This window comes from Photobacterium lipolyticum (assembly GCF_003026475.1).
In the GTDB taxonomy this organism is placed as follows: Bacteria; Pseudomonadota; Gammaproteobacteria; order Enterobacterales; family Vibrionaceae; genus Photobacterium; species Photobacterium lipolyticum.
In genome coordinates, this window is record NZ_PYMC01000001.1 from 1 (window position 1) to 57,671 (window position 57,671).

A 57,671-nucleotide genomic window follows, 5' to 3' on the forward strand; every position below is an offset into this window, starting at 1 on the left:
CCCCCCCTCTTTCCCTTCTCCCCCTCCTCTCCAGCAAAAGGCGGAACCGGGGCACTTAGCATGCGAGCACAGGCGCTGGTAACCGAGGCCGCCGTTGTCATTTGTGCATTAAGTTGTGTGGTAATGGCATTCTGCATTGCCAAGCCAAGGGTTTCGGCAAACATAGAATCTATCAGTCCAGTTTGTTGTTCGCTGTAGACACTAGTTGACAGTTTTTCTGTTTTTTCAATAACTTCGTGCCAATCTCCATCCAACGATGTTTGTTCACTCATCTTCCATCTTCCTTATAAAGTACAATCCATCAGGATTTCATCAATTCAGTGACTTTCTCACCAACTCGGGCAAAGTTGTCTGTACCAGCCGTCACCACATTTTGAGCTTGCGCAATCATCTCTCCAAACTTGGGATCCCCAGTTTCAATGTATTGCGATAAAGCGACACCAATCGCAGTTGTGCTTAATGTATTGAGGTTTCTCAGGTTGTCTGTTGCATCAGACATGGCCAAGGCACTTGACTGTGCGATGGATTGTGCTGCGCCAGGCGATATTTCACCACTCAATTTCGGACCACTTACTGAACTCATGTTTCCTCCGGATTTCACCTATGTTCAGGATTTTTTCAACGTCAGAGAGACTCTTTTCTGGCCTTGACGGAATATCTCGTTAAGCCCTTGCACTGTCACCGTCATGGCTGTCAGATCATTTTGTTGCTGTGCGACAAGTGAATTTTGTGCATTTGTTGAAAGTGCATGACTTGTCGCTACCACCACATTGCCGCTCGCTAGACCACTAACCACGCCAGAAATACTGTCTTCCGAATCTTGTACAGACAACTGTTCTGCCGACGGTTTTACCGTTTTAGCCTTTTTCTTAACACCAGACTTACGCGTTGCCTTTTTCGGAACGGCTTTTTTCTCGGTTTTTTCATTTATCTTTGTCATTATGATGCTCCTGTAGTCAGAAACACTTTAGGGGTGAGATACACCCCTTATTTATTAAGCTGCGGGAGCTGGCTTTTTGAGTATCCCCTCGGTACTTCTGCCAACAATCGCGGTGCCGACAGAAAAGAGCGAGTTGATACCCTGCACCGTGGCTGTCTGCATCACCATGGTAGATTGTTGCTGTGAATTCGACGCATCAAATGCGGCATTACTCAAGCCGTTACCTGTCGCTACCATTAAATTACCTACAGCCATTGCCGGTGTATCACCAACAACTTGTGTATTCACTTGCGTAACAGAATCGGTTACTTGTTCATTTACAACCGCCATAATTGTTTCTCCAGTCTTTCTAGGAATGACCTCACTTTGTGGGCACTGAATTAATAACAATTACGTGCCCACAAACCAGCAAATTAACCTTTTTCGATAATCGCTTCCGCGGAACGACCAGTAACAGCAGTACCCGTAGACATCAAAGAGTTAATACCTTGAACAGTCGCAGCTTGCATTGTGATGTTTGCTTGTTGCTGACCATTAGTTGCATTATGAGCAGCATTACCAAGCGCCTGGCTGGTAGACATCAGCAAGTTGCCCATCGCCATTGCGGGAGTTTCTCCCACGACTTTAGTATTTACTTGTGTTACCGAGTCAGTAATTTGTTCATTAACTGTAGCCATTGAATATTCCTTTTATTAATAGATAATTTGTGATTTATTCGCGATTAACCCTTTTCAATGATTTCTTCAGCAGAGCGCCCAATCACTGCGCTGCCAGTTGCCATCAGTGAGTTAATACCCTGTACAGTCGCAGCTTGCCATGTGACATTTGCTTGCTGTTGCGCTGTTGTGGCGTTGTGAGCCGCATTTGCCAATGCCTGGCTGGTTGACATCAGCAAATTGCCCATTGCCATTGCCGGAGTTTCACCCACAACCTTGGTGTTAACCTGAGTAACGGAATCCGTAATTTGCTCATTTACAGCAGTTGCCATAACAATATCTCCTTGTGATATAAATCAATTAGATCTGAAACCGTGGCTTATTAGCCTTTCTCTATAATGCCTTCAGCTACACGCCCTGTTACTGCGCTTCCTGTCGACATTAGCGAGTTGATGCCCTGTACAGTCACGGCTTGTAATGTGACTTGGGCTTGCTGTTGGCCGTTTGTCGCGTTATGAGCAGCGTTACCAAGTGCCTGACTCGTTGACATCAGTAAGTTCCCCATTGCCATTGCCGGTGTTTCTCCCACGACTTTGGTATTGACTTGTGTAACCGAGTCGGTAACTTGCTCATTCACTGTTGTTGCCATAGTGATACTCTCCTTTATAACCAATTAATATTTAGAGAAATTTTCGTTCTCTGCCTTCTCAATAATGTCCCCAGAAGAGCGACCGATGGCTGCACTACCGGTAGACATCAATGAATTCACAACTTCTGCATTTGTAGTTTGTAATGTGATATTCGTTTGTTGCTGTCGTATCAGCCTTTACCAATCGCAGCACCTGCTAATCCCTCAATCAAAGACACGCCCATGGCCGTTGTACTCTGAAATAACGTGCTTTGCTGTTGTTGTAAAAACGTTGCGTTGTGAACAGCATTCGATAGCGCATGTGCCGTTGACTGATATAGCATTCCCCGAGATACATCAGGGGAAACCTGTGAAAGCAACTCGCTACTTGACTGTCCGTCATCTGATTTATTAACGCTGACCATTAATTTCTATCTTCTCTGCCTCTTTAATTAACTTAATCTTATTAAATGATGACAAGTTAAACTTGGTAAAATTAACGGAAATATCGTCTTAACATCCGAAAAAACAAAAAGTTAAATAATATAAACCCAATAGACTTGATTAATTTTGAGACATTGAATACGATAAAAAACACATCAAGACAACTATTATCATTAATGTGACACAGAGATTTATCAATAAAACAACAACCGTTAAATAGCGGTTTCAATTGCTGAACGCAAAGTATCCATGGCGGCATTAATTGCTTGCTGAACCGCTGCTTTAGAAGCTATTTCCAACGAGATCAATTCTGTTTCCAATACGAGCTTTTCTCGCTCAACCTCCACTTTGAATTCATCTTCACTAATTTCACCGCTGGTGGCTGCGTTCAGTAGGTCACTAATTTCTTGCTCGCTGCACTTTAAGATACGTAACACTTCTTGTGTCATATCGGTACCATCTTCTTGTAAACTGTTACCGGCACTTCTGGCCATATTATTTATAACCGACCCAATATTAAGACTCATATCTTCACTCCATACTTAATTACTAACTCTCGGCTTGGCTTCTTCACCTTTGATCATCGAAAGGAAAAGTCGGTAATATTGCCTACTATGGCGCTTAATTGAGAAATCTGAAATGATGGTGTTTTTTTTATGACTCATCTTGTCTTGTTTCCACAGTTTAATAACATTCTCAACTTGCTTCATGGTTAATTCATTCATCACCCTGACTTCTTGGCGGTGTTTTAAAGCATTTAGATCAATATCTATTTCCATATAATACTTTATGTTGCTTTCATAATTTCTTTGCTCTATTGGTAAATAGCTTAAGCCAATATAGAATCTATCTATTTTTTTTGCTAATTGTTCCATCTGACTAAGTGATGCATGGTCGTAATCAGCAATAAGTTGAACTGAACAGCCAGATGCAAAGCACAGAAAAAGAGCGAACAATAATTTCCGAATAAAAGTGTTCAAAAAAAAATTCATAGTGCATCCCTTTTAATTATTGTATTCATAACTTGTCATCCATGAGTACTTATGCTGATGATAGAAGAAATATTTACTAATAGTAAAAACTGACGATCTGTTTTATTACAGGGCATGAATAAAAATGGCAGAGATGACCCCTGCCAAACATTCAGCTTAAAAAAGGGTGAAGCAACAAATTAACTCTTTCAAACTCATCTGCTTTTCCGCTAAGAGTCTATCGCAACTTCATTTTCAGTATTATCTTCATAACTAAATTCTGCGGCAAGCTTTCCTTTATGATCAAACAGCATGGCAGTATCTCCGCGATTGTTCCAGATAGCTGATTTACTGTTGAAACTGTAGCCACCGGTAAGTGGATCAAACGTATTGGTATAAACCCGCACACTCTGCTTTGCTAACAAGTGAGTAGCAAGCGGAAAAATGAAATCTTGGTTTTTTCCAGCATTAATACGCCAGTTAGTGATATCTATACTCATATCACCTATATTGCCGATTTGTATATACTCGTCGGCTTCACCCCGCCCTTTGATACCGTCATACTGGATCTCGGTAATATCTACGAATTCATGAGCATAATCTCCGTAGGCCAACGAGCTCACCAAGTTTTTATCATCGTCGAAGAGCAAACCAATGTCACCTTTGTTATTCCAGATGGGTTGTTGACTATTAAAGCTATAGTCGCCTTCACAGGTATAAATCCTAATTCGTCCATCAGGCTCTAAAAAACTATTTATTGGGAAGTAATAGTCCTGACCTTCATTACCCGCATTAATATGCCAACCCGACAAATTTGCCATCAATGGACCGGTATTATGCAGCTCGATATATTCGCCGCGAGCAGCATCAATATCACCTCCATCAAATTGAATTTCTGATATTACGATCTTCTGCCCCATTAACGTACAGGCGGCATTCCACCACGCATCCTGAGCTTGATATTCTCCAAGAGTATCGGTTACTTCAGAAATATCGTTCTGAGCTTGGTGATACACTTGCTCTGATAATCGTTTAAGTTGTTCCGTTAATTGATACGATAAATCTACATTTAATTCTGACATTGTTTATTTCCTTATAATTTAATCTAATATGGCTTTGGCACGTTCCAGTAGTACTCCCCTTTGATGCAAGCCATTTGTCCCACCATTAATTAACCGGGTTACTTTATTCAGATCGTCTCTGTCTGCATAGCGATTTATATTATTCGTTTGCCAAAACCAACAGGCTGAAGCAACCGCTAACGAAGGGTCTTTTGCAACTAAGTCAGGATCTGTAACAACATCAACATCTACGCATTTTTTAAATGACTGGTAATTATTATTTCCTGTTAACTGAATTAAACCTCGACCACGGTAACGCCAGCCGTCTCCACTTTCCTGATCTCCATTACCCATTCGGTTGGAATAGACAATATTTGCAATCACTTCAGGTTTACGGGCGCAATCTTGAGCCTGCTGTTCAGTCAGAAAATAATTACCAAAAACAGTACGAAGTGCATTTGCGCTGTAATTCAGATTTTCACTTACTGCACTAAACTCTGCACTTTCATGTGCAACCTGAGCAAGGAAATGCGCAACACGAAGTTTGGTTGTAATACCAAACCTTTCCATCATATCATTCAAAGGTTCGCAAAAACGGTTGACTGTATCTTCTGATGCATGAGTCAAAAAGCGTTTAAGCTGAGATTTTGTTAGCTTAACAGCAGCCTTTGGTTCAGACGTTATCTGTGCTTTATCATCTTCATTAGGAATGGTAATTACTTGATCAATATTTATTTTATTTGGATCGATAATGCCATTCTCTTCCGCAATTAAATTAGACTTTTTGGGATCGTGAAAAAACTTGATAGCAATAGATGTCAGCGTATCACCAGGTTTAATTTTGTATTCCATAATTCTTCTCCGCGTAATCACCATAAGATTATTGAAAAAAAGCAATCCTAGAACTATTTATAAACAACCATAAACCACGCCATTCTTACGATTATTGAATATAATCAGATGAGAATAGAAAGAATAGAAAGAATAGAAAGAATAGAAAGAATAGAAAGAATAGAAAGAATAGAAAGAATAGAGTATCTAATCTGTACCAATGCAGAAATATCTAATCCCGCATTAGTACAGCAGGATTTTATTTAGACGTCACTCGTCATTAACGTCGATTCATTCATAAGCATGTTGATACACGCTTCTATTGGCTTTGCTCTACTGACATAGAATCCTTGGATATAGTGGCAATTCATACCCATCAGAAGCTCAAGCTGCGCCTTTGTCTCAACCCCCTCCGCTACGACCTTGATACCAAGCTTATGACTAAGCTCAAGTACGAGTGACACCAGAGTTTGACTACCGATATTGCTCTCAATCTCGGTAATAAAACTGCGATCAATTTTAATAATATCAGGCCTCAGATCAATGATCGCGCCCAATGATGAATACCCGGTACCAAAATCATCAAGTGCCACAAGTATCCCCCGCTCTTTAAACCGGGCCAGCACATCATGAATATAGCGACTCTCTTTCGATGCGGTTGTCTCAGTAATTTCAATCACAATAGAGCTATTTGGTAATTCGTACTGCTGAATCACATCGCAAATGCACTCATCCTGGCCACTGTTGATAAACTCTTTTACCGAACGGTTGATTGAAAAACAGATAGAATCATAACCAAGCGCGTGAATTTTTTTCAAATCCTGGCAGGCCTGATGAAGCACCAACATACCCAACTGATTTATCAGACCGTACTTTTCAGCAATAGGAATAAAAACCGCGGGAGAAATGTCACCCTGGATGTCGTCATGCCAGCGAGCAAGTGCTTCAAACTTAACAATTTGGCCAGTTTGGGTATGAATGATCGGCTGATAGCAAACGGAGATCATCTGTTCAGCAATCGCTTTTTTCAGTCTATCTCTCAGCTGGAGTTTTAAAATATCTTGTGTTTGCAGCTGACAATCATAAAGACAAACACCATTACGTCCCTGACCTTTCATATTGTACATGGCGTAGTCTGCGTTTTTAAGCAATGCGTGATGAGTTAAACCACTATCAGGGTATGCAGAAATACCGATACTGACGGTCGTATTGACTTCAATATCATCAATATTAATGGGTTCAGCGATCGATCGGTTCACTTCTTGGGCCAATTCAGAGGCCTGCTCTGCATTAACATTTGGCAGCAGCACGGAAAATTCGTCACCACCGTAGCGGCAGATATTGTCATGTTCAGGAAAAATTGACTTCAGCCTCTCTGCTATCCGAGCTAACACCCTGTCACCGAAATCATGACCATAGAGATCATTTATCGACTTAAAGTCATCCATGTCGATAAACAAAATCGCGAACACCTGATTATTCATTTTTACTTTTTTGCTTTGAGTTTCTACTCGCTGTGTAAAGCTGCGACGGTTTACTAAGCCCGTTAAAGCATCGTAATAAGCAAAAAAGGTCAGCTGTTCTTCCGCTTTTTTCCAATGGCTAATATCGCGGAAAACCGCAACGTAATTCACCACGGAGCCATCAGAATCTTTAATCACATTGATCGATATTTCCTCAGGGTAAATCTCTCCACTTTTACGACGATTCCTGACTTCGCCCTTCCAGCGCCCCTTGGTCTTCAAACTTAACCACAGCGACTGGTAATAATCTTTGTCATGCAGGCCGGATGAAAGAACGCTAGGAGATAAACCCAGCAACTCATGCTGTTTATACCCTGTCGTACACTCAAACGCATGATTAACCGAAATTATCCGATTCTCTTTATCTGTAATAAGGATACATTCAGATGTGTTATCGAACACAACCTTAGCCTGGTTCAACTGACGTTCTGTTTCAACACTTGTCGTTGCATCTCGTTGAATACCAGCGATGCGAATGGGGTTGCCATCACCATCTTTTTCTACCACCCTGCCTTTGAGCGTTAACCATCGTTCCTGACCTGCGTCATAGGTGGAGTTGGCATTCTGGGCCAGTCGAAATTCAAAGTTGAAAACAGTGTAGTGATCTTCTCGAAATCGATTAAAGAAATTCAGTCCTTCCTTTCTATTTTCAGGATGTAAGCAATCGATCCACTCGATAAAATCTCTGCCGTTATCAGGTTTGTCTTTACCTAGGATGCTCCAGAACTTCGGTGATGTGAGAAATTTACCCGTCGATAAGTCATACTCCCAGATCCCTTCTTCAGCAGAATTATAAGTTGTCTGTAACTTGTTCGATGTTTGAGTCAGTTTGGCTGATACATGGTAAAAATCTGTCACATCCTGAACAGTCCCTTTCATGATTAAAGGATTGCCATTGAGATCCCTGGTGACGTTGGATCGTTTGCGCAAATGCTTAACCGTTCCGTCTACCAGCTGAATTCGATGAACAAGATCATAAGGCGTTTTATCTGATTCCAGCGAGTCATTAAGTGCTTTTACTACCCGCTCTTTATCATCGGGATGAATTAATTGGGTGATCAGATCCAGCGAAGGTGTGAGAGTCATATCATCAATGTCATAGATCCGGTAGAGCTCCTTACTCCACGCAAGAACATTGGTTGTCAGATCCCAATGCCAGCTACCGATCTTTGCTACACGCTGACCTTCTTCCAGCTCCCACATCAGCTTTTCTTGCTTAGATAACAGTGCCGAGTATTTAAGATCAACCCCAAGTAAATAACTGATGCTGCAACTCCACTCTTCAATCTCCTGAGAATGCTCATAGGCTTTATCGAATAAGCAGGTAACAATACCGACAGGTTCATTAGTATGGGCAAAAATAGGTACGCCAAGATAGCCTTCTGCGTTTAACTCTTGCAGTGGTTTATCATTGGGAAAAAGAGCTTGTACACTTGAAGGGTAATGGCAGGTGCAACGGTCTGACTGAACATTTTTACACGGGGTATCAAGAAGGACGTAGCTAAAGTTTTTTGCTACCTTCCCGTTTGCACGATATGACAGGGTATACACCTGCTTTTTATGCTCGTCAAAGTAACCGATAAAACAGTGCTGAGGCTTCAATTTGTCATAAACTAGCTCAGTGGCTTTATCAAATAATTCTGTTCCACACAGATTCTGAAGTGCATTCTTTATTATTTTATTCATCACTATAAAGTGTCGCTATCAACTTACCCTCGTGCTAATAAGTCGATATTCTGCTTCCCGTTTATCTCTCCATGTCCGAGGCGACTCTACAGTATGCAATATGTCAATAAAAGATCTCTTTACCAATATGCAAAAAAAATGAATAAAATGATGACTTTCATCACGATGAAAGTCGGATGATAAATATATTCTGAAAAAATGTCATCAACAGATACCCATAATGCAAAGCAGTCATGGGTATTTTTCAACTGTTATTCAAGTGACGGTTTGCACTTTAGGGTGCAAAGGCAAACGCACTGATATCACGGTGGTCATGGCTAAAAAGGCAAAAGATACCCACAAACACGCGGCAAGCCCGGCTTCCTGATATAACCATCCCGATAGAATGGTGCCGATCAGGCGTCCCATTGCATTCGCCATATAATAAAATCCTACATCCAGCGATACACCATCATCTTTGGCATAGCTGACTATCAGGTAAGAATGCAAAGATGAATTAACTGCAAATACCGCTCCAAAAATCAGTAAACCAACAATGATAGTCAGTTCGGGTTGCCAGTTAAGCTGAACCCCGAGCGCGATAGCCGCAGTAATGGTCGCTAATAGCCCGGCCCAAGCCAATGCGGCACGGCCGTCTGGTACCACGCCTTTGGCTTTGCCGGTTAAGCGCGGTGCAAATCCCTGCACGACCCCGTAAGCGATAACCCATAACGCGAGAAAACCGCCGACCCACAGATGATCCCAGCCAAATATCTGGCCTAAATATAAGGGCAGTGCCACAACAAACCAGACATCTCGAGCTCCAAATAAGAACATTCTGGCCGCAGAAAGAATATTGATACTGGCACTTTTCGAGAAAATCTGACTGAATTTAACCTTATTTTTGGCTTTACCCAGATCCTTTTCCAGCCAGCTCAGGCTCATCACAAACACTGCGGCCAGCACCGATGCCATTAAAAGCACTGCACCTTGGAAACCCAGAGTCGCCAGCAACAGACCACCAAGGAAAAAACCGGCACCTTTTAACGCATTTTTCGAACCGGTAAGGATCGCAATCCACTTATACAAAGCCCCTTGCTGATCGTTCGGCACCAGTGTTTTGATCGCACTCTTGGCGCTCATTTTATTTAAATCTTTCGCAATGCCTGACAAGGCTTGCGCCAGCATTACCCACGCAACAGTGAGATAGGAAGAAGGCACCGCCAGCATAGATAACGCGACCACCTGCATCGCAAGGCCAATATTCATGGTGCGGTTTAAGCCGAGTTTCGCGCCTAACCAACCGCCAATCAGGTTAGTGATCACGCCAAAGAATTCATAAAATAAAAACAAGGAAGCAATTTCGAGCGGTGAATAGCCTAGCTGGTGGAAATGTAACACCACCAGCATACGCAAAGCACCATCTGTGATGGTGAAGTTCCAGTAATTGAACGTCACCAGCATGTACTGGCGTATGTCTTTCGACAGAGTTGAAAAAGTGGCAACCATGCAGAGTTCTCTTTCAGTTTGCTCCTGCAGAAGTTAATCCCACAGGAGCGATTCATTCAACCAAGAGCAGTCTTATTATGCCAGACCGACTTTACGGATAAGCTCAGACGTACGGGTTGCGTAACCCATTTCGTTATCGTACCAGGCGTAAATCTTCACCATGCGATCGTTGACAACCATCGTAGATAAGGCATCAACAATGGTCGAACGTTGATCTCCTTTATAATCAATCGATACCAACGGGCGATCTTCAAAGCCCAATACCCCCGCTAACTCTCCTTCTGCCGCTTCTTTCAGCAGTGCATTCACTTCATCAGCCGTTGTATCACGGCTCACGTCAAAAATAATGTCGGTCAGTGATGCATTCGCTAGCGGTACACGAACCGCGTGACCGTTGATCTTGCCTTTAAGCTCAGGGAATATTTCAACAATCGCCGTAGCAGAGCCCGTGGTGGTTGGAATTAAGCTCATCCCACAGGCACGCGCACGACGCAGATCTTGATGCGGGGCATCCAAAATGGTTTGGGTATTGGTCAAATCATGAATGGTAGTAAATGAGGATTGTTCAATGCCCAGCTTTTCATGGATCACTTTGACAATAGGTGCGATGCAATTTGTGGTACACGATGCCGCGGTCACAATGCGGTGTTTTTCTGCATCAAACAAATTATCGTTAACACCGACGACAACGTTCAAGACACCTTCTTCTTTAACCGGTGCTGATACCACGACACGCTTGACACCTTGATCAAGGTATTTCTGTAGCAGGTCTTTTTTGCGGTGTACACCGGTCGATTCCAGTACCACATCACAGCCAGACCAATCGACAGCGTCAATTTCTCGTTCCTGAGAACAGACAATCGTCTTATCGCCAACGATGATCTGATCGCCGTCAACCTTCGCTTCATGGTGCCAACGGCCTTGAATAGAGTCAAACTCCAGTAAGTGCGCCAGTGTTTTTGCATCACCAGCCACATCATTAATTTGGACGAACTCTAGCGCTTCCCAATCAAATGCCGCACGAAGAGCCAAACGACCAATCCGACCAAAACCGTTGATGCCTACTTTAATTGCCATGATCTCTATCCTTTCACTAGTCTAATTATTGACGCTACTAACCATATACGAAAATATATATATATGCCTTTCCGTATATATTAGGCAGAACAGTTCAAATTGACCAGATCTTTTTTCAGTAGGCTACTGCTGAAATCCGAACGTAATGCAAAGAAAAAAATTGAGGAGGGATAGGACTTCAACAAAGCCCTACCTTAAGTGTAGTAGGCTGCCGATGTGAAAGATCAACAACATGAGGCACGTTGTTGATCTCTATATATGGCTGTTTTTCTGGCTTCTAGACTTTAATCATACAGGTGACAGGCTACAAGATGCTCTGTGCCTTGCTCTCCGGTGTTATGGGAATTTGGCCGCTCTTCCTTACACCGACTGCTGGCCTGGGGACAACGAGTCCGGAAAGTACATCCGCTTGGTGGCGATAACGGAGAAGGGACATCCCCTTGCAGCTTCATCGACTCTTTACTGGCAGTAGGATCGGGGATCGGGATCGCTGACAACAACGCCTGGGTATACGGATGCTTTGGATGACGATATAGCACTTCCGCCGGCGCTTTTTCTACAATCCGTCCAAGGTACATCACCCCGACTTCATCGCAGATATGCTGAACGACACCGAGATCGTGAGCAATAAACAAGAAAGAGATACCCTTCTTCTCTTGCAACTCTGCGATCAAATTGAGCACCTGAGCTTGCACTGACACGTCCAGTGCGGATACCGGCTCATCGGCGACGATAAACTTTGGCTCTAACACCAGCGCCCGGGCAATACCGATCCGCTGCCGCTGACCACCAGAGAACTCATGAGGATAACGATTCAATACCTGCGGACGAAGACCAACGATGGCCATCACCTCAGCGATTTTTGCTTCGCGCTCATCTTCAGTACCAATTTTGTGGGTATCCAAAGGCTCTCGAAGGATCTCGTGGATAGTCATTCTCGGATTCAGCGAGGCATAGGGATCTTGGAAAATAATCTGCATATCTCTGCGCATCGCTTTCAGTTGGCGACCGCTCAACTGAGAAATATCCACCCCCTCCAGCTTTACCTCGCCGGAAGTCGGTTCGTATAACCGCAATACACAGCGACCCAAGGTTGATTTACCGCAGCCGGACTCACCCACCAAGCCGAGCGTTTTTCCTCGCTCGATGGTAAAGCTGACATCGTCTACCGCTTTACAGACCGCCTGCGCACCAAAAAAGCGATTACCCGCCGAAAAGTGCTTCTTCAGACGGTTAACTTCTAACAATACTTCGCTCATTGGGTATCTCCATTCGGACTAAAACAGGCGACCTTGTGTATTTCACATCCGCCTAATTCAGGAATCGCTTTATGGCACCGGGCGTGTGCTTTATCGCAACGGTCAGCAAAGCGACAACCGTCAGGCAGATGTAGCAAATCCGGTACCACCCCTCTGATGGTTGGCAAACGAGAGACCTTTTTGTCCCGTACTACCGGAATCGACTCCAGCAGCCCTTTGGTATACGGATGTTTCGGGTTGGCAAAAATCGCTTCAACCGGACCTTCTTCAATAATTTGGCCACAGTACATCACCACTACCCGCTGACACGACTCGGCCACCACGCCCAAATCATGAGTGACCAAAATTACTGCCATATTCAGCTCTTTTTGTAACCGAACCATCTCGTCCATCACCTGGGCCTGAATCGTTACATCCAGCGCAGTCGTCGGTTCGTCAGCCAACAGCAGATCAGGCCCACACGATAAGGCCATCGCAATCATCACCCGTTGCCGCATGCCACCGGACAACTCGTGAGGATATTGATCAATGCGTTTCTCCGGCGAAGGGATCCCAACGGTATCGAGCATCTCAATCGCCTGGCGACGAGCCTGCTTTTTGCTGACATCATTATGAAGCCGAATCACGTCGACCATCTGGGTCGAAATCTTCAGTACCGGATTCAATGCCGTCATCGGCTCCTGGAAGATCATCGAGATTTCGTTGCCACGCACTTTGCGATACTCTTTCTCGCTCAATCCGACCAGCTCACGACCTTTGAAGGTAATGCTGCCGTCGACGATTTTGCCCGGTGGCGACGGAACCAGGCCCATAATCGACAACGAGCTTACTGATTTACCACAGCCGGATTCACCGACGATAGCCACCGTTTCGCCCGGCATGACTTTAAAGTTCACTCCGTTAATAGCACGAACCGTGCCTTTGTCGGTCTTAAATTCAACCGTAAGATTATCCACTGATAACAGTGGGGTTTGCTCAGACATATTAAATCTTCCTTGGGTCCAGCGCGTCTTGCAGCGAGTCAGAGAACATATTGAAAGCCAGCACGAGTACAAACATCATGCCTGAAGCAGCAAAGAAGTTGCTGAAATAACCGGCGGTAACCTCACCACTGGCTTCAGCAATCATTAGTCCCCAACTAATACCGTCTTTCACGCCCAACCCTAAGAAGCTTAAGATCACTTCGCTTTTAATGGCGGTGATAAACAGCAACGTCATCTCCACCAACAAGATATGTGAAGTATTAGGCAACAAGTGTTTGAAGATCACCCGATAAACCGGCACACCCAATGAACGGGCAGCTTCGGTGAACTCCATGTTTTTCAACTTAATCACTTCCCCTCGCACCAATCGCGCCGTGCCCATCCAGAAACAGGACATCATTGCAATATGCATGGCATAAGGGTTTTCGGCCAAGGCAACTGCGAAAGCGGCAACCATCAGGTAGTAAGGGATACAATCGAGGCAGTTCATCAGCCATAGGAATATCTCATCGATCACCGTGCCTGAAAAATACCCAGTGGTCGAGCCCACCAATGCACCCGTAATCGTTGCGACAACCGCGACGGTCAATCCCACTTCAAAAGCGGTTTTGGTACTATAAATTGCGCGTTGGAAAATATCCTGACCATTAATATTGGTACCGAACCAATACTCGGCCGTTGGCCCCATTTGCCCGTCAGCAAGCAGTTCATCCCACCCTTGGGCAATTACCCCCAACCACACCAAAATAGCGGTGAGGAAATACAAGCCAACCACAGACAGGCTGATCATACCGACCTTATCGTGAATAAATTTTTGAAACGCTTTGGTCCAAAGGGATTCACGTTTTGCGGGCACCACCGCGCGACTCCCCTGTTCCATCATTGTGTCCGACATTACTGATTGTCCTTTATTTTAGAGAGATACGCGGATCGACGATGCGATACAAGATATCTACCAGACTCACGACAAGGATAAACATCAGCGTGGTCAATACGATAATCGCCTTCAATACCGGCAGATCGCCGGTGGTTATCGCGTCGTAGGCTGTCAGTCCAACGCCAGGGATACCAAAGTAACTTTCCAGCAATAGCGCACCACCCACAATCACGAAAGGAATGGAGAAGACAATGCGGGTGACGATCGGGATCAATGCATTTCTCAGGACATGCTTGAACAAAATCGTGCTCGAACTGTGGCCAAAGGCCTTAGCAGTACGAACATGATCTCGGGTTGTCTCCTCAACGATCACTGCACGATAGAACCGGGTATTGTAGCCCAGAGCCACAAACACCGATGAAATAGTCGGCACTGTAATGTAGTAAAGATAATCCGAAAGGGAATTCACTTCCCAGCCATAGACTGGGAAGAGATTTAGGCCATAACTGGAGCAGAAAATCAGCTGTGTCGCTATGATCACAATGAGATACGAAATACTCATTCCCACCACCGAGGACGACATGATCAGCTTATCCAACCAGGTTGATCTGTGCATGGCGGCAAACAGCGCCAACAAGATCCCTAGCACATTACCAATAATGAAACCCGGCAACTGCAAGGCTATCGATACCGGAATGGTCTTCGCCAAAATCGATGTCACCCTCTCGCCGGTTGAATCGGAAAAGCCAAAATCAAACAGCAAAACTTCTTTGATGTACTCGAAATAACGTACAAAGAAGGGTTGGTCGTAACCCAGCTGATGCCGGATCTCGTTGATCTCATTAATAGTCGGATTACGGCCCAGCAAGTCATACGTCTTGTCCGGTCCGAAATAAACCATTAATACAAAGCTAATCAGGGTTACCCCGATAAGCAGAGGAATGCTGTACATCAGCTTCCTGATACAGTGTTTTAAAATCTCCATAATGACCCAGCTTTATTTATGATTTGATATCAACGTATTTCAGGTAATTACCTACAACATCACGCTGAGGCCACATAACGGCATTCTTATGCCACATCCGAATACGCGTACGGGAATAGCCGCCTATACCGATACAATCATCAACTACCATCTGGTTCATCTGCTTGTAGAGCTCGGTCCGTTTAGGGCTAGGCTGCATCACCGCCGCTTGCTCGTAAAGCTTGTTGAACTCCGGGTTGTTGTAGTTTGAACTGTTGGAGCCTGGTGAACGGTTCGGCCCGTAGAACAACTGCAGGGTATTTTCCGCATCCGGGTAATCCAACCCCCAGCCCATAGGCACAATCTGGGTCTTGCTGTTCTTCACTGCTTTGTTAAAATCGCCAAACGTCGCGAAGGTCTTTTGCTTAATTTTATTCTTCGGATAACCAATTTTGGTCAAGTTGCCACGGTACTGCTCAAAAAATTGTTTGTTTCGGTTATTCGCTACACCTGGATAGTACAACACAGGTAAGTTTGTTTTATTCCAGCCGTGCTCTTTCAGCAGTTTCTTCGCCCCGGCAATATCTTGCTCGATCGAGGAAGAGTTCATATTGGGATCGAAACCATCAGTACCCGGGACGATAAAGCCAGGGTAGGCTTCGCCAATCCCCAGATAGAAACGAGAAACCCGCTGTGGCCAGTCGAACGACTTCACAATCGCACAGCGCAGCGCTTTGTTGGCGGCATTCGTTTTTGGATCGTCAGAGTAACCAAAGTATTCATCATCAAAGTTAAAGACGTTGTATACCAGTCCCGCTTCTGGGTTCACCCGAAAGTTAAACCTCTCGGCGTATTCAGGTTTTAGCGTTACAGGGTGCTTGCTAGCCAGCACTTCATCCATCTGCTCGTTTTGCAGGGTGGTATTTACGATTTCAGTCCCTTTGCTGAAGGAATTCCAACGGGCAGAGGCTTGTTTCACCCAGTTCAACTCGACACGATCAACTATAGGTAGTGTTTTGCCATCCAATGCATCTATACCGGTAAACCCATGTACTTTTTCGTCGTAACCTGAACCAACCAAGTCAAAGGTCTCTTGACGATAATTGGTATTTTTTTCCAGTACGGTTTTGGTGCTGTTATGGGAGACCAACTTAAACGGCCCGGAACCGACTGGATGCACAGACAGCTCGCGCCCATACTTCTCAACAGCTTCCACTGGCACAGTAGCTGAGTAACCCATCGCCAATGTATAAGTCAGCTGAGGAAATGGTTTGGTCAGTTTGATCTGCACAGTATATGAATCCAATGCTTTCAAACCTTCAACCGTTCTCGCATAATCAGCACCATTGGCTTTCCAATCATCCAGGCCAACAATCTTGTCCGACCATAACCAGGCGCCTTGAGAGCGGTTTTTGGGATCAAAGTGACGTTTCATCGAATAGACAAAATCGTCTGCCGTCACCTCGCGTCCTTTACCATCCGTAAACGCAGGATCATCAACAAACTTCACGCCCTGTTTTATTTTAATGGTATAGGTTAGCCCGTCTTCCGACACCTGCGGCATATCCACCGCCAGATTGGGTTTGAGCTCATAGGGAGACTTCAGGTATTTGTATTCGTAAAGCGTGTCATAAACTGCAGTCGTGACGGTATTAGTATAAGTAGTGCCCGACTGAACCGGATCGAAGTTTGTCGGCTGGCCATCATCAGAAAACTTGAAGACTTTAATATCTTCCGCCATCGCCAGACTGGAGGCCATAAGCGCCGCCAGCGGTAACAAAGTAAATTTTTTCATATAACTTCCTGTTAATTAAATCACATGCTTTTTGCTACTTCCATGTGTGAAACTTATCTGGGTAAGAATATACATTACCCACTTTACACTGGATCTTGAGCTAACTGGGCTACAGCCTTAAAGTCAATGACTCCGCTCTCAAAAACGAATCTTATGCCATCAGTAGCAACCACACTAGTAACTTACAACGTAACTGGTAGATAAAGCAAATAGTTGTAGATATTACATTGACTTACAATAGCAGTTTATACTGGTAGGCTATCCAATATGTTCCCGTAAGCATAGTTACATCAGGTACCATCTTTTTAGAGCCGCACCAATTAATGAGGGCAATCAGGATCTCAAGCAACGCGGTCAGTTCGACATATAATTACCTGAATACATGTTCAGTTCAGTATCCTGGCAGCTTGATCGCACTCTGCCGCTAATGAATTGATTTCAAGAAACCTCCGCATGAAAGCGGAGGATTTGTGGATAAGAGATAGCACTTATGCGGGAATTTTTAATGAGAGATAATACAGTTACTTAGATTCGAAAGCTTGAATATAGTCAATATGGGCCTCTCGCGTGAAAGCCCCTGGGCGTAGCGCCTGAATTTGGCTGATAATTGCTTCCAGATCCATTCCTCGCTCCAGCATCAGGTGAGCCGCGATTAAGCCCGTTCTGCCAGAGCCCCCCATACAATGAATGGCCAGTGAATCCCCATTATCAAGCATGTTCTGGGCCGCCTGACTTACTTCCGGCCAGTTTGCGTTAAACTCTTCACCCGGCGCACAATCATCTTCAATTGGCAGGTGGTACCATTTAAGCCCCAGGGCCTCACATTCTTGGGTGAGTTTTTGTAAACCATCACTCGGCAGGTCGCTTGGTTGCAGCCCAGTCAATACTGCAATAGCACCAGCTGCTTTTAATTGCACTAGGGAATCATGCAGATCAGCTTCTTTGGTTCCCGGACAAGGCGTCAGCAACAACTGCGCACCATTGTTTAGCGCTAGCGGCCAGAATGGATGTGTATTTGACATTTTTTTTCCCGTTTTAATAAAGTTCTGTGGGTATAACTCAAACCGCTGAGGCCGTTTGCTTCTTGTTGATCTTTGGCTTATTGCTAAAACCGGGCTTTTTACGATCGGTGATCTGACTGAGTTTAAGCTTTTCCTGATTGATTACTCCGGGATTACCGTTTCTCACGGTTGCCAGGGTATGACGCACCCAAGCAGGCAGGTGTTCTGGGAAGTGATAAAAAATCCACAGTCCTTCTCGCTGATCTTGTAATATCCCGGCATCACGCAATAAAGCCAGGTGCCGTGAGACCTTCGGCTGGCTCACTTCCAGAGCTTTGGTTAAATCACCAACGGTTAATGCCAGTTCATCTTCAATCAGCATTAAAATCCGCAACCTGAGTGGATCACTCATGATCTTAAACAACTCAACAGGACCAATCGTATTGTTTTGCTGCTCACCATTTAACATCAAGAAAAGTGCAATTCTTGCTTTCAGGCCCTCAACGGTTTCATAAAATGCCTGTAACCCTTCTGTCGGCTTAGGATCTGTAAAATCCCAATGGATCAAAGCATCCGAATCCGGAAAAAGCGCGCACTCATTACTGGCCTTGTCACATAATGTAATGACGACATCAAAATGCTGATCATTCAAAGACGTTACAGACACACTCCGAAGATTGTCGGTATTGATATTTTGATCCGCTAACACCAGGTAAACCCGATCATCAACCGTTTCCGGACTCATGCCTGCACTCATTACCTCGTAATTATCCCCTGCCATATGGCGCATCAACGCTTCAGCCAGTTGGGAGCGGGCAGAGTTTCCTGTACAGAGAAAGAGTATTCGCTTCATATGAGTCTCGATTTACGGCATTTCCACCAGTATATATGATTCTCCACATATATAATCACTTTTCAAGCGCATCAAAGGATTGCACGGTATTGCTTAACACCCAATCTTTTAGCTTCGACGCCACCAAAGGATGACTCAACAAATCTAAATGGTTAATGCCGCAGCCTATCCATTGATTATCTGCGGAATACAAGAAGTTCGTATGTCTGGCGTCGCTTTCTCCCAAAGCACTGGATACGGGAACTAAGCCATCACCGAGAGCTAGATTCGACTCATCATTAAGATTCCGCCCCAAACAGGTGGCTATCGCATAACATGCCACTTTATCAGGCAATGCCGGGCGTACTCGATGAAGCAACCCCTCATTGTCTTCGTCCAGCCAGTCAGTATGACAAATGTAACCTTGACTGAGATCCCGGCTACCACTGCTGCGAACGTCAGATATTTTTGACAGAACTGACAAGTACGGGGCTTCAGCGACTCTTTCATCAACCCAACAGGCCAACTGGGCCAATGGAGCGCCGTTATGAGGGGTTCCTAGCGTGATGAAGGAGCGAAGCGCAGCTAACCAATTCAGCTTATGATGATCAGCATAGTAACAGGCACTTCTTGTGACCAGCCCCCCCATACTGTGGCCAACAATCACAACTTCTTTGACTTCACAGGGCCAGGCCACAATGAGCTTTTCAAGTTTGAATGCGAACTCTTCGCCATTTAAAGAGATATGCTGCCCTGAGTTATAGCGCAGATATATCGGTGTATAACCGTACTTAGCCAAGAAGCGGCCATGATCATGCTCTTTACGCTGCCATTGAACGTCATTCATGCACCAGCCATGTACGCATAATACAATCCTGTCACTAGCTTGGGGCAACTGCTGGTTAAGCCGTTCGGGATCTAAACTTAAAGACTGTTGCTGATCTCGAAAGACCATCTCCTGCATTAACCGGCTATTACGCTGTACGAGGTAGTCACCAACCATGCCATTCAGTATCGAGAGCATCGCATCACTATGATTATACGGTAAGCTGTTTTCGATAAATTCGCTGACTTTACCTTTCGCTGTTACCCTGTTTTCAGCCATCTTAGAGGAAACTTCTTCCACCAAAGTCTGAAATTTCCGACTCAGATTATTCCTAGAAATCATACCTCACCTCGGTATTGCCGTGCTCACCTGTTTCAGGTTAGTCATATTATATACCCAAACCACCTCAAGAACAGATGCATTCATTTCTGGTTATTAGTCACGACACTGTAGAAAAGTCTTTTCTATTAAAACATCGAAGTCTCGCTAAATAATGCCAATTAAATCACAACGATTATTAAATAACTAATATTTGGAATTCTGGATAGAATAAAAGTTGAAAATTAACCTTTTAATATAGTTAAAAAAATTAGAATATGCACTCTAATTTATATGGTTATTTAAAATAATTTCAGATCAGGGGGATCTGATCTGAAATTAGAATTTTATATAGTATTACGCGTAATCTGTTTCTAGCGTATTGGAGTGTATTCGTTGCGAAGCTAAATCAGTCAGAATCATATCTGCCGCTTTTTCAGCAATCATAATGGTGGGGGCATTCGTATTACCGCCAATGAGTGTCGGCATAATTGACGCATCAACAACACGGAGCCCTGCAACACCAATAACATTCAACCGCGAATTAACCACTGCCATCTCATCATTACCCATCTTGCACGTACCAACAGGATGATAAATGGATTCTGCTTTTCGACGTATAAACGCTTCTAGCTGCTCGTCTGTCTGCACCTCTTTTCCTGGAAAAACTTCTTTCCCGCGATAATGGTCAAAAGCCGGTTGTTTTAGAATTTCACGAGACATTTTTACCGCCTTCACCAATGCTTTTACATCATCAGCATTCTCAAGGTAATTGGCCTCAATCACGGGTGGCACCGTTGGATCGGAGTTACGAAGCTTTAAGACTCCTCGACTTTTTGGTCTTAAATTACAAGCATGTAGCGAGTAACCATGTCTGGTGGTTGTCCACAGGTCCAAACCGTGATTATCCAAAAAACAAGGTGAAAAATGGAACTGAACATCCGGTGCCATCAGCTCTGGAGAACTTTTGGCAAACCCTCCTGCCTCAGCAATATTGGAGGTGAAATTGCCTTTTCTAAACAAAAAGAAATCAAAAAGTCCTTTTACAGATCGCAGTAAAGCAACCGGAGAAAAACCCACCGAGTGGAAGGTGCGTTCTCGGGTCACAGCCAGCACATCAAGGTGATCCTGCAGGTTTTTCCCGACCCCGGGAAGATGGTGAACCACATTAATTTTATGTTGATTTAATTCAGTTTTATCACCAATACCTGACAACATCAGTAACTGTGGACTGTTAATAGCCCCTCCACTTAAAATCACCTCATGGGCTGCACGAACAGTCTGCATTTCACCGCCTTTAAGGTACTCAATACCAACCGCCTTTTGCCCATCAAACACCACTTTGGTGGTAAGGGCGTCGGTTATAATGGTGAGATTCTTTCGTTGCTCAGCAGGGCGTAAGTAGCCCACCGCAGCACTGCAACGCTTGCCATTTATTTGCGTCACCTGATAGTAGCCGACACCATTCTGTTCTTTGCCGTTAAAATCTTGATTTATAGCATGTCCGGCTTGATTTGCCGCTTCGATGAAAGCCTCTGATAACGGATTTTTACTCCGTAAATCAGCAACATTTAAAGGCCCTCCGGCACCATGGTAAGCATCCGCGCCACGTTCCTGGTGCTGGGATTTTTTGAAGTATGGCAGCACGTCCTCATAACTCCAGCCATGATTTCCCAACGCATCCCACTCATTGTAGTCCTGCGCATGTCCTCGGATATAACACATGGCATTGGAAGCGCTACTGCCTCCCAATGTTTTGCCGCGTGGCCAAAACAGTTTTCGCCCCTGTAAGTTGGGTTCCTGCTCGGTGTAATAACGCCAATTCATCTTCTTTGAATGCATCATTCCAATTAACCCTAATGGCACATGTACCATTAGGCTGGAATCTTTTGGCCCGGCTTCGACCAAACATACTTTAATTTTTGGATCGGAAGACAATCTATTGGCAAGCACACATCCAGCAGACCCTGCTCCTACAATTACGAAGTCATACATAACATCCTCTCAATTTTCTCGTAATAATTATGCCAGCCATTTTTGAAATCCAATAGTTTACAAATACCGTAACCTTGTACTTTATTTTTTTCTCTCTAATCAATCATAGATTAAACCAAGGAAAAACTAATTCATTTCTTAAAAAGATGTAAATCATTCAGTAATAACAAATAAAAAGGTGATCTATTTAATAAATTTAAATATTGCCTGCAGACAAGAACTCAGACCAGTGTAACGTATATTTCGAAAAGGAATATTTTTTGCCTCAGTTGGCACATTTAAGGAGAACCCATGGCATATTTTCTGACTGGTGGTACGGGCTTTTTAGGCCGTAACCTTATCACCCGATTATTAAAACGCGAGGGTGATATTTATGTACTCTGTCACGATCAGCTGGCGCGGGATGTTTTAGCATCCAGTCTGCAAGAGTGGGATATACCCGCTGGTCGTGTCATGTCGGTTCAGGGAGACCTGACTAAGGAAGGTTTAGGTTTATCAGAAGCCGATATCGCCGCGCTTAAGGGCAACATTTCTCACTTCTTTCACCTTGCTGCGATCTACGATCTTAAGGCCACCGCTGAAATTCAGGAAGCGGTCAATATTGCAGGTACCCAAAATGCGGTTGATGCAGCCATCGGACTGAATGCTGGATGCTTTCATCATATCAGTTCTATTGCTGCTGCTGGTTTGTATGAAGGTCACTTCCGCGAAGACATGTTTGATGAAGCCGAGAACCTCGACCACCCTTACTTCTCAACCAAGCATTTATCAGAAAAGGTAGTACGGGATAAGTGCTCAATACCGTTTCGCGTCTATCGCCCCGGAATGGTTGTGGGTGATTCTAAAACCGGGGTTGCGGAGCGTGCAGACGGTCCCTATTACTTCTTCAAGATGCTACAACGCATTCGTAATGTGCTGCCAGCTTGGGTGCCTACCATTGGTCTTGAAGGCGGACGCCTAAATATCGTACCTGTCGATTATGTTATTGATGCTTTAGATCATATTGCCCATAAGGAAGATCTTGATGGACGCTGCTTCCACCTGACGGATCCAAAGCCCTATCGTTCAGGCGAAGTACTCAACATTTTTGCTGAAGCAGGTCATGCTCCTCGCATGGCACTGCGCTTTGATGCGAGACTGTTCGGTTTTATCCCGAACCAGGTGAAGAACGCCATTCTTTCATTGCCGACGATTAAGCAAATTGCTGACGTCACCATGAAAGACTTAGGTATTCCACCTTCTGCTCTGCAGTTTTTCACATACCCGACAGATTTTGATTGCCGTGAAACCCAAATGGCATTGAAAGGTTCAGGCATTGAGTGCCCTCGTCTTCCAACTTATGCCCCAGTCATTTGGGACTACTGGGAGCGTCACCTGGATCCGGAGATCTCTGGTGATCGCAGCTTGAAAGGGCGCGTTGCAAACAAAATCATCCTAATCACTGGCGCAAGCTCCGGTATTGGTCAGGCAACGGCCTACAAACTGGCTGAAAATGGCGCCGAAATGGTGCTAGTGGCTCGTGATGAAGAGAAGCTTGCCCTCACCAGAGAAGAAGTTGAAAAACGCGGCGGCATCGCCCACACATACAAGTGCGATTTATCAAATATCGAACAAGTCGATACCCTGGTTGCAGATGTGCTGGCGGAACATGGCCGCGTCGATATTCTCGTTAACAATGCCGGTCGCTCCATCCGCCGCTCCGTCGCCGATTCCGTCGATCGTTTCCACGACTTTGAGCGCACCATGCAGCTGAACTACTTTGGAGCATTGAAGCTGACGCTCGGTTTACTGCCAAGCATGGAAGCGCAAGGTGGTGGTCACGTCATCAACGTCTCTTCGATTGGCGTGCTGACGAATGCGCCGCGATTCTCTGCGTACGTTTCATCGAAAGCCGCAATGGATGCTTTCTCTCGCTGTGCCGCATCAGAATACTCGGATGTAAATGTGAATTTCACCACCATTAACATGCCATTGGTGGCAACGCCGATGATTGCACCAACCAAAATCTATGATTCGGTACCAACGTTATCACCCGATGAGGCTGCCGATCTGTTAGCTAACGCGATCATTGACAAACCTAAGCGCATTGCGACTAAGCTCGGTATTTTTGGCGCTATCATACATGCGCTTTTCCCGAAACTCGCTGAAATTATCATGAACAGCAGCTTCCGCATGTTCCCTGACTCCAAAAAGAGCGAGCAACAGGATGAAGAGCAGAAAACAGAAAAAGCCTCTTCGGCAGAGCTTATTGCCTTCTCGGCATTGCTCCGTGGCATCCATTTATAGTCGACTCTTGTTGCCAATCTTTCAGATGGCAAGGTAATGAAAATTTAATTAAAGGAATATAATCATGGCAGATTTACAAGCAACTTTTGAACAAGCTCAGCTAGATGTGAAAAAACTTACTCAGCGCCCATCCAATGACGAGCTGCTGGCTTTGTATTCATTTTTCAAGCAAGCAACTGACGGCGATGTACACGGTAAGCGCCCAGGTATGTTTGATTTCAAAGGTGCCGCAAAATATGAAGCGTGGGAAAAGCGCAAAGGCATGGATGCAGAGACTGCAATGCAGAAGTACATTGATAAAGTATCTAGAATAATAGAGGCTTACGCATAAGCGTCGATTCACCAAAACAGCCACATAAATAACAAAGGCCGAATTTGCGGCCTTTTTCTCGTGCATAAAAAAAACCGCAATATCAATTGCGGCATCAAATGTTTGAAGAAGGAAACTAATTCACTCGTTTACTATTAATAAGCCATTCCAGTAAATTATAAAAGATTAACGACTTTTGTATCGCTATCACTTTCAATATCATCCTGGTTTAATGCTTCAGCCAGGGGATCGACTTCTACGGTCACAGAGAGCATTCCAGTCAATTTTTCTAACTGTTTTTCTAATTCTTTCACTCTTTTCTGCTTATCTAAATATAGCCTTTCGAATTCATCATCCTCAGGTGTTAACGAATTACGCGCTGCAGTTACAGCCATTTCCACTGCCAGTGTTTCGTCGTCATGATGCTCAATCTGTTCAGCTACCGTTGAAATAGCTGCATCCATCACCTCTTGTTCAAGCTCATGCAGCGCATCTTCCATATAGCCAGCAATCACTTCGAAACCAGGCAACGATTGATTACAGGCAACCAATGAGTAATACATAGTGCCCGCATTGCTATAGAAAGTAATATTGAGCGTCTGGCCAGGCATTAACAGTGATACTGGGTACTGCTCTTTTACTTCTGCGCCCATAAAATAAAGGCGATCTTTGGAACCTGGAACATTAGAGATTAACAGATTGCTTGCCGGTGGAATAAAGCTATTGAGGCCAAACTTTCCGCTGATTAATGAAACACCATTGACTAACAGGGAGTAATTAATATACGCGTCTGGTGAAATATTCAATGCTTCTTTTTTAAGATCTGACGTAGCCTGCTGAATGGCTTCTAAGCGTTCAAGCGGTGATAAATCTGCCCGGCCGAGCTCAACATGCCCAATCGACATTTTATTGCCCTTAGCTTCTAATTCATTTTTACCGCGTAAATTCATCGGCATCATAGCGACCAGGGGCTTTCTTAGTGGTAATGAGCGATCATTTAAATATCGATTCAAGGCTATATCACTGACAGTGAAAAGCACATCGTTCATCGACGCACCGGTAATACGACTCAGATGCTTTAATTTGGCAATCGAAAATTGCCCCAGACTTACCGCCCGGCTGCGTTTGGGACTGAGGTTAAACGGCGTTTTCGGTGCCGTAAACGGAATTTTCAGGTCGCTATCAGCCAAGTTCACCGCTTTTAAAGCCAACTTACTGCCAAGACGGAACATCGAAGGAATGAGCGATACCTGTTTAGAAGCCTGCTTAGCCGCCTTGAACACCATGTCGGTCAGATGCGTTTCTGCTATTCGCTCAGAGGCTGTTTTCCGTAAATCACATTGCCAAAGCGGTTTCGTGAAAGACTCTTCAATCGTCGTCGCACAGCTTTGAGTAAATATTCTGCTGGCACGCACACCATCAACCATTGAGTGGTGCACCTTCAGAACCAGTGCCACGCGGTCATTTTCAAGCCCACCAATCAACCATACTTCCCACAGAGGTTTATTGCGATCCAATACCTGACTATGCAAACGGCCAACGACTTGTTGCAACTGCTGCTCAGTACCCGGTGATGGCAGCATGGTAATGCGTAAATGGTCTTCTAAATTCACAGCTGGCACGACTTTCCAGCTCGGTTTACCGGTAAATGACCAGTTTAATTTCCAGTTAAACGGGGCTGCCACATCAGTTTGTTGCAAAAAGTCCGCATAAAGATCCTGAGCAAAAGTGGCAGCTTGCTCTTTAGGCGGGTCCAAAACAACCAGCCCTGTCACATGCATCGGTGTTTTCGCCGACTCAAAAATAATAAAACTTAAGTCAAGAAGAGACAAATTCGGCATAGATGTTCCTTTATCATTCCTGTATGTCTACCCATTTATCCCAAACAATAAGCACTAAATTCGTGATGAAAAAAGTACTTGTTCGTATCAGAGACAAAGCAATTAAGTAAAACGGTTATTTCTTTTGCATTAACTTATCAACAGCTGTAGCCAGCGCGTCAACGCTGTTTTCTATTCCTAATAGCCTAGTACGATCAATCCCACTAGTACAACGGATAACCTGATTTACCTGACTTTCGACTTTATTCAGGACTACCGATTTTGTTGTCTCAACACGCTGCAACGTTTCCGCTTCAACGTCAGTACCCTTTTCAACGAAACCTTTAAATTGAGTGGCAAGCAAACGCTGAGTTTGCTCACTCTGCTCCTTGCCTTTGCTATAAACGCCTAAACCAGCCAGAAAAACATTACGGACTAGGCCTTCACCGAAAACTGTCATTGGCTTTACATTCTTAATTATTGTTCCAAACATCATGACTTTTTACCTTATTTATTATCTTCTTAAAATTACATAATAAAGAAGACGTCTATTACCAACAGATGAGAGTAACAATTAAAATTAGATCATTCTTTCTAATTTTAATTCTTTTAAAGCATCAAGATCACAAAAATCAAGTTTTAAAAAAACAAATAAACACATTAACTTCAACAGCTTATCCAATTCATTACTTGTCCGTCATTATTTACAAAATGATCAATACAATCAATCACCCCTATGCAACTGAGTGATATTTGTGATTGGTATCAATTAAATGAAATAAGAAGTGATTAGTTGTTAGACAACTAGAGTTATGGCTCTATTCTTAATAGTGGACGAAAAATAAAAATAAAAATAAAAAATATTCACAACATCTCATGGCCAATAATACATCACAAAAGGACTTCGCTATGTCAGTACTGGAGCTGGTTGAAACAAGTACTCAATCCCTTTCTATACAATCCACAAACCCTATCGAAAAATCGATAGGTAACATCAAACCGCCTGCCGAGCTAATTGCTCATCCAGACGAACTTGTAGACAGTATTATTGCGCACGTGGGGAAAAATATTGTCCTCGGTCTACCGCTTGCTATTGGTAAACCCATCGCTTTTGTAAATGCACTCTACCAGAGAGCAAAATCCGACCCATCTATTTCACTCAGTATCGAAACGGGTATTTCGCTTGAAAAGCCTGTCGGAAAAAATTCATTAGAAAGGCAATTTCTAAAACCTTTTGTTGACCGTGAATTTGCTAATGTACCAGATCTTGACTACATACTTGATTTAAGAAAAGGAGCAGTACCAGACAACATAGCCATCAACGAGTTTTTCTTTAAAGCAGGGAGCTTCTTAAACAGTCCTCAACAACAAAATTACACCAGTACAAACTATACACATGCCGTTCGTGATCTGTTAGATAAAGGCGTCAATGTCGTTGCCCAGCTTGTAGCCAAGCGCACCATTAACGGCGTAACTACCTACAGCTTATGCAGTAATTCTGATCTGGCGCTCGACTTTGCCCCAGTAATGGACGAGCTGCAAAAGAACGGCACAAATGTGGCGATGGTCGCAGAAGTCAACACCAACATGCCTTTTATGCAAAACCATGCCGAAGTCGCTGATAATGTCTTTGATTTGGTCTTAGACCAAAATTTACAGCAAGATCACAAAGATTACGCCCTGTTCGCCGCTCCTCACGCCAGTATTTCACCAGAAGATCATATGATAGGCTTTTATGCCAGCACACTGGTTAAAGATGGCGGCACCCTTCAAGTGGGCATTGGTTCTTTAAGCAGTGCACTAACCTACAGTACATTGCTACGCCACAGACAGAATTCCCTGTATAAGCAACTAATGAAAGACCTGCAGGTAGAGCAGAAGTTTCCTATCTGTAAAACTGTCGGTGACACAGAGGCTTTTGAGGAAGGTTTATATGGCTGCAGCGAGTTAATGGTCGATGGTTTTATGCACCTGTATAATGCTGGGGTGCTAAAACGTGAAGTCTTTGAAGATCTGACTATCCAGACCCTACTCAACAAAAAGAAAATTACTACTCAGGTCACTATTTCCACCCTGCTCATTTTGCAGGATCATAATGCGATTTCAACCGTATTAACTAGAAATGATGTCGATTATCTAAAACGAATTGGTGTTTTTAAACCGTCTGTAGAGTTCACCGACGGCCTGCTGCACATTGGCGAACAGAGCTTTGCCGGAAACCTGAAAAATGCTGAAGCATTGCAGTGGATCACTAAATATTGCTTAGGTGAGACACTGACTGGCGGTGTAGTCATGCATGGTGCATTCTTCATCGGGCCGAAAGATTTCTATGATGCACTTAATAATATGAGTGATGCGGACCATAAGAAATTCTGTATGACCAGTGTTAACTACGTGAATGATCTTTATGATCACTTTATTGGAAACCAGCAGCTGAAACAAGCTCAACGTAAACATGCCCGTTTTATTAACTCAGCAATGATGGTCACACTTAATGGCTCCGCTATTTCAGATGCTTTGGAAAATGGTCAGGTGGTTAGTGGTGTTGGCGGACAGTACAACTTTGTTGCGCAGTCGCATCAGATGCCGGATTCACGCTCGATCATGAAACTACGCAGTTGCGCAGTACGAAACGGTAAACTGAAATCCAACATCCTATTTAACTACGGCCATACTACCATTCCTCGCCAGCTTCGTGACATTGTTATCACTGAATATGGCATTGCTGATCTACGCAGCAAACCGGATCATGTCGTCTATACCGAACTCATCAAAATTTCTGATTCTCGCTTCCAGCAAGAGCTACTTGACAAAGCTAAAGCCGCGGGAAAAGTCGCGAAAGATTATGAGATCCCTGCAGAGTTCCGTAATAACACCCCAGAATCAATTGCTAAGCTCTATAAAAAATATACACAAAAAGAGGTCTTCGGTCCGTTTCCCTTTGGCTGCAGTTTTACTGAACAAGAATTGCAACTGGGTAAAGCATTGAAATCACTAAAGAGTAAAACCGCCTCTCGCAAAGGAAAAATGCAATGCTTATGGCAGGCAGTTACCGCACCAAAGCCAAGTCAGACCGTTGCACCTTTGCTAAAACGTATGGGACTAGATAATCCAAAAAATCTGCAAGAACATATAACTAAACGACTGCTGACTGCTGAGTTATCTAAATAATCAACCTAAGCGGTAAAAACAAAAGCAATAATCCGGTCGTTATTCATCGATTTACTAGAGAGTAAATCGGTGAATAACAACTTATCAATGTGAGCAACTGACGTTGTACGAGGTGTACCAACAATGACGAAAAAGAACAAAGTAATGGCGCTTTGCCCCTATGCAGCAATCTGGGGTTGCCCAAAGTGTCCGGTAAAGAGAATTTGTCCGGGAAAAACCACGATTGGCGATCAGCCCTTGAAACCTAAGGCGAGCAAAACCAAATAGCACTAAAACTTCACATCACGATAAACAGAATAAACCCCGATACAGAAAGAAAGCGATTGTGCTTTCTTTCTTTTCGCAATTGAGAGGAAAGACGGAAAAACGACTTGAGTTCCGTTTTTGAAGAGAAGCACCAATGATGCCCCCATTAGCTGCCAAGCCACATCTCGCACTTACTCGCCTTGTTCCGCTCGGGCTAACCAGGCTTCAAATGCCGCTGCCGGTAACGGTTTGCTCCAGTAATAACCCTGACCGCAATCACAACCTATACTTTCAAGCAGCAGCTTTTGTTCATTTCTCTCAACACCTTCGGCGGTTACCTCTATGCCCAACCGATGAGCCATCACCGTAATCGCCTCAACTATTGCTGCATCGTCTGAGCTGGCATTAATACCCGTGACCAAAGAGCGATCTATTTTCAAAACATCGACCGGGAAGCTTTTCAAATAGGTGATCGATGAATAGCCGGTACCGAAATCATCCAGGGCGATGTTAATGTTCGACGCTTTGATCGCTTGCAACCTGTTACTCACCTCTTCACTGGCTTTAAGCAAAATACTTTCAGTGATTTCAAGTATCAGCTTATTCGCTGGAAATTGACTGCTTATGAGCATCTGATTCAATTTGTCCACAAATCTTGCATCTTTTAACTGTACGCCAGACACGTTCACTGACAGCTTGGACACAGGTATTCCCCGAGCAAGCCAGGATTTCACCTGATCCAAACTTCTTTTTAATACCCATTCTCCGATAGGTATAATAAGCCCCGTTTCCTCAGCCAGCTGAATAAATTCAGCCGGAGGGATAATCCCCCGCTCAGGGTGCTGCCAGCGGATCAAGGCTTCAACCCCTACCCCCTTACCTAGCTTTAAGTTGATGACAGGTTGAAAGTAAACAACAAACTGCTTGTTTTCAAAGGCCTGTCTGAGCTCTCGTTCCATTAATAAGCGCGATTCGATCTGCGGCAATATATCTTGGGTATAACAGCGGTAGCGGTTACGTCCGTCATCCTTTGCCTGACACATTGCAATATCGGCATTCCTTAAGGCGGTGCCGGCATCATCAGCGGCATCAGGATAATTATTAAGCCCTATACTGGCCGTTATATAGATCTCCTGTTTATCGATCAAAAAAGGTCGAGCCAGCACATCAAGGCATTTTTGCGCGATAATTTCCGCCTCCTCGGCTGTCGTCAGATCCAGCAATATTACGGTAAACTCATCACAACCAAACCGAGCAACAGTATCTTCATTTCGAACACAAGATGTCAGACGTTTGGCGACACACTGCAACAATCTGTCGCCTGTTTGATGTCCAAGGGAGTCATTGATCCATTTAAAGCGATCCAGATCGATAAACAGCAGGCCCACCTTTTTGTTCTGTCGAGCCGACTGGGAAAAGGCACAATGCAAGCGGTCTGTAAACAAATGGCGATTCGGCAACCCGGTTAACAAATCGAAATTCGCCTGATACCAAATTTTTTGCTCATCCTGCTTGCGTGTTGTCATATCACTTAACAAAGCAACATGCTCTGTCACCTGCTCTTTATCATCACGAATAGCAGTAATGGACAGCCAGCCGGGAAAGAGATCGCCATTTTTACGTTTGCTCCAGATCTCTCCTTGCCACTTACCGTTACGCTTCAATCCGTTATCAATGGCACGGTAGAAACTCACATCATGGTAGTCCGAGCTTAACGCGCGAGGCATCTGACCAAGCATTTCCCTTTCCGAATAACCGGTAAGCGCTTCAAACTCCTGATTAACCGCAGAGATCCTGAACTGACTATCTGTGACCATGATGGCCTCGTTAGCATTGTCGAATACTGCTGCTGCAAGACGTCGGCTCTCCTCAAGCTGCTTACGGTCAGTAATATCAATCCAAACTCCAACAATTTCCACCGGACACCCCTGAGCATCCTTGACTAGGGTTAATTCATCACGCACCCAGTAATAATGGCCATCTTTGTGCCGAAATCGGTACTCATGAATATGATGATCATTTTCAAAGAGTTCCGGCATGCCTGCTAAGACCGCTTCTCGATCATCCGGATGAATATTCTTTACCCAAAATTCGGGATTGTTGAGACAATCCTGCCGTGAGTAACCCATCTGTTGATGGACTCTGTCACTAACATAGGTGGCGACAAAGGCATCATCTCGGAATTGGCAGGTATACAACACAGCCGGTGTCATTTTCAGAACAAATTCCAACCGCGCCTTGGTTTCAACGCGCAACGCAGGGTCAAGGATCTTACTTGAAGAAGAGTTATGGATTAGCGTGTAAATTCCACCTTGATTGCTCATTTTGCCTCCCAGATCTGAGCTAGCAGGTTGATGACCGTCACATATCAAGTATTAGCATATAACCATGGTTTCATATCAGTACTATATAAAAATAGTCGACAATTAATCTAAACAAACAATTACGACTGACAAAATGTGTCCCGATTAACAATCGTTTGTTTGACCCGCCAGAAACTAAAAGCCATTTGCTAAATTGGGATGGTCCGCATCGCCCATGACAGAAAATGAAAGCCATTTGCATAAACATTCACAATATTGTTGACACATATCCACGTTTGATGTTTGAATCAAGCCATCCCAAATTTTTGGGATCAGAAGAGGTGCGTTAACCAGGTAATCTGTTCGAGGTATCCAACTACCCACGACGGCAGATAAGGGGGATTAACGCCGAGGTAAGTTTGCGTTTGGAAGCAAGCCTTATCGGTTGCTGGGGCTGAATCCTCAGGGCTGTCACCTATGGTGGAGAGCTTCTGGTGTTTGTGTTTTATCGCCCCCACGTGGCTAATTGTCACTGGCGCCTTCGCAAAACCAAGCTCTCTGAACTGATATCAAAAAGTTCGGATGAGAGATGCCTAATCAAAATTCTATTCCCGCAGTCGGGAATGAACGCTTGCAACAAACCACGTTATGGACGGCCCTCATCACCCCGTTCCACTCCGACGAGTCTATTGACTTTGCTACCCTGACCCAACTGGCTAAAGAGCAAGAGGCGGCCGGGAATGGGATCCTGATCCTCGGCAGTACCGGCGAAGCATTGGCAATGACACCAACTGAACAGCAGGATGTAATCCGCCATATCTGTGCGCTGGATCTTTCCGTACCACTCATGGTGGGTGTCGGCGGCTTCCAACTGCAGCAACAAATGCAATGGCTGGATTTTTTGCAGGATTTTCCTGTCGATGCCCTGCTGATACCAGTTCCGCTTTACGCCAAGCCCGGTGCAGCTAGCCAGTTGAAGTGGTTTAACAGCCTGCTTGATGCCAGCAACTGGCCATGCATGATCTATAACGTACCTTCACGCACCGGTGTCGCCCTTGATGAGCAAACCTTGGGTTCACTGGCAAGTCATCCCAATGCATGGGCAGTGAAAGAAGCGAGCGGAAGCGTCGAGGCTTTCACCCGTTACCGCAACGCAGCCCCATCGCTACAGTTTTACTGTGGCGATGATGGCCTGCTGGTCGATTTTGTTGCCGCCGGTGCCTGCGGTCTGGTATCTGTGGCCGCCAACGCCTGGCCTGAAGCCACTGCACACTATGTTCGCCAGAGCCTTAGCCAAACAGTTCCAAACTTCAAGACCTTATGGCAACAAGCCAGCAACAGCTTGTTCTGTGCCGCCAACCCGATCCCGGTAAAAGCCCTGATGCTACATCAAGGCCGCCTCAATAACGCTGGGTTGCGTCCCCCGCTTTACATGGAAGAGATGCAAGAGTTAACCCCTGTTTTAAATGCCGATGCGGCAATATACCAATGGATGAAAACATGTCTGAATCAGTAGTAACCCCGTGCTGGAAGCTTTTACTTGATCAACTTGAGCGCGGCGAAGTACGCACTGCAGCCCAAGACCAGAAAGGAAACTGGCACGCCGATGCCACTGTAAAGCAGGGGATATTAGCCGCATTTCCAGCCGGAGAACTGATCAGCTTCGGACCGGCATACCCAGGCGCAATTGACAAACATAACCTGAGTCCGCGCCAATTTACGCCGGAAGATCAGATTCGCCTGGTACCGGGGGGGTCAGCTGTCCGCCGCGGTGCTTATGTCGCACCGGGTGTTGTGATCATGCCGCCAGCCTACATTAATATTGGCGCCTATGTCGACAGCGGTACGATGGTCGACAGCCATGTCCTAGTCGGTTCTTGTGCTCAAATCGGCAAGAATGTCCACCTCTCTGCAGGTGTGCAGATTGGCGGTGTGCTTGAACCTGTAGGTCAAACACCAGTGATCATCGAAGATGACGCATTTATCGGTGCCGGTTGTGTGATCGTTGAAGGGATGGTTGTGAAAAAGGGGGCGGTACTGGCACCGGGAGTCACACTTTCCGCTGCAGTTGCTGTTTATGATCTGGTTAATGAATGCCAATTGCCAAAAGGCGCACAAATCCCAGAAGGTGCGGTTGTGGTTCCAGGTAGCCGCCCGGCAAACAGTGAATGGGGCAAAAAGATGGGCCTGAGCGTGCAGTGTCCGATAATCATCAAATACCGCGATGACAGCAGCGATGCTTCACTGGTTCTGGAAGAGGCGCTTCGTTAATGGCACTGACCGAGCAGGTTCGCAAGGCGCTACAACTCGCCAGCAAGCAACAACCCCATTCTTTTTATGCCTATGATCTTGACGGTCTGGATCAGCATCTGGCAGGCCTTGAAAGTGCGCCGGCCAAGTTATGGTATGCCGTTAAAGCCAATCCGTTATCGGCCATCATCCAGTCTCTTGACGCCAGAGGCTTTGGCTTTGATGTCGCAAGCCTAGGCGAGTTGAAGCAAGTATTGGCACAAGGCGTCGACCCGTCACGTATTTTAAATACCGGCCCGGTAAAAACGCCGGAGCACCTGGCCGATTTTATCGAGCACGGCGTGCGTATTTTTGTCCTGGAAAGCCACCAGCAGGCTGATGATCTGGCCAAGATCGCCCGCGAACAACAAATCCGTATTCAAGTGCTGCTACGAGTACAGTTGCCGTGGGCGAAAGATCCGGAAGAGAAGATGAATGTCTTGGGGGGAAGCAACCCTACTCCGTTCGGGCTGACGCCTGAACAGTGGATGCCTGATACGTTCACTTTGCCAGATGAATTTGAGCTATTGGGTGTGCATTGCTTCCAATGGGGAAATATCCTTTGTGCCGATACTCTGGTGCAAACCTGGCAGGCAGCGATGCCTAAACTTAATGCCCTGCTTGATGCCTGGCAAATACCAGAACCTGTCGTCGACCTGGGCGGCGGACTTGGTATCCCTTATGCGGGGCAACAGCAAGAGCTTGACTGGCAGCGGGTTTGCCAAGGGCTGGAACAGCTTAAAAGCGAGTTCCAGCTAGGCCAATGCTGGATGGAACTAGGCCGTTATGCGGTTGGCCCTTATGGCTATTACGCCAGTAAGGTTGCCGATATCAAAGATAACCAGGGGGTCCACTTTGCCGTGATTGAAGGCGGAAGCCAGCACCTGCTGCGCCCGGCGCTCACAACGCAAGCTTTCCCGGTTGAATCTCTGCAACCTTGTGATTCTCCGCTGACGTCTTACCAGATCCATGGTGCGCTCTGCACCGGACTCGATTGCCTTGGCAGCTTACAGCTACCAGACAGCCTGCAGCGCGGCGACTGGCTGATCTTTTCTCAGGCGGGCGCTTATGGTTTTACCGAAAGTATGCCCTACTTCCTGTGCCACGCTCTTCCTGCAGAGCTAACCTTTTCGCAGTCGGGCATTAACGTTTTGCGACCGAGTGCTCCGGCCAGTCATTATTTGGCTTAGATAACGGCGGAAATAAAAAGTATATAGCCCGCCAAGCTACGGCGATTTCACTTATCAAATGTCACCGGTAACCGCATACACCTCTAACCACCAGGTGCCATGCGGTTGCCAAAACAGAGAAAGGAGCCGGATAAAGCATATCCGGCAGTGCTGATGATAAAAACAACCACAGTCAAAGTCGGTGAGCAGCCGACCGGCGTTCCGATGGAAGTGCCGGTGATCAAAATTCAGGGTCAGGGCAACGGCCCGCGAGTTTATATCCAGGCCAATATCCATGGCGCTGAAGTGCAGGGAAACGCCGTCATTTACCAGCTGTTGGAATTTTTCCGCCAGTATCCGCCCCAAGGGGATGTGGTTATGGTACCCCAGGCTAACCCTCTGGGCATTAATCAAAAAAGTGGCGAATTTACCCTTGGCCGTTTCGATCCGGTTACAGGCACCAACTGGAATCGCCAGTATCATTTCGACAGCAGCCTGCTTGAGCCGTTCAGCCAGCAATATCTTGATGCCGATGAAGCCGTGATCCGTGATGCGTTTCGCGAAAGGCTGAGGGAGCAATTCTATGAACGCCAGAGCTCACCGTGGGGCCTGACCTGTGGCCAACATTTAGCCATGAACTTACAGGAAATGGCCATGGAAGCAGATATTGTTCTTGATCTGCATACCGGGCCTATCTCGGCCCGCCATCTTTATGTGCCTGAATATGCCCGCGAGCGGGCCCGCCACTTTAATATTCCGCTAAATATTCTTATCCCAAGCGACTTTGACGGCGCACTGGATGAAGCCAGTTTTAGCCCCTGGTGGCAGTTAAGCCAGCAATTTGCCAAACATGGCCGCAAACTGCCGGTAATGGTAGATGCCTTTACCCTGGAATTGGGATCGCAAGAGCTGCTGGATGTTAACGCTGCCGAACGTGATGCGCTGGGGATTTGCAATTACCTGCAGCATCAGGGCATGTGGCCAGACAAACCTTTTAATTGTGATCCTATCTCGCTTTACGCCTGTGATCTCAGTGACTATAAAGCCTATCACAGTCCGGCTGGTGGTCAGGTCGAATATCAAGCTCTGCTTAATCAGCCACTTGCAGCCGGCAAGCCGCTAGCAACACTTTGGCACTTTAATACCCTCGGTAGCGAGTCTTGCCTGAGCCGTGAACTTACCCTGCCCTGTGACAGCATTCCCGTCTTGCACTTTGCCTCAGCAAGCGTGCAGCAAGGAACAGAGCTGTATAAGGTTCTGACCAATACATTTATGCTTTAGATCTGACTTAGTATCTGAGTATTCAAGTATCATTAACTGAATCTGGCGGTGCTCTTTAAAGGTTTTATGATGTATTGCATGCCAGGTACAAAATGTATGGCCCGCCTTGTTATCGCAATTTATCAATGCAATAACAAGTCGGGCCATCTGATTAAATCCGTTACAACCCTCTCATTTGAATGCGGCGTAAGAACTCGGTCATGACTCGATCATAGAGCAGATCGCCTAAGAAGGCGTCTTCAACATGATGATCGATGCTTGGATTATCGTTCACTTCAATCACATAGACCTTGCCATCGATCTCTTTTAAATCGACGCCGTAGATACCGGAGCCAATCAAGTTAGCCGCTTTCAGCGCGACATCCACAACATTTTTTGGAACTTGCTTGAGATCTAAGGTTTCAAAGCCCCCCGAGGAAACACGGCCGCTGCTGTGATGCTGATAAATCTGCCAGTGACCTCGGCTCATGAGATATTTACAGCCATAAATCGCCTGGCGATTCATCACCCCAATCCGCCAATCAAAGTCAGTCGGCATATAGGCCTGGGCCAAAATCAGCGAACTTTTTTCAAAGAGCGCAGACGCCTCACGCTCTAAGCTGGCTTCGTCACTCACTTTGACCACGCCGCGAGAAAATGCACCATCAGGAATTTTGAGCACCAAAGGCAGTTCAAGATCTTCAAGCAAAGCTTGCTTCCAATTGGAGTCGAAGCTACGCAAAATCACGCTCTTGGGTGCGGGTACGTTGTTGCGTTGTAGCAGCTCGGTCAAAAATACCTTATTGGTACACTTCATAATAGATTCCGAGTCATCCATTACCACCAGCCCAAGCTTTTCTGCTGCTTTAGCAAATCGATAGGTGAAGTTACTAATGTTGGTCGTGGCGCGAATGAATAGACCATCGAACTCACCCAAGCGGGATAAGTCATCTTGAGTAATGGTTTGCAAATTCATACCCAATCGATTGGCCGCTCGACGAAACAACTTCAGCGCGGCGGGATCGGATGGGGGCATTTTTTCATCCGGATCGACCAACATCGCAATGTCGTAACGATATTTTTTCTCTGGCTTAGGCATTCGCCAAACTTTGTTCGAAAACAGCTCAAGAGATTCGGCGAAGAAATCTTGCTCTGGATCCGTTAGATCTTGGAATGGAAAAGGCTGAACCGAAATCAACTGCCACTGCTTTGCGCGTTTTTTTAGCACCACTTCCAGCACAGGTACCATAAACTGTTCAAAGAGGCGTCTTGCTACTTTGTCCAGCCCCGGAGTAGACGTTCGACCAAAATAGATCTTACTGTGGATCTCATCTTGATGAGCAAAATTTTTATCCAGCTCTGAGTGGTGCAGTGAGATGAAAAACGGCTGGTTGATGTCGTTGATAGCCACAACGCGCGGAATCACACGGTGGCCCCGCGCTTCGGCCATCAATGAACAGTAATAGCCGTTGCTCATGTAGCCATAGTCACGACACAAGTTGACAACTTGCAGATTGCGATGTGTTTCTTTCCAGTCTGGTTGCAGATAAGCGTCGACTGTAATTATTTGTTTACTTGGAAAATATTGCCGCCAGTCACTGGTTTGGTCGGTAACAATCAGAATGTTTGCCATTTATTTTTTCCCAACTATAGCATTAGAAGACTTTCTACTATTTAATCTCGTTGCAACCGTCAATCGTGTAAGGATTTTGTATGGAATTTCGCTTAGCGGAATTGGCCGATCTCAGTGCTCTTAACTCGCTAGAACAACAGCTATTTGACGGCGATAAAATATCGCCCCGTCAAATGAAGCGTTTTCTTCAGTCACCTCATTGCATGGTGTTTGTCGCCGTTTCTGACGCTGAGCTGGTAGGATATGCCTTACTGTTATTCCATCAAGGGACACTGCTATCACGATTATATTCGATTGCCGTTAAACCTGATTTCAGAGGGCAAAAAATCGCACAAAGTTTGCTTGAGCTTTGTGAAGAGTCGGCCCTTAATCAAGGCTCTACTACATTACGACTAGAAGTGCGTGATGACAATATCCCGGCAAAAAAATTGTATCAGCGCCTCGGTTATAAGAAGTTGAAAGTACTGATTCATTACTACGATGATTTGGCCGATGGTATTCGGATGCAAAAGCGTTTAACCCCGACGGAGCCAAAAACCTTACTTCCTATGCCGCTGTATATTCAAACCACGCCATTTACCTGTGGTTCGGCGTGCTTATTGATGAGTTTTGCGACGCTCTCTCCACAGCAGGAACTATCTCGCACGTTAGAGCTACAATTGTGGCGCGAGGCGACAACTATTTATATGGCAGCAGGACATGGTGGCTGTAGCGGCCATGGCTTGGCACTGGCAGCGAAACGTCGGGGTTATCATGTTGAGTTATGGACTCAATCGCAGTCTACACCGTTTATCGATAGTGTACGGGACAAGAACAAAAAAGAGGTTATAGAGCTTGTTCATCAAGATTTTTGCCAACAGATTGACGTTGAGCAAGTTCCGATGATTGATGCACCGCCGAGTACAGCGATGCTTGAGGAGTGGATTCGCCAGGGGGCATGTGTATTGCTGCTGATTAGCACTTATCGATTCAATGGAAGCAAAGAGCCGCACTGGATTGTGCTTAGCGGGATGAGTGACAGGTTCTTTTTTTTCCACGACCCCCACGCTGATACACCAGCTGATGCGGCATCGTCAGCGTATATTCCGGTGAGTAAGCTCAGCTTGTCGCAAATTCTCGGATTCGGTAAACAGAAACATACCGCTTGTGTAATGATTCGCCGAAGATAAAAACTTCCCGAAAAAAAACGCTTTACTTTTTTCTGGCCATTCGACCATACATTACGAATAAGATACAAAATAAAAAAACCTGGCTTTCTATCTTGGAAAGCAACAGGTTTTGCCCCCTTGTGTCCGGCCATCCCACCATCAGTCATATGCTTCTGATTTACTACCATTAACCCTACTTCCAGAATCCTGCTCATGCGCTGTTCTGAAGTGAGTCCGTGTTCAACATATAGGGATATTGTGATCGGATTAAACCAGGTCATTTAATCCTAAGATATTGGGCAGTTTCTCTGAAAAACATAATTTTCCCACTAAGGTTTTAATACTCCTTAGATTTAGATTAAAACAAACAATTAATGTCCTTGATAAAACCGTCTATCACGGTGCAATACTCGTCTATATTTTCAGGGTAGAGACAGGCGGATATATGTAGTACGCACGACATAAAACCAACGTAAAAAGGAGTTTTAGATGAGCAAAGACAAAAGTACCGCTTCGGGTCAATGCCCTGTAATGCACGGTGGTAACACTTTCACGGGAGGGGGCGGCACAAAAAACATGGATTGGTGGCCTAACCAACTGAACCTAAAAATTCTTCACCAAAACGACAGCAAATCGAACCCTATGGGTGAAAACTTCAACTATAAAAAAGAATTTAAAAAACTCGCTCTTAAAGACGTTAAAAAAGACATTGAATATGTCATGACCGATTCTAAAGACTGGTGGCCAGCAGACTACGGTCATTATGGCCCTTTAATGATTCGCATGGCATGGCACGCTGCGGGTACCTATCGTACCGGTGATGGCCGTGGCGGTGCTTCTACCGGTAACCAGCGTTTTGCACCACTAAACAGCTGGCCAGATAACACTAACCTCGACAAAGCACGTCGTCTGTTGTGGCCAGTCAAGCAAAAATATGGCAACAAACTCTCTTGGGCTGACTTATTTATTCTTTCTGGTAACGTGGCTCTCGAATCCATGGGTTTCAAAACCTTTGGCTTTGGTGGCGGGCGTGAAGACATTTGGGAACCAGAAGAAGATATCTACTGGGGTGCAGAAGATGAATGGTTGGGTAACAAACGTTACAGTGGTGAACGTGATCTTGATGCCCCTCTTGCTGCAGTACAAATGGGGCTGATTTACGTCAACCCGGAAGGCCCAGACGGCAACCCAGATCCTGTTGCGTCAGGTAAAGACGTTCGTGAAACCTTTGCGCGAATGGCAATGAACGACTATGAGACGGTTGCACTGACTGCCGGAGGACACACCTTTGGTAAATGCCACGGTGCCGGTGATGCTGCTCATGTTGGTCCTGAGCCAGAAGCGACTCCGCTGGAAGAGATGGGCCTGGGGTGGAACAGCAGCTACGGTAGTGGTAAGGGCCGTGACGCGATTACCAGTGGTCTCGAAGGCCCATGGACGCCAAGCCCAACCAAATGGGACAACAGTTATTTTGACATGCTGTTAGGCTACGATTGGGAGCTAACGAAAAGTCCGGCCGGTGCCTACCAATGGGCGCCTAAGAACCTTGCTGAAAACAATCACGCGCCAGATCCGGAAGACGCCTCCAGGCGGGTCGGGATCATGATGACCACCGCTGACATGTCAATGCGCGAAGACCCGGAATATCGCAAAATCTCTGAACACTTCCACAACAATCCTGAAGAGTTCGCAGGTGCATTTGCGCGAGCATGGTTCAAACTGACTCACCGCGACATGGGACCTAAATCCCGTTATCTTGGCCCAGATGTACCGGCTGAGGACTTAATTTGGCAAGACCCGATACCGTCGGTTGATCATGACCTCGTGGATACCAACGACGTAGCAGAATTGAAAAAAATTATCATGCGTTCGGGTCTGAGTGTTTCCGAACTGGTCTATACGGCTTGGTCTTCTGCCTCAACGTTCCGCGGTTCGGATTGCCGCGGAGGTGCCAATGGAGCACGTATCCGCCTAGCACCTCAAAAAGACTGGGAGGTTAACCAGCCTGATCAGTTGCAAAAAGTGCTGAGTACTTTTGAAGGTATCCAGAAAGACTTCAATTCCTCTCAGTCAGGCAATAAAGCGATTTCTCTTGCGGACCTGATTGTGCTTGGTGGTTCTGCCGCGATTGAGCAAGCGGCAAAAGACGCCGGATTTAACATCGACGTACCTTTTTCTCCGGGCAGGACCGATGCAACTGACGAGCAAACCGACGCTCAATCTTTCAATGTACTCGAACCCGCCGCTGACGGTTTCCGTAATTATATGAAGAAAGCGTTCACTGTATCTCCTGAAGCGATGTTGATTGACCGTGCGCAACTACTGACACTGACAGCTCCAGAGATGACGGTACTCATAGGCGGTATGCGGGCGCTGAATACGAACTTCGGTCAGTCGCAATACGGCGTCTTGACGGACAAACCCGGAACACTTACCAACGACGTCTTCGTGAATATCCTTGATATGGGCACGGAATGGAAACCTACGTCAGATGACGCACAGAAGTTCGAAGGTCGAGATCGTAAGACCGGTACCCTGATGTGGACAGCCACACGCGTTGACCTGATCTTTGGCTCTAACTCGCAGTTGCGCGCCCTTGCCGAAGTGTATGGTAGTGACGATGCGAAAGAGAAGTTCGTCAACGATTTTGTAAAAGCCTGGACAAAAGTGATGAACGCTGACCGCTTCGACCTGAAGTAGTTGCGGATTTCGAACGGGCGCCTGCACACATAGCGCCCGTTTATTTATTATCAAGACTTACAATTAATGACCAAAGCGCGTAACTTCAAAACTATTGAGCAGACGGTGAACCAGGTAACAAATAAATAATGTTGCAGCGGCGGCAAGCAGTACACTGCTAACGCGATAAAGTGCGCTGAAGATCAAATCATTTCCCGGTGCAAGGTTCTGCCCGAAGAGTATTCCAAGAGTAGTCAGTGCACCGAACGCCACGCCCGAGCCGCCGCCCTCTTTGGCATGGGCATAGCTAAACAGCATCAAGCCTATCCAAAATAAGGGAATAACTAATAACAGTTGCCCTGACCAATTGTATAAAAACAACTGACCGGCCAAACCAAGCGTTACTCCCAGTACTGTACCCATGGCACGTTTTCTTGCATAAGACAGAACACCGTTCCAATGCATAGGAAATAAGAGCAAAACGGTTGTTGCCTGGGCTGACAGGGAGTCACTGAGATCGAAAACCTGAAACACAAGAAACGATAAGGTTGCAATGGATGCCCCCATCAGTGCTTCATGGCGCATTCGGTGTGACTGCTTGGGCTGCGCAGAATGTCCGGCCCTTGCCTCGGCATCAGGGATCAGTGCGGTCATTAAAAACGCAATAGCCACGGACAATGCACTCCCCCCGATATTGCTGCAAATAAGTTCATTGAGGTCGGTAGTGGGATAGCTGGCAAAATGCAGCATGATACTCAGGTTCACTGCGCTATTTGCACCAAATAAGAACAGGCTGCCTTTCGACATGCAGGCGAACTTATAAACAAACAAGAAAAAGACAATGATGGTCATCAAGGCCGGATGACTGGCAAAAAAACCACCCAAAATACCAACTTCCACACCGCACAAAACGGATGAAGCCAGACACTGCCGGGCAACATGGGCATTCATTACTGGCACCATTCCCAATAGCAATATGGGAGTAACGGTAAAGAAAACACCATAATTGAGGTTAAAAAACTTACATATCGTAAAGCTCAAAGCTGCGCCCGTTGCGATCCTCAGGCATTGCCGCAGGTCATTTTCAGTTAAAGGGTGATGCCACAAATTCATCTCACTTCACCTTAATAAATGTAATGCAAAAGACTCAGAAAACGGATTTGCACTGTGGCAAGCCATGCGAAAATCCGGTTTTCTGGCAGCACCTGAACGGTTGCTCGCGCACCTGACGGTAAAGTATTCGGATAGGCTGCATCTAATGCCAGACGCATACGCATACGTTGTGCATCCCGTACCCATCGATTCGATTCCGTCGGCGTTGCAAGACTGCCGTTTGCATCAAACTGACCGGCACTGACCCCTGCATCTATGCTAGTAACATAAGCCGGATATAATTGACCGGGCTCACCGTCAAATGCCACCAAGGCACGACTACCGGCTGAAGCCGAACGTGAGCTTTTTTCGCGAAAATCAGCAATGATTTCGACCTTAGTGGAAACCAAAGCAAGCAAAGGCTTTCCCGATGTAGCATAGGCGCCGACTTCAAGCTGGAGGTTGGTGACGATACCATCTTGCTCCGCCTTAACCTGGGTATAAGATAAGTTTAATTCCGCTTGTTTAAGCTGGTTTCTGGCAACTCTAAGGTTCAAGTTATGCTCATTGAGATCACCTCGGCTTACTTGCAGCTCTTTCAATCGTGCTTTAGCGGCCAGCAATTTAGCTTGTGCTGCGGTTGCGGAGCTTTGGGCATCATCTTTTTGTTGCTGCGATACCCCTTTGCGGTTAAACAAGGCCTCGATACGCTGGGCATTACGTTGTTTTTGCTGCGCAATAATACTGTTTGCTTTTACATCGGCTTCGACGGCAGTTAATGAGGCATCCAGCTGCTCGTTAGCTTTATTGGTCTGCTCCAGGCTCAGCTTCGCTTTTTCCACCGCAAGCTGATATGGGACAGGGTCGATATAAAACAGCACATCGCCTTTACGAACCCCCTGGTTGTTCTCAACATTGAGCGCAACGATATGGCCATTGACCCTGGGGGCAACCTTAGTTACACCTCTGGCCGCCATCGCTTGCGGCGTGAGCGGCATTTCCAGGTCGGCAAGGAGGAAATATGCAAAAATCATCAGAAAAGCCATCATAGAAAGCTTGATCCAGCGATTAAACTTTTTTTCTGCTGTCATCTAATCCTCTTTTTTTCCTGCTTCTGTTTCATTTAATTTGCTGAATGCATTGTGAGCGATTCGCTCGAGAACCCTTTTAACCACAGTGAGTTCTTCATCATGGATATCGGCTAATAAGTCCTGGCGGATATGCACAATATGGTCTTCAATTTGTGTGATGACTGACCTGCCCTTATCGGTAAGGCTAACTATGCGCACCCGTTTATCTTTCTCGCAGCAACGGCGAACAATCAGGCCTTGCTCTTCTAACTGATTAAGGGTTCGCATAAGTGACGCCAATTCGATTTCAAGTGCATTGGCGAGCGCTTTCTGGCTGACATTGTCGTTCAGGCGCTGCAACTTCCATAATGCGGTCCAACGCGAGTTGGTTAATTCAAGCGGAAACAGCTCCCGATCGGCCACCGTGCGCCATAAACGGGCAACGCGTCCCAGTTGCTCTGCAAGTGACAACGTCCTCAACATCTTCATATCATCAACCATCTGCCTACCCCCTTAATTACTTAGCGTGCTAAGCAATATAGCTTAGTTAGCACGCTAAGTAAATATTTAGTGACCAATGTCTCAATTATCGTAAGCAAATGGATTACTGGTGAATCCAAGTCTAGGCTTCTGAACGATATGAATTATCATCGGCGGCTAATAATTTGAGCTTGCATCCCCGGCTCGCCTTCGCCCATGGCGAGTTTTACGCCCTATGCTCATGCTCTTTTGTGCTTTCACCATAAAAGCAGAACAATAAAAAACCCCGGCATTTCTGCCAGGGCTTATTTATTTAGGATGGCACACGAGCATCCCCATCTTCAATGGATTAGACGTGATCGTCGTGATTAACCTTGATATGCCTCTATCTCTTCTTCATCAGAAAAATCTGCGATAAATTTCTCAACATGATTGACCATCACCGGTGATCCTGCAAAGAAAGGGACCCGCTGATGAAGCTCTGTCGGCTCCATATCCAGAATCCTGTTTATTCCATCGGACGCCACGCCTCCGGCTTGTTCCATAATGAAGGCCATCGGGTTGCACTCATAGAGCAAGCGCAGCTTACCGTTCGGATGAGTCGCGGTGGCTGGATAGAGGTAAATACCACCTTTAAGCAGGTTGCGGTGAAAATCGGACACCAGAGAACCAATATAACGAGAGACATAAGGGCGGTTTTCTTCCGGCACATATTCCTGGCAGTATTTAATGTACTTTTTCACACCCAGTGGGAAACGAATATAATTGCCTTCGTTGATTGAGTAGATCTTGCCATCTTCAGGGATCCGCATATCTTCATGTGAAAGGCAGAACACGCCCAGTGATGGATCATAAGTAAAGCTATGAACACCGTTCCCTGTTGTGTAAACCAGCATGGTCGATGAACCATAAATGACATAACCCGCAGCAACCTGATGTTTACCAGCCTGAAGGAAGTCTTCTTCTGTTGCTGGCGTACCAACCGGTGTTACTCGGCGATAAATGGAAAAGATGGTGCCAACGGAAACGTTTACGTCGATATTCGAAGAACCATCCAATGGATCCATTAAAACGACGTATTTAGCGTTACGGTTCAGCTCTTTACTAAAGACCACGGCTTCGTCATCTTCTTCACTGGCCACACCACACACTTGATCGCGGGCCTCCAGGGCTGTCTTGAACTTTTCGTTGGCATAAAGATCGAGTTTTTGCTGCTCTTCTCCCTGAACATTCTCTTCGCCGGACGCGCCTATAATATCAACCAACCCTGCTTTATTAAGTTCACGGTTTACAATCTGTGCTGCGAGTTTGATCGACCCGAGTAGCGACGAAAGCTCGCCACTTGCGTGGGGAAAGTCACTCTGCTTCTCAATAATGAACTCGCCAAGTGTTTTTATATCGGACATTTCCTATCCTTGTAATCCTGTTGTGCAGCTATATCGCTAAAAATATTCTATTAACCTCAATTGAGTATTAAGAATTTTTAAAAAAGAGGTCTGCAACATATTAGCCAAATATGAATTTTTGATATATACATAGTGCGTAATATAACTGTTTACACACGCGAACAATGTGATTTTTTATAAGCTTACATGGCTATAATATTAACAAATTTTGAAATCAGCACTCGGGAATGAATAGCTCGCATGAAATTTCACACAAGATAATTTGTCGCCAGTACGAAAATAAGAAATAAACAGAAGTAATGAGGCTGGCTATTAATGGTACGCTCTACTGCACAGGCCTGTACCATATTCACCCGTCTGAAAGCTGAAAAGGAGCTGAAAGACTAATATGCCTCCTCCCCCTCCGACAGCTGTCATGAGAAAGCAGGAGCTGCGGTTAAAGCACTTACTTTTTCACTTAACGCTAAACTACAACAGCCGTTTCGACCATTATGTTTAGCTTCGTATAACGCGTCATCCGCAACCTCCATCAGCTTGCGAGAAGAGATCTCCGAATTAGGAATAACGGTGGCCACTCCCACACTGACAGTAAGATGATTACTAGAAGGTGAAGAGCTATGAGGTTTACTCAATATCTCAATGCTTTCTATGATACGTTTTGCGACCTGCATCGCCCCCTTACTGTCTGTTTCGGGGAGTATAATGGCAAACTCTTCGCCACCAATACGAGCAAACCTATCTAATTCGCGCAGTGGAATGCTCGAAAGCGTGCGTGCAACTTCTCTGAGACAGTCATCACCAACCTGGTGGCCATAGGTATCGTTGTATGCTTTAAAATGATCGATATCTAACATGATCAAAGAGAGAGGTCTTTGGGCCCTTATTCCCCGCTTCCATTCCGCGTTAAATATCTCATCAAAACGCCGTCGATTTAACAGGCCGGTCAGACCATCGGTGGTAGACAACATCAGTAGCTGTTCATTCGTTTCCTCCAGCTGCTGTTGCAGTTCTTCGAGCTCAATAAGTTTGCGATTAAATTCCTGTGTTTTTTCTCGCAAAGCTTCTTTTTGCTGAAATAATTCGATAAATACCCCGACTTTACTTTGAAACACCATGGGAATCAGGGGTTTAAACAGATAATCGACAGCGCCCGACTCATAACCTTTGAAGACATGTGCGGACGCTTTAGAGGCCGCAGTTACAAAAATAATCGGGATATGTCTGTTTTTTTTATTTCCCCTCATCAATTCGGCAACTTCATAGCCATCCATTCCCGGCATCTGAACATCGAGAAGGATCAATGCAAATTCATGATCCAGAGTATGTGCCAACGCCTCCTCGCCCGAGTTAGCTTTGATAAGATCAATATTGAACTGCTCAAGCAATCCTTCAAGCGCTAACAGGTTTTCTGGTCTGTCATCCACAATCAATATCTTGGGAATACCCATAATTATTCTGTTTCGCAAAGTATATTTAAAAAATGACCTATTTCATTCAAAGGCAAAATATGGTCAACCTCTACTGCTTCAATGGCCGCTTTGGGCATGGCCTGCGCCTCAGCGGTTTCTGGGGACTGCACAACGACCAGCCCTCCAAGCTGCTTAATTTTGATCAGCCCGGCAGCGCCATCAGAGTTGGCGCCGGTCAAAACGATCCCGATCAGCTCATCCTGGTAAGCTTCTGCAGCCGTTTCAAACAGCACATCAATGGATGGGCGAGAAAAATTCACCCGCTCGTCTGTTGATAGCGCGATAGCCCTGTCACACTCTACCATCAAATGATAATTTGGCGGGGCAAAATAGACCACACTTCCTTCGATATGCTCTTTATCCTCCGCCTCTTTCACTTCCAACATGCAATGATTGCTGAAATGGATGGGAAGGTAATTTTCAGAGGTGGGGCTGATATGCTGAACAACCAGTACAGGCAGTGAAAATGTCGGCTTAAGAACAGGCAATATTTTTTCCAGCGCGGCTAATCCACCCGCTGAAACACCAATAACTACCGCCCGGTATTGTCTGCTCTTGCTCATCCCATCAATTCCCTACAATATACGTTTTTTGCGGTATATTTTTTCTCGCTCAGATACCACTTCAAACTGATCGGCAACATCAGAAAACCGAAGACTCTCCTTTGAACCCAGGCAGAGGAAACCGCCAGGACATAAGCTGTCACAAAACAACTGCAGTACCCGGTTCTGCAGCTCCCGGTTAAAATAAATCAATACGTTTCGACAGAAAATGATGTTCATCTCTCCGAACACACCATCGGTTACCAAATTATGAGGCGAAAATAACATCTTATCTTTGAGAAAACCCTTCATTACCACATTGTCATAATCGGCAGCATAGTAGTCTGAGAAAGAGCGGGTACCGCCAGACTGCTGGTAATTGGCTGTGTACTCTCGCACGAGATCCATCGGGTAGATGCCTAGCTTTGCCTTTTCAAGGATCCGCTCATTAAAATCGGTGGCATAGATCTGAACTCTATCCTTTACACCCTCTTCTTCCAACAGGATCCCCATCGAGTAGACTTCCTGGCCAGATGAACAGCCCGCGTGCCACACTTTGATAAAGGGATACGTTTTAAGATGAGGCACTACGGTGTCGCGAACCCGCAGGTAAAACCAGGGATCCCTGAACATCTCAGTGACATTGATGGAAAGATCAAGCAGCACCTTATTAAAAAATGGCTCCTCACGGATCACCCTATGCTGCATCTCCGAGAAGCTTCTCAACCCCTCATGTGCGCGCCTGTGTTCAAGCCTGCGCTTGGTGTGTGCAAACGCATAATTCCTGAAATCATAACCATATTTACGAAATATGGCTTCTAACAGCAGCTGGATCTCCAACTGCTCATCTGAAATAGTTACTGTATTAGACATTAGTACAACCACACCCTCAGCATGGATAGGAGTTTGTCGGTATTCACAGGCTTAGCTAAATAGTCGCTGGCACCCGCCTCGATGCATTTACTGCGATCACCTTTCATCGCCTTGGCCGTTAAAGCAATAATGGGCAACTTCGCGAACTCCCGCTGTTTACGGATCTCACGCATCGCTTCATAACCATCCATCTTGGGCATCATTATGTCCATCAGGACGCCATCAATATTGGTTTCCTCTTTAAGTTTATCGAGGCACTCAAGTCCATTTCTGGCAATAACGACCTCCATACCCTTCTCTTCCAGCACGCTGGATAGCGCAAACACATTGCGCATATCGTCATCTACCAACAACATTGTTTTTCCGCTCAAAACGGCTTCCTTATCATGGATCATCTTGAGCATACCGCGTTGCTCTTCCGGCAGGTTAGCTTCTACCCGATGCAGGAACAGCGCTGACTCATCGAGCAGCCGCTCCGGCGATTTCACGCCTTTGATGATGATACTTTCTGCATAGCGATTGAGCTCTTTCTCCTCATCTCGCGTCAAGTCGCGACCGGTATAGATGATAATCGGCACCCGGGCTGCGGTTTCGCTTTTGCGAATGCACTCCAGAAGTTCAAACCCGGACATATCACCAAGCCCCAGATCCAGCACCATGCAGTCATAACTGCTGTCTTCCAGCTCATGTAACGCTTCTTTACCTGTGCCTACTGCGGTAATGCTGACATCTCCGTCGCCAATCAGCGCCTTGATACTTTCACGCTGTACGTCATCATCCTCCACCACTAGCAGTCGACTCACCGGCTTAGAGATAATATCTTCGATTTTACCGAATGCCTTTTCCATTTTATTCACATCGACAGGCTTGGTCAGATAACCGATGGCTCCCATTCGCATGGCATCCAGCGTACTGTCATTGGCAGACATGAAATGCACCGGAATATGCCTCAGTTCTGAGTTGTCCTTAAGGCGCTCCATCACCGTCCAGCCATCGATGCCAGGCAAGCCAATATCGAGAATAATGGCACTGGGCTTATAGTAATCGGCAAAGTGCAGACCCGTTTCACCGTCTTCAGCGACGATACACTTAAAGCCCCGCTCCCGGCCAAAGTCGCGCATAATCTTGGCAAAGGCACGATCATCTTCAATGATTAGCAGGCTCTTATTTTCAGCCGTTACCGCCTTGCGATCATCATCAATGTACTCGCTATCTGTGGGCGGTACCTGCAATGGTTGCACGGGCTGTGCAAGTATCAACGAGTTCGAAATATGTGGCTCAGTTTTAATTTCTGGCCCTGCCGCTTTAGGTAATTTTACCGGCTTAATTTCAGGTGTGGTATCAGCTGTAATTCCTGTGTTGGCCAGTATTTCATCGCTATGGGCTTCTTTGCCTTCATGCTCAAGAGGCAGCACAATGGTAAAGGTACTTCCCTGCCCTTCTTCACTCTCCAGGTAGATAGAGCCACCCAATAGATGAGTCAGCTCTTTAGTGATAGAAAGTCCGAGCCCAGTACCGCCGTAATTGCGGCTGGTGCTGCCATCGGCCTGCTGGAACGCTTGGAAAATCGCTACTTGGTTCTCTTTCGCAATCCCTATCCCATCATCTTTAACCGCAAACACGATCAGAGACTCAGGTTCAGCATTTAGCTGTTTACACATCTGAGGATCAGGCCTAGAAATCGCCAACTCCACGGCCCCCTCATGAGTAAATTTAAAGGCATTCGTCAGGAGGTTGCGTAAGATCTGCTGCATGCGCTGCGAGTCAGTGCGCAAAGACTTCGGCGCATCATCAGCAATATTCAGCTCAAACGCGACCCCTTTCTCGTTGGCAATATCCTTATAGATACGATTAAGGTCGGTGATCAGGCCATCAATACCCACCTCTTCAATAAAGAGGTCAACCTTGCCGGCCTCAATCTTAGACAGATCCAGGATTTCATTAATCAACGAGAGGAGGTCTGAACCGGAGGAGTTAATTGCATTAGCAGACTCAATCTGTTTGTCTGTCAGGTTACCGCCTTTGTTGTTAGCAAACAGCTGGGAAAGAATAAGAATGCTATTTAAGGGGGTTCTCAGCTCATGAGACATATTGGCAAGAAACTCGGATTTATATTTACTCGCCACTTCAACCTCGCGAGCCTTTTCTTTTACCACTTCTTGTGCCTGAACCAACTTTTCATTTTTTAGCAGTATTTCCCCTTTTTGCTCTTCTAGCGCCTTGGTGCGCTCTTCCAACTCTTCGTTGGTGACTCGCAGCTCTTCCTGCTGCGCTTGCAATTCTGACTCAGATTCCTTAAGCACTTGCGCCTGCTCTTCAAGCTCCTCATTGCTCACGCGAAGCTCTTCCTGCTGGGTTTGAAGTATCTCTTCCGATTTCTTGAGCGCTATCGCTTGCTCTTCCAGCTCTTCATTGGCCACCCGCAGCTCTTCCTGTTGCTTCTGAGCATGTTCAAGTAGTTCGCGGATCACCTGGCGATTGTTGGCTGCATTAAACAAAATACCGGCATTGAGGATCACTTGTTTCACAAAGCGCCGGTGCAGCTTGGTGAATTGTTCTGATGTGCCGAGTAGTACAGCACCGATCAGCTTGTCGTCTAAGGTAATAGGGATCGCCATGAAGTTGTGCGGAACCACCTCTCCGGCACCGTAATTAATGGCAGGTGCATTATCAATGATATCGGTAAAAGTGATTATTTCATTTTCAAGTGCGGCCTGTCCGACCATGCCTTCACCCAACTTAATACGGTTGAAGTTCCCTTTACGGTCGGTGAACGCGTAACTCGCCTGAAGCTCAAGAACATCCTCATTAACAAGATATAAAGCACCCAGCTGGGCCCCCATATGTTTGCTAAAAAAGGTGATAAATCGAGTTGCAAGATCAGTCGTTTCCAAATCACCGCGTAACTGATCGTCCAATGTTTCTTTACCCGATTTAAGCCAATCCTGATCCTGGAGATTGCTCGCCATATTGTTTAATGCCAGAGCCAAATCACCAAGCTCATCTTTGCGATCCAGTTCCAGGCTTGATGCCAGTTCACCTTTGGCGATCGCTTGGGCAAAGTGCATCCCTTCAATTAAAGGTCGCGTGGTGGCCCGGGAAAGAAATGAAGCGGCAATAACAATCAGCATCAACAGCAAGCCACCGACAATTGCCAGTGTCTGGTAGATCATATATATCGGTTGGGTCACCTCATTCTCATTAATTTTAGAGATCAGATACCAATCAACACCCGGTGCAAGGACCTTGTTATAGGCCACCTGAACAGGGACACCAGCACTATCAATATAGGTATCAAAACCTCCGACCACTCCTTTTTCGGCCGCATCGAGCCAATAATCAAGTGGCAGGGGCAAAGAATAGCCAACCACATGCCGTCCGTTGCCCATCGTCTGCATGTTACTACGAAACTCGTATAAGCCCGTCTTCTCATTTGCGCCTATCAGGTAAGACTCACCCGTCTGTCCCATTCCGATACGAGAATCCACGATACGGGTAATAAGCTCCGGCGACAGTTGCAGAGCCAGTACACCACTCAACTGTCCGTGCTCATCAGAGATTGGCTGTGCAAGAAACGCCGTTTCATTGCCGGCAGAAGGCTCAAAGGCGTCAAAATCGGTAAAAACCACCTTGCCGGTCGAGATCACCTCGCGCCACGCCTTGGCCAGTCCGCTGTTTCGGTATTGGCCATTCACCAAATTACTTCCCTGAATATCGCTGCTAGAGAGGGAGAACATGACATGACCGTGATCAGCATCAAGGATATAGAGATCGCTGTAGCCATAAGCTTCAACATAATTCTCGAAATGGGGAAGAAAACGCCCGATGAGCTGAGCATAGCCGTCAGATTGAACATCTATCGTGGTAGTTGTTTCCGTATCAATCTCTTTCTCATGCTGATTTAATCGCTGCGATAGCTCAATGACACGTTCAGAGTCAGCCAGAACTTCAATATCTGCCAAGCGCTGATTAAAAAAGTCCTCAATAATCCCCTTTCGGATCGACTGAATCGTGATCAGCCCATCAAACGACTCTTCAATCAGGGCTTCAGTGGCAAGTCGACTGCTGAAATAAACCGCTATCATCATAGGGATAACACCCGTGATAACCAGCAGCCCCACCAGCTTGGGGCGAATACGTAAATCGGCAAAGCGAATCATTGTTACTCCAAAATCTAAAAAGCAGCCCATGCGCTCAGATACACGCTTTAATCTATCAGGGAAATCTTGGGTGACAATGAGTTCAACCAGAGTGTTCGAATAGAGGCCTTATAAGTCGCGGGGATATTTTTTCACAAACTTATCAACAAAATCAATAACTGCTCTGTAAGAGTTCGACCCAGATAAGTGGTTGGATCAATTGAAATACGATTAAATCACCAAGGGAGCCCCCCAAGGTCAAGATCTTCACTTAATGCCAACCATTAATAACGAAGCACATAGCTGCCAAATTTTATGGACGAATGGTTTTCTACCTTCCGGTGCCGAAAATGGCTAGTCTGGTGCATTAGAAAGGTTACACTACCCTTGTCGTATAACTTGAGCAGTAACCTGTTTTATGACGATTGCCGATTTTTTCACTGACAGTAACGCAATGCGAACGGGCACGTAAATCACAAACGTTTTACAGAGTAGATGGGTTACCACTTTTCATTGCTGGAATTCACAATCATGATTGTTTATACACAATATCAAAGCCCGATAGGGCTACTCACTATCCAGGCGAATGACCATGGTTTACTTGGCGTTTGGTTTCAAACCCAGACAACCCAGCCAGACACTCTGGGAAAGCTCGATAGTGAACATCCCGTACTGAAGCAAGCGGTATCTGAATTCCAGGAATATTTTGCCGGAACACGCCAGATATTTAAGGTGCCTCTCGCCGCAACAGGGACCGAATTTCAGCAGAAAGTCTGGCAGGCTCTTACCACGATTCCATTCGGCACGACCTGGAGTTACCAAGATTTGGCAAATGTGATTGGTAATCCGAAAGCCGTACGAGCGGTCGGCCTTGCAAACGGTAAAAATCCGATTTCGATCATTGTGCCCTGCCATCGGGTTATCGGGAAAAATGGCAAACTCACCGGCTATGCCGGCGGTATTGAACGTAAAGAGAGGCTACTCAAACATGAAGGGGCTCTTCTGGTTTAGTGTCAGCGATTTTTTGAGCCACCAACCCTAGCACCTAAATACCAAGAAGAAGATTGAAACGATCAAAGTCCGTCATCCCGGAATTGAGGAACGAAATATCCGGGATCCAGTTCTAACCGTGTACTCCTTAGATTCCGTATAAGTTCGTGCCTCACTTTACGGAATGACGAAGCTATCAGATTAACGATTAGTTATTACCGTTTAATTCGAAGTACGGTACTTCTCTAAGATCTCACCCAATGACTGCGATGCATCAGAGAGTTCCTGAATACCTGCCACTGACGTTTTTGTTGAAGATAGCAGTACGCTCGACTGAGTGCGGATTTCATTCAGATCAGATGTAATATCATTAACCACCGCGGTCTGCTGCTCAGCGGCAGACGCAATCTGAGTACTCATGTCCATCACGGACTTAGCCGATTCGGCAATATCATTCACGTCATTGCCGATTTCAGTGATCATTACCCGGCTCTTATTGGCTTGCTCTAATGTTTCGGCGGTAATTTGCGAAATACCATGCGTTTCAGCCTGAAGATTATCAATCATAGCGCGGATCTCAACGGTTGCCTGTTGAGTGCGTCCTGCGAGAGTACGCACTTCATCTGCGACAACAGCAAAACCGCGTCCTTGCTCCCCGGCCCTGGCAGCTTCAATCGCAGCATTCAGAGCCAGAAGGTTAGTCTGCTCAGAGATCGCATTAATGGTCGTGATCACGTTATTTATTTCTGTTGCTTTCTCATTAAGACTCATGACAGATGCCGAAGCTGCATCGGTGTGCTCAGACAATTTGGTCACCACCATGATGGCATCCTGAACTCTCTCGTTGCTATTAAAGACCTTCGCAGTTTCTTTTTCGGATTGCTGCGCCGCTTGTAAGCCATAACCTGCGATCTCTTTCGCCGTTGCTGACATTTCTTCCATTGCTGTCGCTACAGAATCAACCGAGGCATATTGTTGATTCACCCGCTGTTCTGAATCGCGAGCATCTTGTTCAAACGTTGTCGCGGTTTTATACAAGGTTATAGAGCTGACCTTAACCGTATCGACTAATTCACTGATGGTATCCATCGAACGATCAAGTTCGTGGCCTATGACACCAAACTCGTCACGTCCGATATGAAAACCAAGACGGGAAGTCAGATCGCCACTGGCAATGCGGCGAGTCGCCTGATGCATAACCCACAGTGCACCAATTAAATAGGTTGCAACCCAATAGAATAAAAGCCCTATTGGAGCAAGGGGCAACAGTGAAAGTAAAAATTGAGTGAGGGCCTGTTCTTTCGCATCAGCGTTATTTACAAAAAGCGTTAGCACTGCATGACGCCCGTTATAAGGCATCGAAACAGTAATTTCACTGTCGGTTCCGGAAGTTTCTACAGAATATGTAACCAGTTTGATTTTCTGGCTATCAAGCACTTTTTGGATCTCTTTCTCGTTTAGCGTTACGGATTGAAGTACATTAACAGCAGACTCTAGTTTGGCTTGCGCCTGAAGACGGTTCGATGCATCAATTTGCTTAATGGTTGAGTAATAATGGCTACCTGAAAAGCCAACTAAAGCCGCAGATATAACAATAAACAAAACCCAGAATTTGTCATTGATGTTCATTTTAATAAACAGTCGATCTATTGCCCTAAACTCAACTTCTCTCATTGTGATCCCTCTGATAAAACAAATATTGCGGATATCATGCGCTCAGGCATTTCCGACTATGATCGCATAAATATGCAACCCAAATAAGCATTACATTACAATTAAGCAATGCTGATCACGCATTACCACTAATAACCCCCATTCCAAGCAGAATTAGGCGATCACAAAAAAATTATAAAACACCGTCCTTATGGCAAATGCTGCAGGCGCAGCTGCCCCGGCTTAGCTAGCAAAACATATCGCATTATATGACCAAGAAAGTCTCAGTAATCCTGAAAAAATGCCTGTCAGCATCGCTGACAGGTATTCGTCCTATGAAAAACGTCATTCCCTAAATCAGTTTAATTCCGTTTTCTTTGGCGATTTCCTCTAATGAATCATCGAGGAATTTAACGTTGGTATACCCTTTATTGCTCAGCGTGGTATAGGCAATTGCTGCTCGCGATCCCCCCATACAATGAATCACAACTAAACCCGTCTTGGGGATCTGGTTCAAGTGCTGATCAAGCTCTTCAAGGGGGATATTAATTGATTTTTCCAGGCGTCCTTTGCTCACTTCGTCTGCAGAGCGAACATCGATAATCGTTACGTTACCGGCTTTAACTGCCTCAACAAAAGCAGTTTCTTCAATTGCACCTTTAGCAAGCTTCTTCACATAATCCAGATTGGTGGCAATCTTTCCGCTTCCTAGAGGAAGCTGTTCGTTACTCCACGACGCCATTCCACCATTTAAAATGGCAACATTTTTGAATTTCCAGAATGTCAGTATCTCAAATGCTTCAATCGCCTCTTCACTGACTTCACTGTTTGCAACTATGGTGATCGGTGCCTTCTTATCTCTCAGCCCGTAGATGGTGCGTTTCTTCGTCGGGAATTTTTCTTTATTCCACTTTTGGTGCATTTGCACAAGCTGGGATGCAGGAAGATGAACAGCACCTTTAATGAAGGTATCAGGAGCATTTCTGACATCAAGCACAACGTGATGCTTGTCGAGGTTCTTATTCAGCCAATCACGATTGACGTGGACAGGGTAAACCCCTTCTTTCCACGCAGGGAAGCCCTCAACATAGGCTCTTACGTTTTCATAACCGTTCATCTTGGCAATCTTTAACGCTTTGGGACTTAGCGGACATGTTACGCCTCCGCAATAAAAGATCAGTGGCGTCATTTTATTTTCTGGTAGCCAATTGAGATTTTTTTCAAGCTCACTTGCAGGCGTTGCCTTCGAGCCTGGAATATGTCCGATATTATATTTACCCTGAGGACGGGCATCACCGATAAAAAGGGGCTGACCGCCCTCAATCATTTCTGCGAGCTCGTCAGTTCCGATGATCTGATCTTTGGGCAGCTGGACCAAAATTCTTTTGATCTTGCTGGCGAGCATATTGTCATCAACCGTTGCCTTAATCTTGGTATTAACAATCAAGTCTTCGAAAGATTCTGCGCTCTCAAGTTTTGTCTCATCGT

48 protein-coding genes and 1 riboswitch (1 of these 49 running past the window's edge) are annotated in these 57,671 nt (G+C 45.7%); of the genes, 10 read left to right on the top strand and 38 right to left on the bottom strand.

Going from position 1 to position 57,671, the window contains the following annotated elements:
• The 24 genes from C9I89_RS00005 to C9I89_RS00120 all read right to left on the bottom strand — a co-directional run.
• The coding region (locus C9I89_RS00005) for a RebB family R body protein (RefSeq protein ID WP_211315186.1) at window positions 1–272 on the bottom strand (272 nt) is incomplete at its 3' end.
• Window positions 273–301: 29 nt separating this feature from the next.
• Window positions 302–583, bottom strand: coding sequence for a hypothetical protein (locus C9I89_RS00010; protein ID WP_107281307.1), 282 nt, complete (start codon window positions 581–583; stop codon window positions 302–304).
• Between the two features lie 24 nt (window positions 584–607).
• Entirely contained in the window at window positions 608–940 is a 333-nt protein-coding gene (locus C9I89_RS00015; RefSeq protein ID WP_107281308.1) for a RebB family R body protein, read from the bottom strand.
• 54 nt (window positions 941–994) lie between these two features.
• On the bottom strand, window positions 995–1,270 hold the full coding sequence (locus C9I89_RS00020) for a RebB family R body protein (protein WP_107281309.1): 276 nt from the start codon (window positions 1,268–1,270) through the stop codon (window positions 995–997).
• An 83-nt stretch (window positions 1,271–1,353) separates the two neighbouring features.
• Window positions 1,354–1,617, bottom strand: coding sequence for a RebB family R body protein (locus C9I89_RS00025; RefSeq protein WP_107281310.1), 264 nt, complete (start codon window positions 1,615–1,617; stop codon window positions 1,354–1,356).
• Window positions 1,618–1,661: 44 nt separating this feature from the next.
• Window positions 1,662–1,928, bottom strand: coding sequence for a RebB family R body protein (locus tag C9I89_RS00030; protein WP_107281311.1), 267 nt, complete (start codon window positions 1,926–1,928; stop codon window positions 1,662–1,664).
• A gap of 50 nt (window positions 1,929–1,978) precedes the next feature.
• Window positions 1,979–2,245 carry a RebB family R body protein gene (locus C9I89_RS00035; RefSeq protein WP_107281312.1) on the bottom strand — a complete coding sequence of 89 codons (267 nt, stop codon included), beginning with the start codon at window positions 2,243–2,245 and terminating at the stop codon, window positions 1,979–1,981.
• Between the two features lie 170 nt (window positions 2,246–2,415).
• Window positions 2,416–2,649 carry a RebB family R body protein gene (locus tag C9I89_RS00040; protein WP_107281313.1) on the bottom strand — a complete coding sequence of 78 codons (234 nt, stop codon included), beginning with the start codon at window positions 2,647–2,649 and terminating at the stop codon, window positions 2,416–2,418.
• Between the two features lie 231 nt (window positions 2,650–2,880).
• Entirely contained in the window at window positions 2,881–3,195 is a 315-nt protein-coding gene (locus C9I89_RS00045) for a hypothetical protein (RefSeq protein ID WP_107281314.1), read from the bottom strand.
• Window positions 3,196–3,210: 15 nt separating this feature from the next.
• Window positions 3,211–3,660 (bottom strand): hypothetical protein, encoded by a 450-nt coding sequence (locus C9I89_RS00050; protein ID WP_107281315.1) that lies wholly within the window; start codon window positions 3,658–3,660, stop codon window positions 3,211–3,213.
• 209 nt (window positions 3,661–3,869) lie between these two features.
• Window positions 3,870–4,721 carry a lamin tail domain-containing protein gene (locus tag C9I89_RS00055; RefSeq protein ID WP_107281316.1) on the bottom strand — a complete coding sequence of 284 codons (852 nt, stop codon included), beginning with the start codon at window positions 4,719–4,721 and terminating at the stop codon, window positions 3,870–3,872.
• A gap of 18 nt (window positions 4,722–4,739) precedes the next feature.
• Window positions 4,740–5,552, bottom strand: coding sequence for a glycoside hydrolase family 19 protein (locus tag C9I89_RS00060; RefSeq protein ID WP_170107588.1), 813 nt, complete (start codon window positions 5,550–5,552; stop codon window positions 4,740–4,742).
• A 242-nt stretch (window positions 5,553–5,794) separates the two neighbouring features.
• On the bottom strand, window positions 5,795–8,740 hold the full coding sequence (locus tag C9I89_RS00065; protein ID WP_107281318.1) for a sensor domain-containing protein: 2,946 nt from the start codon (window positions 8,738–8,740) through the stop codon (window positions 5,795–5,797).
• Window positions 8,741–8,995: 255 nt separating this feature from the next.
• A complete protein-coding gene (gene arsJ / locus C9I89_RS00070) occupies window positions 8,996–10,228 on the bottom strand; it encodes an organoarsenical effux MFS transporter ArsJ (protein ID WP_107281319.1) in 1,233 nt (410 codons plus the stop codon).
• Window positions 10,229–10,303: 75 nt separating this feature from the next.
• Window positions 10,304–11,305 carry an ArsJ-associated glyceraldehyde-3-phosphate dehydrogenase gene (locus tag C9I89_RS00075; RefSeq protein WP_107281320.1) on the bottom strand — a complete coding sequence of 334 codons (1,002 nt, stop codon included), beginning with the start codon at window positions 11,303–11,305 and terminating at the stop codon, window positions 10,304–10,306.
• Window positions 11,306–11,589: 284 nt separating this feature from the next.
• On the bottom strand, window positions 11,590–12,564 hold the full coding sequence (locus C9I89_RS00080; RefSeq protein WP_107281321.1) for an ABC transporter ATP-binding protein: 975 nt from the start codon (window positions 12,562–12,564) through the stop codon (window positions 11,590–11,592).
• The gene (locus C9I89_RS00085) at window positions 12,561–13,547 is read right to left on the bottom strand and encodes an ABC transporter ATP-binding protein (protein ID WP_107281322.1); all 987 of its coding nucleotides are present in this window, start codon (window positions 13,545–13,547) and stop codon (window positions 12,561–12,563) included. Before C9I89_RS00085 ends, C9I89_RS00080 begins: the two co-directional genes overlap by 4 nt.
• A gap of 1 nt (window position 13,548) precedes the next feature.
• Window positions 13,549–14,442, bottom strand: a complete 894-nt coding sequence (locus tag C9I89_RS00090; protein WP_107281323.1) for an ABC transporter permease — start codon at window positions 14,440–14,442, stop codon at window positions 13,549–13,551.
• Between the two features lie 13 nt (window positions 14,443–14,455).
• Window positions 14,456–15,409, bottom strand: a complete 954-nt coding sequence (locus C9I89_RS00095; RefSeq protein ID WP_107281324.1) for an ABC transporter permease — start codon at window positions 15,407–15,409, stop codon at window positions 14,456–14,458.
• A 16-nt stretch (window positions 15,410–15,425) separates the two neighbouring features.
• A complete protein-coding gene (locus C9I89_RS00100; RefSeq protein ID WP_107281325.1) occupies window positions 15,426–17,183 on the bottom strand; it encodes an ABC transporter substrate-binding protein in 1,758 nt (585 codons plus the stop codon).
• A 521-nt stretch (window positions 17,184–17,704) separates the two neighbouring features.
• The gene (locus tag C9I89_RS00105; protein ID WP_107281326.1) at window positions 17,705–18,205 is read right to left on the bottom strand and encodes a phosphatase domain-containing putative toxin; all 501 of its coding nucleotides are present in this window, start codon (window positions 18,203–18,205) and stop codon (window positions 17,705–17,707) included.
• Window positions 18,206–18,242: 37 nt separating this feature from the next.
• A complete protein-coding gene (locus tag C9I89_RS00110) occupies window positions 18,243–19,037 on the bottom strand; it encodes a metalloregulator ArsR/SmtB family transcription factor (protein ID WP_107281327.1) in 795 nt (264 codons plus the stop codon).
• Window positions 19,038–19,092: 55 nt separating this feature from the next.
• The gene (locus C9I89_RS00115) at window positions 19,093–20,121 is read right to left on the bottom strand and encodes a PGAP1-like alpha/beta domain-containing protein (RefSeq protein WP_245905366.1); all 1,029 of its coding nucleotides are present in this window, start codon (window positions 20,119–20,121) and stop codon (window positions 19,093–19,095) included.
• A gap of 396 nt (window positions 20,122–20,517) precedes the next feature.
• Window positions 20,518–22,155, bottom strand: a complete 1,638-nt coding sequence (locus tag C9I89_RS00120; protein WP_107281329.1) for a GMC family oxidoreductase — start codon at window positions 22,153–22,155, stop codon at window positions 20,518–20,520.
• Between the two features lie 291 nt (window positions 22,156–22,446).
• Here C9I89_RS00120 and C9I89_RS00125 point away from each other — a divergent pair, with 291 nt between their 5' ends.
• A complete protein-coding gene (locus C9I89_RS00125) occupies window positions 22,447–24,441 on the top strand; it encodes an SDR family oxidoreductase (RefSeq protein WP_107281330.1) in 1,995 nt (664 codons plus the stop codon).
• A gap of 64 nt (window positions 24,442–24,505) precedes the next feature.
• Window positions 24,506–24,772 (top strand): acyl-CoA-binding protein, encoded by a 267-nt coding sequence (locus tag C9I89_RS00130; RefSeq protein ID WP_107281331.1) that lies wholly within the window; start codon window positions 24,506–24,508, stop codon window positions 24,770–24,772.
• Between the two features lie 155 nt (window positions 24,773–24,927).
• Here the strand turns inward: C9I89_RS00130 and C9I89_RS00135 are convergent, their stop codons facing one another.
• Together C9I89_RS00135 and C9I89_RS00140 are read right to left on the bottom strand one after the other, a co-directional pair.
• Window positions 24,928–26,592, bottom strand: a complete 1,665-nt coding sequence (locus C9I89_RS00135) for a wax ester/triacylglycerol synthase family O-acyltransferase (protein WP_107281332.1) — start codon at window positions 26,590–26,592, stop codon at window positions 24,928–24,930.
• 115 nt (window positions 26,593–26,707) lie between these two features.
• Window positions 26,708–27,067, bottom strand: a complete 360-nt coding sequence (locus tag C9I89_RS00140) for a phasin-related domain-containing protein (protein WP_107281333.1) — start codon at window positions 27,065–27,067, stop codon at window positions 26,708–26,710.
• A gap of 413 nt (window positions 27,068–27,480) precedes the next feature.
• Between C9I89_RS00140 and C9I89_RS00145 the strand changes: the two genes are divergently transcribed.
• Complete coding sequence (locus C9I89_RS00145) at window positions 27,481–29,742, top strand: acetyl-CoA hydrolase/transferase C-terminal domain-containing protein (protein WP_107281334.1); 2,262 nt, start codon at window positions 27,481–27,483, stop codon at window positions 29,740–29,742.
• A gap of 437 nt (window positions 29,743–30,179) precedes the next feature.
• Here C9I89_RS00145 and C9I89_RS00150 read toward each other — a convergent pair whose 3' ends face one another.
• Entirely contained in the window at window positions 30,180–32,312 is a 2,133-nt protein-coding gene (locus C9I89_RS00150) for a GGDEF domain-containing phosphodiesterase (protein ID WP_107281335.1), read from the bottom strand.
• Between the two features lie 307 nt (window positions 32,313–32,619).
• A riboswitch (Lysine riboswitch) is annotated at window positions 32,620–32,790 on the top strand.
• A 90-nt stretch (window positions 32,791–32,880) separates the two neighbouring features.
• Between C9I89_RS00150 and dapA the strand changes: the two genes are divergently transcribed.
• The 4 genes from dapA (at window position 32,881) to C9I89_RS00170 (ending at window position 37,030) form a co-directional block, all read left to right on the top strand.
• Window positions 32,881–33,807, top strand: a complete 927-nt coding sequence (gene dapA, locus C9I89_RS00155) for a 4-hydroxy-tetrahydrodipicolinate synthase (protein ID WP_107281336.1) — start codon at window positions 32,881–32,883, stop codon at window positions 33,805–33,807.
• Window positions 33,792–34,562 (top strand): 2,3,4,5-tetrahydropyridine-2,6-dicarboxylate N-succinyltransferase, encoded by a 771-nt coding sequence (locus tag C9I89_RS00160; protein ID WP_107281337.1) that lies wholly within the window; start codon window positions 33,792–33,794, stop codon window positions 34,560–34,562. Before dapA ends, C9I89_RS00160 begins: the two co-directional genes overlap by 16 nt.
• The gene (locus tag C9I89_RS00165; RefSeq protein ID WP_107281338.1) at window positions 34,562–35,770 is read left to right on the top strand and encodes a PLP-dependent decarboxylase; all 1,209 of its coding nucleotides are present in this window, start codon (window positions 34,562–34,564) and stop codon (window positions 35,768–35,770) included. The genes C9I89_RS00160 and C9I89_RS00165 overlap by 1 nt, the downstream gene beginning before the upstream one ends.
• A gap of 153 nt (window positions 35,771–35,923) precedes the next feature.
• A complete protein-coding gene (locus C9I89_RS00170; RefSeq protein ID WP_107281818.1) occupies window positions 35,924–37,030 on the top strand; it encodes a succinylglutamate desuccinylase/aspartoacylase family protein in 1,107 nt (368 codons plus the stop codon).
• Window positions 37,031–37,190: 160 nt separating this feature from the next.
• Here the strand turns inward: C9I89_RS00170 and C9I89_RS00175 are convergent, their stop codons facing one another.
• Window positions 37,191–38,642 carry a RimK family protein gene (locus C9I89_RS00175; protein WP_107281339.1) on the bottom strand — a complete coding sequence of 484 codons (1,452 nt, stop codon included), beginning with the start codon at window positions 38,640–38,642 and terminating at the stop codon, window positions 37,191–37,193.
• An 80-nt stretch (window positions 38,643–38,722) separates the two neighbouring features.
• Here C9I89_RS00175 and C9I89_RS00180 point away from each other — a divergent pair, with 80 nt between their 5' ends.
• Window positions 38,723–39,811 (top strand): GNAT family N-acetyltransferase/peptidase C39 family protein, encoded by a 1,089-nt coding sequence (locus tag C9I89_RS00180; protein WP_107281340.1) that lies wholly within the window; start codon window positions 38,723–38,725, stop codon window positions 39,809–39,811.
• Between the two features lie 468 nt (window positions 39,812–40,279).
• Window positions 40,280–42,490 carry a catalase/peroxidase HPI gene (gene katG, locus C9I89_RS00185; protein WP_107281341.1) on the top strand — a complete coding sequence of 737 codons (2,211 nt, stop codon included), beginning with the start codon at window positions 40,280–40,282 and terminating at the stop codon, window positions 42,488–42,490.
• Window positions 42,491–42,553: 63 nt separating this feature from the next.
• On the opposite strand, the gene C9I89_RS00190 is transcribed toward katG, so the two are convergent.
• From C9I89_RS00190 to C9I89_RS00225, 8 genes are all read right to left on the bottom strand, one after another.
• Window positions 42,554–43,582, bottom strand: coding sequence for a DUF2955 domain-containing protein (locus C9I89_RS00190; protein ID WP_107281342.1), 1,029 nt, complete (start codon window positions 43,580–43,582; stop codon window positions 42,554–42,556).
• 11 nt (window positions 43,583–43,593) lie between these two features.
• Entirely contained in the window at window positions 43,594–44,652 is a 1,059-nt protein-coding gene (locus C9I89_RS00195; protein WP_107281343.1) for an HlyD family secretion protein, read from the bottom strand.
• On the bottom strand, window positions 44,653–45,132 hold the full coding sequence (slyA, locus tag C9I89_RS00200; RefSeq protein WP_107281344.1) for a transcriptional regulator SlyA: 480 nt from the start codon (window positions 45,130–45,132) through the stop codon (window positions 44,653–44,655).
• Window positions 45,133–45,479: 347 nt separating this feature from the next.
• Window positions 45,480–46,517 carry a class 1 fructose-bisphosphatase gene (fbp, locus tag C9I89_RS00205; RefSeq protein WP_107281345.1) on the bottom strand — a complete coding sequence of 346 codons (1,038 nt, stop codon included), beginning with the start codon at window positions 46,515–46,517 and terminating at the stop codon, window positions 45,480–45,482.
• A 413-nt stretch (window positions 46,518–46,930) separates the two neighbouring features.
• Complete coding sequence (locus C9I89_RS00210; protein WP_107281346.1) at window positions 46,931–47,965, bottom strand: GGDEF domain-containing response regulator; 1,035 nt, start codon at window positions 47,963–47,965, stop codon at window positions 46,931–46,933.
• Between the two features lie 2 nt (window positions 47,966–47,967).
• Window positions 47,968–48,549 (bottom strand): chemotaxis protein CheB, encoded by a 582-nt coding sequence (locus C9I89_RS00215; protein ID WP_107281347.1) that lies wholly within the window; start codon window positions 48,547–48,549, stop codon window positions 47,968–47,970.
• 12 nt (window positions 48,550–48,561) lie between these two features.
• Entirely contained in the window at window positions 48,562–49,401 is an 840-nt protein-coding gene (locus C9I89_RS00220) for a CheR family methyltransferase (RefSeq protein WP_107281348.1), read from the bottom strand.
• Entirely contained in the window at window positions 49,401–53,561 is a 4,161-nt protein-coding gene (locus C9I89_RS00225; protein ID WP_107281349.1) for a response regulator, read from the bottom strand. The genes C9I89_RS00220 and C9I89_RS00225 overlap by 1 nt, the downstream gene beginning before the upstream one ends.
• 510 nt (window positions 53,562–54,071) lie before the next feature.
• On the opposite strand from C9I89_RS00225, the gene C9I89_RS00230 reads away from it, so the two are divergent.
• A complete protein-coding gene (locus tag C9I89_RS00230) occupies window positions 54,072–54,551 on the top strand; it encodes a methylated-DNA--[protein]-cysteine S-methyltransferase (protein ID WP_211315187.1) in 480 nt (159 codons plus the stop codon).
• A gap of 201 nt (window positions 54,552–54,752) precedes the next feature.
• Here C9I89_RS00230 and C9I89_RS00235 read toward each other — a convergent pair whose 3' ends face one another.
• Both C9I89_RS00235 and C9I89_RS00240 read right to left on the bottom strand, forming a co-directional pair.
• Window positions 54,753–56,204 (bottom strand): methyl-accepting chemotaxis protein, encoded by a 1,452-nt coding sequence (locus tag C9I89_RS00235; protein ID WP_107281350.1) that lies wholly within the window; start codon window positions 56,202–56,204, stop codon window positions 54,753–54,755.
• Window positions 56,205–56,535: 331 nt separating this feature from the next.
• Window positions 56,536–57,671, bottom strand: partial view of a rhodanese-like domain-containing protein gene (locus C9I89_RS00240; RefSeq protein ID WP_107281351.1) — the 3' portion only. The gene runs 157 nt beyond the window's last position; 1,136 of the gene's 1,293 nt are visible here — the last part of the coding sequence; its start codon lies beyond the right edge, outside the window; the stop codon is at window positions 56,536–56,538.

Coding starts and splice junctions, on each gene's coding strand:
- C9I89_RS00215 (WP_107281347.1), bottom strand. CDS start 48,549: ATGAGCAAGAGCAGACAATACCGGGCGGTAGTTATTGGTGTTTCAGCG.
- C9I89_RS00060 (WP_170107588.1), bottom strand. CDS start 5,552: ATGGAATACAAAATTAAACCTGGTGATACGCTGACATCTATTGCTATC.
- C9I89_RS00120 (WP_107281329.1), bottom strand. CDS start 22,155: ATGTATGACTTCGTAATTGTAGGAGCAGGGTCTGCTGGATGTGTGCTT.
- C9I89_RS00105 (WP_107281326.1), bottom strand. CDS start 18,205: ATGTCAAATACACATCCATTCTGGCCGCTAGCGCTAAACAATGGTGCG.
- C9I89_RS00125 (WP_107281330.1), top strand. CDS start 22,447: ATGGCATATTTTCTGACTGGTGGTACGGGCTTTTTAGGCCGTAACCTT.
- C9I89_RS00225 (WP_107281349.1), bottom strand. CDS start 53,561: ATGATTCGCTTTGCCGATTTACGTATTCGCCCCAAGCTGGTGGGGCTG.
- C9I89_RS00145 (WP_107281334.1), top strand. CDS start 27,481: ATGTCAGTACTGGAGCTGGTTGAAACAAGTACTCAATCCCTTTCTATA.
- arsJ (WP_107281319.1), bottom strand. CDS start 10,228: ATGGTTGCCACTTTTTCAACTCTGTCGAAAGACATACGCCAGTACATG.
- fbp (WP_107281345.1), bottom strand. CDS start 46,517: ATGTCCGATATAAAAACACTTGGCGAGTTCATTATTGAGAAGCAGAGT.
- C9I89_RS00165 (WP_107281338.1), top strand. CDS start 34,562: ATGGCACTGACCGAGCAGGTTCGCAAGGCGCTACAACTCGCCAGCAAG.
- C9I89_RS00100 (WP_107281325.1), bottom strand. CDS start 17,183: ATGAAAAAATTTACTTTGTTACCGCTGGCGGCGCTTATGGCCTCCAGT.
- katG (WP_107281341.1), top strand. CDS start 40,280: ATGAGCAAAGACAAAAGTACCGCTTCGGGTCAATGCCCTGTAATGCAC.
- C9I89_RS00050 (WP_107281315.1), bottom strand. CDS start 3,660: ATGAATTTTTTTTTGAACACTTTTATTCGGAAATTATTGTTCGCTCTT.
- C9I89_RS00090 (WP_107281323.1), bottom strand. CDS start 14,442: ATGTCGGACACAATGATGGAACAGGGGAGTCGCGCGGTGGTGCCCGCA.
- C9I89_RS00075 (WP_107281320.1), bottom strand. CDS start 11,305: ATGGCAATTAAAGTAGGCATCAACGGTTTTGGTCGGATTGGTCGTTTG.
- C9I89_RS00080 (WP_107281321.1), bottom strand. CDS start 12,564: ATGAGCGAAGTATTGTTAGAAGTTAACCGTCTGAAGAAGCACTTTTCG.
- C9I89_RS00045 (WP_107281314.1), bottom strand. CDS start 3,195: ATGAGTCTTAATATTGGGTCGGTTATAAATAATATGGCCAGAAGTGCC.
- C9I89_RS00150 (WP_107281335.1), bottom strand. CDS start 32,312: ATGAGCAATCAAGGTGGAATTTACACGCTAATCCATAACTCTTCTTCA.
- C9I89_RS00030 (WP_107281311.1), bottom strand. CDS start 1,928: ATGGCAACTGCTGTAAATGAGCAAATTACGGATTCCGTTACTCAGGTT.
- C9I89_RS00190 (WP_107281342.1), bottom strand. CDS start 43,582: ATGAATTTGTGGCATCACCCTTTAACTGAAAATGACCTGCGGCAATGC.
- C9I89_RS00055 (WP_107281316.1), bottom strand. CDS start 4,721: ATGTCAGAATTAAATGTAGATTTATCGTATCAATTAACGGAACAACTT.
- C9I89_RS00220 (WP_107281348.1), bottom strand. CDS start 49,401: ATGTCTAATACAGTAACTATTTCAGATGAGCAGTTGGAGATCCAGCTG.
- C9I89_RS00095 (WP_107281324.1), bottom strand. CDS start 15,409: ATGGAGATTTTAAAACACTGTATCAGGAAGCTGATGTACAGCATTCCT.
- C9I89_RS00015 (WP_107281308.1), bottom strand. CDS start 940: ATGACAAAGATAAATGAAAAAACCGAGAAAAAAGCCGTTCCGAAAAAG.
- C9I89_RS00020 (WP_107281309.1), bottom strand. CDS start 1,270: ATGGCGGTTGTAAATGAACAAGTAACCGATTCTGTTACGCAAGTGAAT.
- C9I89_RS00085 (WP_107281322.1), bottom strand. CDS start 13,547: ATGTCTGAGCAAACCCCACTGTTATCAGTGGATAATCTTACGGTTGAA.
- C9I89_RS00160 (WP_107281337.1), top strand. CDS start 33,792: ATGTCTGAATCAGTAGTAACCCCGTGCTGGAAGCTTTTACTTGATCAA.
- dapA (WP_107281336.1), top strand. CDS start 32,881: ATGCCTAATCAAAATTCTATTCCCGCAGTCGGGAATGAACGCTTGCAA.
- C9I89_RS00040 (WP_107281313.1), bottom strand. CDS start 2,649: ATGGTCAGCGTTAATAAATCAGATGACGGACAGTCAAGTAGCGAGTTG.
- C9I89_RS00115 (WP_245905366.1), bottom strand. CDS start 20,121: ATGGCTGAAAACAGGGTAACAGCGAAAGGTAAAGTCAGCGAATTTATC.
- C9I89_RS00135 (WP_107281332.1), bottom strand. CDS start 26,592: ATGCCGAATTTGTCTCTTCTTGACTTAAGTTTTATTATTTTTGAGTCG.
- C9I89_RS00195 (WP_107281343.1), bottom strand. CDS start 44,652: ATGACAGCAGAAAAAAAGTTTAATCGCTGGATCAAGCTTTCTATGATG.
- C9I89_RS00110 (WP_107281327.1), bottom strand. CDS start 19,037: ATGAAGCGAATACTCTTTCTCTGTACAGGAAACTCTGCCCGCTCCCAA.
- C9I89_RS00130 (WP_107281331.1), top strand. CDS start 24,506: ATGGCAGATTTACAAGCAACTTTTGAACAAGCTCAGCTAGATGTGAAA.
- C9I89_RS00230 (WP_211315187.1), top strand. CDS start 54,072: ATGATTGTTTATACACAATATCAAAGCCCGATAGGGCTACTCACTATC.
- C9I89_RS00170 (WP_107281818.1), top strand. CDS start 35,924: ATGATAAAAACAACCACAGTCAAAGTCGGTGAGCAGCCGACCGGCGTT.
- C9I89_RS00140 (WP_107281333.1), bottom strand. CDS start 27,067: ATGATGTTTGGAACAATAATTAAGAATGTAAAGCCAATGACAGTTTTC.
- C9I89_RS00175 (WP_107281339.1), bottom strand. CDS start 38,642: ATGGCAAACATTCTGATTGTTACCGACCAAACCAGTGACTGGCGGCAA.
- C9I89_RS00010 (WP_107281307.1), bottom strand. CDS start 583: ATGAGTTCAGTAAGTGGTCCGAAATTGAGTGGTGAAATATCGCCTGGC.
- C9I89_RS00035 (WP_107281312.1), bottom strand. CDS start 2,245: ATGGCAACAACAGTGAATGAGCAAGTTACCGACTCGGTTACACAAGTC.
- C9I89_RS00065 (WP_107281318.1), bottom strand. CDS start 8,740: ATGAATAAAATAATAAAGAATGCACTTCAGAATCTGTGTGGAACAGAA.
- slyA (WP_107281344.1), bottom strand. CDS start 45,132: ATGGTTGATGATATGAAGATGTTGAGGACGTTGTCACTTGCAGAGCAA.
- C9I89_RS00180 (WP_107281340.1), top strand. CDS start 38,723: ATGGAATTTCGCTTAGCGGAATTGGCCGATCTCAGTGCTCTTAACTCG.
- C9I89_RS00025 (WP_107281310.1), bottom strand. CDS start 1,617: ATGGCTACAGTTAATGAACAAATTACTGACTCGGTAACACAAGTAAAT.
- C9I89_RS00235 (WP_107281350.1), bottom strand. CDS start 56,204: ATGAGAGAAGTTGAGTTTAGGGCAATAGATCGACTGTTTATTAAAATG.
- C9I89_RS00210 (WP_107281346.1), bottom strand. CDS start 47,965: ATGGGTATTCCCAAGATATTGATTGTGGATGACAGACCAGAAAACCTG.